The organism is Pseudomonas sp. Ps21-P2 (assembly GCF_039672565.1).
Classification (GTDB): domain Bacteria; phylum Pseudomonadota; class Gammaproteobacteria; order Pseudomonadales; family Pseudomonadaceae; genus Aquipseudomonas.
Genome location: NZ_JBDFPL010000006.1, coordinates 1 through 57,671, shown reverse-complemented (window position 1 = coordinate 57,671; position 57,671 = coordinate 1). Strand labels below are relative to the sequence as shown.

At 63.2% G+C, this 57,671-nt stretch carries 45 protein-coding genes, 3 tRNA genes and 1 pseudogene (1 of these 49 running past the window's edge); 35 read left to right on the top strand and 14 right to left on the bottom strand.

Annotated elements, in window-relative coordinates; all coding sequences use genetic code 11:
- The 11 genes and pseudogenes from accD to ABEH28_RS16090 form a co-directional block, all read left to right on the top strand.
- Positions 1–906 carry the 3' portion of an acetyl-CoA carboxylase, carboxyltransferase subunit beta gene (accD, locus tag ABEH28_RS16140; protein ID WP_192172945.1) on the top strand. The gene continues 15 nt to the left of window position 1, outside the view, so the window shows 906 of its 921 coding nt (coding positions 16–921); its start codon lies off the left edge, out of view; it ends in the stop codon at positions 904–906.
- Positions 903–2,209 (top strand): annotated as a pseudogene (folC, locus tag ABEH28_RS16135) (bifunctional tetrahydrofolate synthase/dihydrofolate synthase). The gene accD and the pseudogene folC overlap by 4 nt, the downstream one beginning before the upstream one ends.
- The gene (locus ABEH28_RS16130; protein ID WP_346630542.1) at positions 2,193–2,897 is read left to right on the top strand and encodes an SPOR domain-containing protein; all 705 of its coding nucleotides are present in this window, start codon (positions 2,193–2,195) and stop codon (positions 2,895–2,897) included. Before folC ends, ABEH28_RS16130 begins: the two are co-directional and overlap by 17 nt.
- Positions 2,898–3,073: 176 nt before the next feature.
- The gene (locus tag ABEH28_RS16125; RefSeq protein ID WP_037011737.1) at positions 3,074–3,661 is read left to right on the top strand and encodes a CvpA family protein; all 588 of its coding nucleotides are present in this window, start codon (positions 3,074–3,076) and stop codon (positions 3,659–3,661) included.
- 12 nt (positions 3,662–3,673) lie between these two features.
- Entirely contained in the window at positions 3,674–5,182 is a 1,509-nt protein-coding gene (gene purF, locus ABEH28_RS16120) for an amidophosphoribosyltransferase (RefSeq protein ID WP_065986403.1), read from the top strand.
- A gap of 21 nt (positions 5,183–5,203) precedes the next feature.
- Positions 5,204–6,415 carry an O-succinylhomoserine sulfhydrylase gene (locus ABEH28_RS16115; protein WP_346630541.1) on the top strand — a complete coding sequence of 404 codons (1,212 nt, stop codon included), beginning with the start codon at positions 5,204–5,206 and terminating at the stop codon, positions 6,413–6,415.
- Between the two features lie 161 nt (positions 6,416–6,576).
- A tRNA-Val gene (locus ABEH28_RS16110) sits at positions 6,577–6,652 on the top strand.
- A gap of 74 nt (positions 6,653–6,726) precedes the next feature.
- Positions 6,727–6,803 (top strand) — tRNA-Asp (locus tag ABEH28_RS16105).
- 122 nt (positions 6,804–6,925) lie between these two features.
- Positions 6,926–7,002 (top strand) — tRNA-Asp (locus ABEH28_RS16100).
- A 196-nt stretch (positions 7,003–7,198) separates the two neighbouring features.
- On the top strand, positions 7,199–8,464 hold the full coding sequence (gene aroA / locus ABEH28_RS16095) for a 3-phosphoshikimate 1-carboxyvinyltransferase (protein WP_346630540.1): 1,266 nt from the start codon (positions 7,199–7,201) through the stop codon (positions 8,462–8,464).
- Positions 8,465–8,724: 260 nt separating this feature from the next.
- A complete protein-coding gene (locus ABEH28_RS16090) occupies positions 8,725–9,603 on the top strand; it encodes a DUF2242 domain-containing protein (RefSeq protein ID WP_346630539.1) in 879 nt (292 codons plus the stop codon).
- A 219-nt stretch (positions 9,604–9,822) separates the two neighbouring features.
- Here ABEH28_RS16090 and ilvA read toward each other — a convergent pair whose 3' ends face one another.
- The 4 genes from ilvA to ABEH28_RS16070 all read right to left on the bottom strand — a co-directional run bounded on the left by ilvA (position 9,823) and on the right by ABEH28_RS16070 (position 16,031).
- On the bottom strand, positions 9,823–11,367 hold the full coding sequence (gene ilvA / locus ABEH28_RS16085) for a threonine ammonia-lyase, biosynthetic (protein ID WP_346630702.1): 1,545 nt from the start codon (positions 11,365–11,367) through the stop codon (positions 9,823–9,825).
- Positions 11,368–11,986: 619 nt separating this feature from the next.
- Complete coding sequence (locus tag ABEH28_RS16080; RefSeq protein ID WP_346630538.1) at positions 11,987–13,027, bottom strand: AraC family transcriptional regulator; 1,041 nt, start codon at positions 13,025–13,027, stop codon at positions 11,987–11,989.
- Between the two features lie 3 nt (positions 13,028–13,030).
- The gene (locus ABEH28_RS16075) at positions 13,031–14,182 is read right to left on the bottom strand and encodes a carbon-nitrogen hydrolase family protein (RefSeq protein WP_346630537.1); all 1,152 of its coding nucleotides are present in this window, start codon (positions 14,180–14,182) and stop codon (positions 13,031–13,033) included.
- Between the two features lie 208 nt (positions 14,183–14,390).
- Positions 14,391–16,031 carry a methyl-accepting chemotaxis protein gene (locus tag ABEH28_RS16070; protein WP_346630536.1) on the bottom strand — a complete coding sequence of 547 codons (1,641 nt, stop codon included), beginning with the start codon at positions 16,029–16,031 and terminating at the stop codon, positions 14,391–14,393.
- A 285-nt stretch (positions 16,032–16,316) separates the two neighbouring features.
- On the opposite strand from ABEH28_RS16070, the gene ABEH28_RS16065 reads away from it, so the two are divergent.
- From ABEH28_RS16065 to ABEH28_RS16045, 5 genes are all read left to right on the top strand, one after another.
- Positions 16,317–18,356 (top strand): NADPH-dependent 2,4-dienoyl-CoA reductase, encoded by a 2,040-nt coding sequence (locus tag ABEH28_RS16065; protein WP_346630535.1) that lies wholly within the window; start codon positions 16,317–16,319, stop codon positions 18,354–18,356.
- Positions 18,357–18,464: 108 nt separating this feature from the next.
- Positions 18,465–19,493, top strand: a complete 1,029-nt coding sequence (locus ABEH28_RS16060; protein WP_346630534.1) for a pyridoxal-phosphate dependent enzyme — start codon at positions 18,465–18,467, stop codon at positions 19,491–19,493.
- 150 nt (positions 19,494–19,643) lie between these two features.
- Complete coding sequence (locus ABEH28_RS16055; protein WP_192172708.1) at positions 19,644–20,984, top strand: MFS transporter; 1,341 nt, start codon at positions 19,644–19,646, stop codon at positions 20,982–20,984.
- 364 nt (positions 20,985–21,348) lie between these two features.
- Entirely contained in the window at positions 21,349–22,500 is a 1,152-nt protein-coding gene (locus ABEH28_RS16050; RefSeq protein WP_346630701.1) for an MFS transporter, read from the top strand.
- Positions 22,494–23,777, top strand: coding sequence for an arsenic transporter (locus ABEH28_RS16045; RefSeq protein ID WP_346630533.1), 1,284 nt, complete (start codon positions 22,494–22,496; stop codon positions 23,775–23,777). The genes ABEH28_RS16050 and ABEH28_RS16045 overlap by 7 nt, the downstream gene beginning before the upstream one ends.
- Here the strand turns inward: ABEH28_RS16045 and ABEH28_RS16040 are convergent.
- A complete protein-coding gene (locus ABEH28_RS16040) occupies positions 23,740–24,726 on the bottom strand; it encodes a DUF1853 family protein (RefSeq protein ID WP_346630700.1) in 987 nt (328 codons plus the stop codon). The genes ABEH28_RS16045 and ABEH28_RS16040 overlap by 38 nt on opposite strands.
- Positions 24,727–24,913: 187 nt before the next feature.
- Between ABEH28_RS16040 and ABEH28_RS16035 the strand changes: the two genes are divergently transcribed.
- From ABEH28_RS16035 to pepN, 6 genes are read left to right on the top strand one after another with little or no spacing between them, the layout of a single operon-like run.
- Complete coding sequence (locus ABEH28_RS16035) at positions 24,914–25,804, top strand: NAD(+) kinase (protein WP_037011709.1); 891 nt, start codon at positions 24,914–24,916, stop codon at positions 25,802–25,804.
- Positions 25,804–26,775 (top strand): metallophosphoesterase, encoded by a 972-nt coding sequence (locus ABEH28_RS16030; RefSeq protein WP_346626607.1) that lies wholly within the window; start codon positions 25,804–25,806, stop codon positions 26,773–26,775. Before ABEH28_RS16035 ends, ABEH28_RS16030 begins: the two co-directional genes overlap by 1 nt.
- Entirely contained in the window at positions 26,772–27,644 is an 873-nt protein-coding gene (locus ABEH28_RS16025) for a rhomboid family intramembrane serine protease (protein WP_346626608.1), read from the top strand. The genes ABEH28_RS16030 and ABEH28_RS16025 overlap by 4 nt, the downstream gene beginning before the upstream one ends.
- A 29-nt stretch (positions 27,645–27,673) precedes the next feature.
- The gene (locus ABEH28_RS16020) at positions 27,674–27,934 is read left to right on the top strand and encodes a DUF1315 family protein (protein ID WP_074888021.1); all 261 of its coding nucleotides are present in this window, start codon (positions 27,674–27,676) and stop codon (positions 27,932–27,934) included.
- Positions 27,931–28,761: a DUF2797 domain-containing protein gene (locus ABEH28_RS16015; protein ID WP_346630532.1), complete on the top strand. Its 831-nt coding sequence runs from the start codon at positions 27,931–27,933 to the stop codon at positions 28,759–28,761. Before ABEH28_RS16020 ends, ABEH28_RS16015 begins: the two co-directional genes overlap by 4 nt.
- A gap of 29 nt (positions 28,762–28,790) precedes the next feature.
- Entirely contained in the window at positions 28,791–31,457 is a 2,667-nt protein-coding gene (gene pepN / locus ABEH28_RS16010) for an aminopeptidase N (protein ID WP_346630531.1), read from the top strand.
- Positions 31,458–31,696: 239 nt separating this feature from the next.
- On the opposite strand, the gene ABEH28_RS16005 is transcribed toward pepN, so the two are convergent.
- The 5 genes from ABEH28_RS16005 to ABEH28_RS15985 all read right to left on the bottom strand — a co-directional run bounded on the left by ABEH28_RS16005 (position 31,697) and on the right by ABEH28_RS15985 (position 37,526).
- The gene (locus tag ABEH28_RS16005; protein ID WP_346630530.1) at positions 31,697–33,160 is read right to left on the bottom strand and encodes an aldehyde dehydrogenase family protein; all 1,464 of its coding nucleotides are present in this window, start codon (positions 33,158–33,160) and stop codon (positions 31,697–31,699) included.
- Positions 33,161–33,936: 776 nt separating this feature from the next.
- Entirely contained in the window at positions 33,937–34,782 is an 846-nt protein-coding gene (locus tag ABEH28_RS16000) for a GNAT family N-acetyltransferase (protein ID WP_346630529.1), read from the bottom strand.
- Positions 34,779–35,960: an FAD-dependent oxidoreductase gene (locus ABEH28_RS15995; RefSeq protein WP_346630528.1), complete on the bottom strand. Its 1,182-nt coding sequence runs from the start codon at positions 35,958–35,960 to the stop codon at positions 34,779–34,781. The genes ABEH28_RS16000 and ABEH28_RS15995 overlap by 4 nt, the downstream gene beginning before the upstream one ends.
- Positions 35,957–36,391 carry a RidA family protein gene (locus tag ABEH28_RS15990; protein ID WP_346630527.1) on the bottom strand — a complete coding sequence of 145 codons (435 nt, stop codon included), beginning with the start codon at positions 36,389–36,391 and terminating at the stop codon, positions 35,957–35,959. Before ABEH28_RS15990 ends, ABEH28_RS15995 begins: the two co-directional genes overlap by 4 nt.
- A complete protein-coding gene (locus ABEH28_RS15985; protein WP_346630526.1) occupies positions 36,381–37,526 on the bottom strand; it encodes a DSD1 family PLP-dependent enzyme in 1,146 nt (381 codons plus the stop codon). The genes ABEH28_RS15990 and ABEH28_RS15985 overlap by 11 nt, the downstream gene beginning before the upstream one ends.
- A 95-nt stretch (positions 37,527–37,621) precedes the next feature.
- Here ABEH28_RS15985 and ABEH28_RS15980 point away from each other — a divergent pair, with 95 nt between their 5' ends.
- On the top strand, positions 37,622–38,506 hold the full coding sequence (locus ABEH28_RS15980; protein ID WP_346630525.1) for a LysR family transcriptional regulator: 885 nt from the start codon (positions 37,622–37,624) through the stop codon (positions 38,504–38,506).
- Between the two features lie 711 nt (positions 38,507–39,217).
- On the opposite strand, the gene ABEH28_RS15975 is transcribed toward ABEH28_RS15980, so the two are convergent.
- From ABEH28_RS15975 to ABEH28_RS15960, 4 genes are all read right to left on the bottom strand, one after another.
- Entirely contained in the window at positions 39,218–39,931 is a 714-nt protein-coding gene (locus ABEH28_RS15975; protein ID WP_346630524.1) for a cupin domain-containing protein, read from the bottom strand.
- A 22-nt stretch (positions 39,932–39,953) separates the two neighbouring features.
- Positions 39,954–40,805 carry a GNAT family N-acetyltransferase gene (locus tag ABEH28_RS15970; protein WP_346630523.1) on the bottom strand — a complete coding sequence of 284 codons (852 nt, stop codon included), beginning with the start codon at positions 40,803–40,805 and terminating at the stop codon, positions 39,954–39,956.
- Positions 40,806–41,060: 255 nt separating this feature from the next.
- A complete protein-coding gene (locus ABEH28_RS15965; RefSeq protein WP_346630522.1) occupies positions 41,061–42,017 on the bottom strand; it encodes a DMT family transporter in 957 nt (318 codons plus the stop codon).
- Positions 42,018–42,094: 77 nt separating this feature from the next.
- Positions 42,095–42,823 carry an AraC family transcriptional regulator gene (locus ABEH28_RS15960; RefSeq protein WP_346630521.1) on the bottom strand — a complete coding sequence of 243 codons (729 nt, stop codon included), beginning with the start codon at positions 42,821–42,823 and terminating at the stop codon, positions 42,095–42,097.
- A 537-nt stretch (positions 42,824–43,360) separates the two neighbouring features.
- On the opposite strand from ABEH28_RS15960, the gene ABEH28_RS15955 reads away from it, so the two are divergent.
- The 12 genes from ABEH28_RS15955 (at position 43,361) to ABEH28_RS15900 (ending at position 57,468) form a co-directional block, all read left to right on the top strand.
- A complete protein-coding gene (locus ABEH28_RS15955) occupies positions 43,361–44,029 on the top strand; it encodes a haloacid dehalogenase type II (RefSeq protein ID WP_074887989.1) in 669 nt (222 codons plus the stop codon).
- A gap of 58 nt (positions 44,030–44,087) precedes the next feature.
- Entirely contained in the window at positions 44,088–45,362 is a 1,275-nt protein-coding gene (locus ABEH28_RS15950) for an FAD-dependent oxidoreductase (protein ID WP_346630520.1), read from the top strand.
- A gap of 108 nt (positions 45,363–45,470) precedes the next feature.
- Positions 45,471–47,108 (top strand): ABC transporter substrate-binding protein, encoded by a 1,638-nt coding sequence (locus ABEH28_RS15945; protein ID WP_346630519.1) that lies wholly within the window; start codon positions 45,471–45,473, stop codon positions 47,106–47,108.
- A gap of 12 nt (positions 47,109–47,120) precedes the next feature.
- Positions 47,121–48,077, top strand: coding sequence for an ABC transporter permease (locus ABEH28_RS15940; RefSeq protein ID WP_346630518.1), 957 nt, complete (start codon positions 47,121–47,123; stop codon positions 48,075–48,077).
- Entirely contained in the window at positions 48,074–48,949 is an 876-nt protein-coding gene (locus ABEH28_RS15935; RefSeq protein WP_108123039.1) for an ABC transporter permease, read from the top strand. The genes ABEH28_RS15940 and ABEH28_RS15935 overlap by 4 nt, the downstream gene beginning before the upstream one ends.
- 1 nt (position 48,950) lies before the next feature.
- Positions 48,951–50,792: an ABC transporter ATP-binding protein gene (locus ABEH28_RS15930; protein WP_346630517.1), complete on the top strand. Its 1,842-nt coding sequence runs from the start codon at positions 48,951–48,953 to the stop codon at positions 50,790–50,792.
- The gene (locus tag ABEH28_RS15925; protein ID WP_192172689.1) at positions 50,789–51,097 is read left to right on the top strand and encodes a (2Fe-2S)-binding protein; all 309 of its coding nucleotides are present in this window, start codon (positions 50,789–50,791) and stop codon (positions 51,095–51,097) included. Before ABEH28_RS15930 ends, ABEH28_RS15925 begins: the two co-directional genes overlap by 4 nt.
- Complete coding sequence (locus ABEH28_RS15920; protein ID WP_346630516.1) at positions 51,079–52,470, top strand: FAD/NAD(P)-binding oxidoreductase; 1,392 nt, start codon at positions 51,079–51,081, stop codon at positions 52,468–52,470. Before ABEH28_RS15925 ends, ABEH28_RS15920 begins: the two co-directional genes overlap by 19 nt.
- Positions 52,467–53,621 (top strand): FAD-binding oxidoreductase, encoded by a 1,155-nt coding sequence (locus ABEH28_RS15915; protein ID WP_346630515.1) that lies wholly within the window; start codon positions 52,467–52,469, stop codon positions 53,619–53,621. Before ABEH28_RS15920 ends, ABEH28_RS15915 begins: the two co-directional genes overlap by 4 nt.
- Positions 53,618–54,787: an acetylornithine deacetylase gene (gene argE, locus ABEH28_RS15910; RefSeq protein ID WP_346630514.1), complete on the top strand. Its 1,170-nt coding sequence runs from the start codon at positions 53,618–53,620 to the stop codon at positions 54,785–54,787. The genes ABEH28_RS15915 and argE overlap by 4 nt, the downstream gene beginning before the upstream one ends.
- Positions 54,788–54,904: 117 nt before the next feature.
- Entirely contained in the window at positions 54,905–56,365 is a 1,461-nt protein-coding gene (locus ABEH28_RS15905) for an NAD-dependent succinate-semialdehyde dehydrogenase (RefSeq protein ID WP_346630513.1), read from the top strand.
- 20 nt (positions 56,366–56,385) lie between these two features.
- A complete protein-coding gene (locus tag ABEH28_RS15900; protein ID WP_346630512.1) occupies positions 56,386–57,468 on the top strand; it encodes a tartrate dehydrogenase in 1,083 nt (360 codons plus the stop codon).
- Positions 57,469–57,671 lie beyond the last annotated feature (203 nt).

The following is a 57,671-nucleotide window of genomic DNA, read 5'->3' as shown; positions in this document are numbered from 1 at the left end:
GTAGACAAACTGATCCCTTCGATCATGCGTTCCGAGGTCAAGAAGAGCTCGGTGCCCGAAGGTCTGTGGCACAAGTGCCCGTCCTGCGAAGCGGTGCTGTATCGCCCGGAGCTGGAAAAGACCCTGGACGTCTGCCCGAAGTGCAACCACCACATGCGCATCGGCGCCCGTGCCCGTCTGAATATCTTCCTGGACGCCGAAGGCCGCCAGGAGATCGGCGTTGATCTGGAGCCGGTGGACCGTCTGAAATTCCGCGACGGCAAGAAGTATAAGGATCGCCTGGTCGCCGCCCAGAAGCAGACCGGTGAAAAAGACGCGCTGATTTCCATGAGCGGCACCCTGCTGGGCATGCCGGTGGTGTGCAGCGCATTCGAGTTCTCCTTCATGGGCGGCTCGATGGGTGCGGTCGTGGGTGAGCGCTTCGTACAAGCCGCCAACTACGCGCTGGAAAACCGTTGCCCGATGATCTGCTTTGCGGCCTCCGGCGGTGCGCGCATGCAGGAAGCGCTGATCTCTTTGATGCAGATGGCCAAGACCTCGGCCGTGCTGGCGCGTCTTCGTGAAGAAGGCCTGCCGTTTATTTCCGTGCTGACCGACCCGGTCTACGGCGGTGTTTCTGCCAGTCTGGCGATGCTGGGCGACATCATCGTCGCCGAGCCCAAGGCCCTGATCGGCTTCGCCGGCCCGCGCGTGATCGAGCAGACCGTGCGCGAGAAGCTGCCGGAAGGCTTCCAGCGCAGCGAATTCCTGCTCGACCATGGCGCGATCGACATGATCATCCACCGTCAGGAACTGCGTCAGCGTCTGGGTAACGTCCTGGCGCAGATGATGGGGCTGCCGACGCCGAAATTCGTGGCGCCGAAACTTGAGCCGATCGTTGTGCCGCCTGCTCCGGCCAACCTATGACCGCACGCTCTTTGAGCGACTGGCTCAGTTACCTGGAACAACTGCACCCCTCGGCCATCGACATGGGGCTGGAACGTTCGCAGCAGGTGGCCACGCAGATGGGCCTGACCCGGCCGGCGCCGAAAGTGATCACCGTCACCGGCACCAACGGCAAGGGCTCGACCTGCGCATTCGTTGCTTCTTTGTTGCAGGCACAGGGCCTGAAGGTCGGCGTTTACAGTTCGCCGCACCTGCTGCGCTACAACGAGCGTGTCCAGGTGCAGGGCGTTGAGGCGACTGACGCCGAGCTGTGCGCGGCGTTCGAGGTGGTCGAGCGTGGCCGTGGCGACGTCTCCCTGACTTACTTCGAGATGGGCACGCTGGCAGCCTTCTGGCTGTTCGAGCACGCCGGGCTGGACGCCGTCGTGCTGGAAGTCGGTCTCGGCGGGCGGCTCGATACGGTCAACCTGATCGACGCCGACATGGCGCTGGTCACCAGCATTGGTGTCGATCACGCGGAGTTTCTAGGCAATACCCGTGAGAGCGTGGCCTTCGAGAAGGCCGGGATATTCCGTGAAGGAAAGCCCGCGCTGTGCGGCGATCTCGATCCACCGCAGCCATTGCTCGACAAGGCGCGGTCACTGAATTGCCCGCTGTCGCTGCGCGGTCGCGATTTCGAGGTGCAGATCAACGCGACGGGTTGGGACTGGTCGGGCACCGACGCAAACGGCCGGAAAGTCGAACTGCATTCGCTGCCGTTACTCGACCTGCCCATGCAGAACGCGGCCCTGGCGCTGCAGGTCTACCTGCTGCTGGATTTGCCGTGGGATGAGGCGACCCTTCGCGATGCGCTCGTCAACACGCGCGTCACTGGTCGCCTTGATCGTCGCAGCATCGACTGGCAGGGCAAATCGCTGAGCCTTCTGCTGGATGTCGGCCATAACCCCCATGCGGCAACGTTTCTCGCCCAGCGCCTGAATCAGCGACCGGTGGCAGGCAAGCGGCTGGCGGTGTTCGGTCTGCTCAATGACAAGGACCTGCAAGGCGTTCTGGCGGAGTTGATCGAAACGTTCAGCAGCTGGGCCGTGGCGCCGCTGCCAACGCCGCGCAGTCGTCCGGCACAAGAGATCGAACAGGCGTTGCAGAACCTTGGCGCTCGCGTGACGTCTCACCCGAGTATCGCGCTGGCGCTTGAAGCCCAGTGCGCCCACGCGACAGCCGACGACGAGATTGTTCTGTTCGGGTCTTTTTACTGCGTAGCCGAGGCCCTGGAATGGCTTGCTGGCGCGTCACGGAGGAAGTGACACATGGCTTTGCTGGATAAAGCGTACAAACAGCGCATGGTGGGAGCGTTGGTGCTGATTGCCATCGCGGTGATTTTTCTGCCGATGCTGTTTTCGCGTCAGGACGAAGCCCGCCGTGTGCAGGTCGATGCGCCTGCCGCTCCGCAAGCGCCGGCCACCTCGCCGATCAAGGTCGAGCCGGTCAGCGTGCCTGAACAGCAGCCATTGCCGCAGGAGCCCGTGCCGACCGATGACGAACTGACCCAGCCTGCTCAGTCCACCCATACTGCTCAGCCCGTTCAGCAGCGCACCAGTCAGCAGCCGCCGGCAATGCCCATTGCGCCAGCGCCTTCCAAGCCTGTGGCTGCTGCGCCTAAGGCCGTTCAGACCGCGCCCGCGAAACCTGCTCCGGCGCCGACACCTGCACCCGCTCAAGCGCCAACACCCGTCGCATCGGCGGCTGACACCAGCCGAGTCGATGCAAATGGTCTGTCGGTCACGTGGTCGGTGCAACTGGCGAGCCTGTCCAACCGCGCCAACGCCGACAATCTGCAGAAGACCCTGCGCACTCAGGGCTACAACGCCTACATCCGCACCTCCGATGGCGTGAACCGTGTCTTCGTTGGCCCGGTGATCGAGCGCGCCGAAGCCGATCGTCTGCGTGACACGCTGGAAAAGCAGCAGAAAATCAAAGGCATCGTCGTGCGCTTCCAGCCGGAGCGTAGGTAAGTTTCATTGCGTCTGCCCGGGGCCGGATCTGACACCCTCGATTTAGGGTTCAACCCGCCCCGACCTCGAACAAAGTCCAATAGTTCGCCTTAATTGGCCTTCATCCGCAATCGCTGCTTACCGGCAGGCGAGTGCTCTGCTAAAATCCGCCGCCTTATCAGTCTGTAGGCTGCGACGTGTCATTTACTCCGGTTGACTGGGCGATCATTGCAATTGTCGCCATCTCCGCTTTGATCAGTCTTAAGCGCGGCTTCGTCAAAGAAGCACTGTCCTTGCTGACGTGGATCATCGCAGGTGCCGTCGCCTGGATGTTTGGCGGATCGCTGGCCCAGTATCTGGTCAACTACATCGAAGCACCTTCGGCGCGCGTGATTGCGGGCTGCACCATTCTTTTCGTCGCCACACTGCTGGTCGGCGCCATGGTCAACTTTCTGATTGGAGAACTGATTCGCGTCACCGGGCTGTCCGGGACCGATCGTTTTCTGGGCATGGTCTTCGGCGCGGCGCGCGGAGCCTTGCTGGTTGTCGTCGCGGTCGGGCTGTTGAGCCTGGGCCCGGTGCAACAGGATCAATGGTGGCAGCAGTCCAGGCTGCTCCCGCAATTTGTCATGGTCGCTGACTGGTCGAAAAACCTGATTCTCGGGATGTCCAGCAAGTGGCTAGCCAGCGGAGTCAGCGTACCTGTTGACATCCCGTTCAAGGATCACCTCCTGCCGCCTACAACGCCGCCGGAAGTGTTCGGTAAATCCAGTTCCACTAAGTAGGGGTTGTGTCGCATGTGTGGCATCGTCGGTATCGTCGGCAAGTCGAACGTCAATCAGGCGCTTTATGACGCGCTCACCGTCCTCCAGCACCGCGGCCAGGACGCTGCCGGTATCGTGACCAGCCATGACGGCCGGTTGTTTCTGCGCAAGGACAACGGTCTGGTTCGGGACGTGTTTCACCAACGCCATATGCAGCGTCTGGTCGGGCACATGGGCATTGGTCACGTCCGTTACCCAACGGCAGGCAGCTCCACGTCAGCCGAAGCCCAGCCGTTCTACGTCAACTCGCCTTACGGCATCACCCTGGCGCACAACGGCAACCTGACCAACGTCGAGCAGTTGGCCAAGGAGATTTACGAATCCGACCTGCGCCATGTCAACACCAACTCCGACTCTGAAGTCCTGCTCAACGTGTTTGCCCACGAGCTGGCCGTGCGCGGCAAGTTGCAACCGACTGAAGAAGACATCTTCGCGGCCGTTACCGACGTGCATAAGCGTTGCCGTGGCGGTTACGCGGTTGTGGCGATGATCACCGGTTACGGCATCGTCGGCTTCCGCGACCCGGACGCCATCCGCCCGATCGTCTTTGGTCAGCGTCACACCGACGAAGGCGTGGAGTACATGATCGCGTCCGAGAGCGTTTCGCTGGACGTGCTCGGTTTCACCCTGATCCGCGACCTGGCCCCGGGCGAAGCGGTGTACATCACCGAAGACGGCAAGCTGCACACCCGTCAGTGCGCCACCAACCCGAAATACGCCCCGTGCATCTTCGAACATGTCTATCTGGCGCGTCCGGACTCGATCATCGACGGCATCTCGGTCTACAAGGCGCGTCTGCGCATGGGCGAGAAGCTGGCCGACAAGATCCTGCGCGAGCGTCCTGATCACGACATCGACGTGGTCATCCCGATTCCGGACACCAGCCGTACGGCGGCGCTGGAACTGGCGAACCACCTGGGCGTGAAATTCCGCGAAGGCTTCGTCAAGAACCGCTACATTGGCCGTACCTTCATCATGCCGGGCCAGGCCGCGCGGAAAAAATCCGTGCGCCAGAAGCTCAATGCGATCGAGCTGGAATTCCGTGGCAAGAACGTGATGCTGGTGGACGACTCCATCGTGCGCGGCACCACGTGCAAGCAGATCATCCAGATGGCCCGTGAAGCCGGCGCCAAGAACGTCTATTTCTGTTCCGCGGCCCCGGCCGTGCGCTTCCCCAACGTCTACGGCATCGACATGCCGAGTGCCCACGAGCTGATCGCTCACAACCGTTCCACCCAGGACGTGGCCGACCTCATCGGTGCCGACTGGCTGGTCTATCAGGACTTGAATGACCTGATCGAGGCGGTGAGTGGCAGCAAAAAGATCAAGATCGACAATTTCGACTGTTCGGTCTTCGACGGCAAGTACGTGACCGGTGACATCGACGAGCACTACCTGAACAAGATCGAGCAGGCGCGCAATGACGCCTCCAAGGTCAAGACTCAGGCGGTGAGCGCGATCATCGATCTGTACAACAACTAATCCAGACAAGGAGCAGGCGGCATGACTCAGGAATGGGATGCCGGTCGACTGGACAGCGATCTCGAGGGCGTCGGTTTCGACACCCTCGCGGTTCGTGCCGGTCAGCACCGCACGCCGGAACGCGAACACAGCGATCCACTGTTTTTCACGTCCAGCTACGTGTTCCGCACGGCAGCCGAGGCGGCCGCGACCTTCGCCGGAGAGATCCCCGGCAACGTCTATTCGCGCTACACCAACCCGACAGTGGCTTCGTTTGAAGAGCGTATGGCCGCACTGGAAGGCGGCGAGCAGGCTGTGGCGACGTCCACCGGTATGTCCGCCATTCTTGCTACGGTGATGAGCTTCTGCAGCGCCGGCGACCATGTGCTGGTGTCGAAAAGCGTGTTCGGGTCGACCATCAGCCTGTTTGAAAAGTACTTCAAGCGCTTCGGGGTCGATGTCGATTACGTCCCCCTCGCCGAATTGTCCGGCTGGGACGCGGCGATCAAACCGAATACCAAGATGCTGTTTGTCGAATCGCCTTCCAACCCGTTGGCGGAGCTGGTCGACATCAGCGGGCTGGCGGAAATCGCCCACGCCAAAGGCACGCTGCTGGTGGTCGATAACTGCTTCTGCACCCCGGCCCTGCAGCAGCCGCTGCGTATGGGGGCGGACGTGGTCGTGCACTCGGCGACCAAGTTCATCGACGGGCAGGGCCGCGCCATGGGCGGCGTGGTGGTCGGTCGCAGCGAACTGATGAAAGAAGTCGTCGGTTTCCTGCGCACCGCGGGCCCGAGCCTGAGCCCGTTCAATGCCTGGCTGTTCCTCAAGGGGCTCGAAACCCTGAACATCCGCATGCGTGCCCATTGCCAGAGCGCCCTTGAACTGGCGCAGTGGCTCGAGCAGCAGGAGGGCATCGAGAAGGTGCATTACTCCGGTCTCGAGAGCCACCCGCAGCACGCGTTGGCCAAACGTCAGCAGAAGGCGTTCGGCGCGGTGGTGAGCTTTGAGGTGAAGGGTGGCAAGGATGGCGCGTGGCGTTTCATCGATGCCACGCGGTTGATCTCGATCACCGCCAACCTGGGCGACACCAAGACCACCATCACCCACCCGAGCACCACGTCCCACGGTCGGCTGTCGCCGCAGGAACGTGAAGCCGCCGGTATTCGTGACAGCCTGATCCGCGTTGCGGTAGGGCTGGAAGACGTCGCTGACCTGCAGGCGGATCTCGCGCGGGGTCTGGCTGCGTTGTAAGCAGGTGCCTGAACAAGAAAGCGAGCCTCGGGGCTCGCTTTTTTGTTCCTGATGTGCAGCTTCGTGCTTGCTGCTAAAAATCGCTCTTTTTAAAAAAACTTCAAGCGGGCTATTGACTTAGGTTCGTCACCTGCGTAAATTTCGCGGCCTCAGCGAAGCAAGGGTGATTAGCTCAGCCGGGAGAGCATCTGCCTTACAAGCAGAGGGTCGGCGGTTCGATCCCGTCATCACCCACCATCGTTGAGTGTTTCACAGCAGCATCAGACGCTGAAGGATACTGAGATTCAGCAGGACGAAAGTCCACGCAATGCGCAGCGGTAGTTCAGTCGGTTAGAATACCGGCCTGTCACGCCGGGGGTCGCGGGTTCGAGTCCCGTCCGCTGCGCCATATTTTCCGAATGGGGTGTTCCCGGTTCGAGATTGAAAACTACGGTTTTCGGTCAGTGTTTTACGAAACAGGCCCAAGGGTCGGTTTCAACAGCGTTAAGCAGATGCAAATCTGTGCGACAAGCAGCGGTAGTTCAGTCGGTTAGAATACCGGCCTGTCACGTCGGGGGTCGCGGGTTCGAGTCCCGTCCGCTGCGCCATACATAGCTTCGAGGTCCTTGAACGCCTTGAAGCAACAGAGAAAGCGATCCCAGGATCGCTTTTTTTGTGCCTGCGATTTGGCGAAAGCATCGCCTGTCGCGCTGGATGCTGCACAGCCCGGCGATAAATGCCATCATCGCCGGCTGTAAACGCGGCGCTGTGCGGTGCCTGATTTCGAATTTGGAGAGCTGGACCATGGGCATGAACCAAACCATCACTGTCATCCCGCCGGGCGTACCGCTGACGGGCCATGTGTCGCCGCCCGGCTCGAAGTCCATCACCAACCGCGCGCTGCTCCTGGCTGCCCTCGCCAGGGGCACCAGCCATTTGCGCGGTGCACTGAAAAGCGACGACACCCGTCACATGTCCAACGCCCTGCGGCAGATGGGCGTGACCATCGACGAGCCAGACGACACCAGCTTCGTCGTCACCAGCAGCGGGCATCTAGAGGCGCCCCAAGACGCGCTGTTCCTCGGCAATGCCGGGACCGCGGTACGATTCCTGACAGCGGCCGTGTGCACGGTGAATGGCAGCGTTACGCTGGACGGCGATCACTACATGCAGAAACGCCCGATCGGCCCGTTGCTGGAGGCACTGCGCAAAGGCGGCTTGAACGCGGAAAGCGCCACCGGTTGTCCGCCGGTGGTGGTGCACGGGACAGGTTCGATCACCGCCACTCGCTTCGAAATTGACGGCGGCCTGTCGAGTCAGTACGTCTCCGCCCTGTTGATGGTGGCGGCCTGTGGCGATGCGCCGATTGAAGTGGCGCTGACCGGCAAGGAGATCGGCGCCCGTGGCTACATCGACCTGACCATCGCCTGCATGCGTGCGTTCGGGGCCGAGGTCGAGGTGCTGGATGATGCGTTGTGGCGCGTTGCGCCGACGGGTTACACCGCCTGCGATTACCAGATCGAGCCCGACGCCTCGGCCGCAACCTATTTGTGGGCTGCCGAGGCATTGACGGGCGGCAAGATCGACCTGGGAGTGGCGGGGGAGGCGTTCACTCAGCCAGACGCCAAGGCCATGGAAGTGATCGCGCAGTTTCCGAAGATGCCTGCGGTCATCAATGGCTCACAGATGCAGGACGCGATTCCTACACTGGCGGTGCTGGCAGCTTTCAACGAGACGCCGGTGCGCTTCGTCGATCTGGCTAACCTGCGAGTCAAGGAATGCGATCGCGTTCAGGCGCTGCACGATGGCCTGAATCAGGTCCGCCCCGGACTGGCCTCGGTAGAAGGGGATGACTTACTCGTCGCGTCTGATCCGAGTCTGGCGGGCACCAGCAGCAACGCCTTGATCAACACGCACTCCGACCATCGCATCGCCATGTGTTTCGCGCTGGCCGGTTTGAAGGTGGCGGGCGTGCGGATTCAGGATCCGGAATGCGTCGGCAAAACTTACCCCGGCTACTGGCGTGCGCTGGAATTCCTCGGCGTGAAATTGGTGCACGGCGAGGTCTGAAGCCCAGAGCTGCCGGGCCTGAGGCAGTCGACTGATCGATGCCAGGCCCGGCGTGCCGATTTTTCCGACCCTCTTGCGGTCTGATCAGCGCACCCTGCGCTTTCCGGACAGGCCCACGGGTGCAGGCCCCGTGCACAGTTACCCTTTCGATGTATCCACACGGTTGCAAACTCTGCGTTGATCCCATGGCAGGCTTGTTGCAGACTTACCGGCGTTTTCTCCGGTCCACTTTCAGTCGACCAATTGCCCCAGGATGTTTGATGCCTAAATTACTGAGCTTTCGTACCGCATGCTGGGTCATTACCCTGCTGGCTGCCGCAGGCTGCTCGTCGAAAAAACCGACGGTCTATGAGCATGAGAATTTCGACGATGCCGGGACGTTCTCCCGCAACTACCCGGTGTCGGATGCCGCCACCTGCGAAGCGGCCCGGCGGGCACTGCTGAGCCAGGGCTACATCATCACCAGCAGCGATCCCAAAGTGATCAGCGGCCATAAAAGCTTCCAGCAGACCGGCGAAACCCACATGGAGATCAGCTTCAACGTTGTGTGTGCGCCGGACGGCAGTGCCGACAACAAGACCACCATGTTCGCCAACGCACTGCAGGATCGCTATGCGTTGAAGAAGGTCAACAACTCGGCGAGCCTGGGGGTAGGGGTGCTGGGCTCGGTGTCTATGCCGATTGGCTCGACCGACGACTCGATGGTCAAGGTCGCCAGTGAAACCGTGGCATCGTCCAAGTTTTATGATCGTTTCTTCGGGCTGGTGGAAAACTTCCTGCCGCCTGAAGTGAAGAAAGCCGCGCACATTGAAGAGAAGCCAAAGACCGACCTGGGCATGCCTGAGCCGGTGCCGGGCAAACCGGCGGCGTTGACCGAGCAGAAGCCGGCGGCTGCACCTGCCGCTGCCGCCCCAGCTGCAACGACGCAAGTTGTGCCAGCGCCGTTGGCAACCCCTGCGACTCAACCTGCGCCCGCTGCCGAACAGAGCAGCGAGCCAATGCCTGCGCCTGCCGAACCGGAGCCGTTGAAGGCCGAAACAGCGACGCCTGTGGAGGCCGCGCCTGCCACAACGCCTGCGCCGGCAACGACCACCGAGCCGAGCGCTGCGCCAGCGGCTGAGTCAACGCCGGCGCAGTGAGCTGCGCTGCTACTTCCCAGGTGAGGTGCCGCGTGCTGACACCGCACATGCAGCAAACTCAAAACCTGTGGGAGTGACTGGGGTGGCGCTCCACCTTGCTCACGAAGTGGTCATTTCAGCCACTGGAGGTTTAGTGGCTGTACTGAAGTCTTCGCGAGCAAGCTCGCTCCCACAAGGGTGCGCTGGGCCTGCAGATCTTCGGTGTCGTTCGTAGCCGCATCACCCCAAAAACAGCTTATACGCCGGGTTCCTGGTTTCATCCCAATACGGATACCCAATCTCCGCCAGGGCCTGGGGCACCAGATGCCGTTCATCCTCCGGCACCACCAACCCCGCCACCACTCGGCCATCCGCCGCGCCGTGATTGCGGTAGTGGAACATCGAAATATTCCATTTCCCGCCCAGCTTGTTCAGAAAGTTGAATAGCGCACCCGGCCGCTCGGGGAATTCAAAGCGCAGCACCACCTCGTCGTTGACCCGTTCCGAATGCCCGCCGACCATGTGCCGCAGGTGCAGTTTGGCCAGTTCGTTGTCGGTCAGGTCGAGCACAGGGAAACCCTGTTCCGTGAGGCTTGCGATCAGGGCTTTGCGCGGGTCGGTGTCGGGGTGGGTTTGCACGCCGACGAAGATGTGCGCCTCGCGGTCGGTGTGGTAGCGGTAGTTGAATTCGGTGATCTGCCGCTTGCCAATCGCCTCGCAGAAGGCCTTGAAGCTGCCCGGCTGCTCCGGAATGGTCACGGCGATGATCGCTTCACGGCCTTCGCCCAGCTCAGCGCGCTCGGCCACATGGCGCAGGCGGTCGAAGTTGACGTTGGCGCCGGAATCGATGGCGACGAAGGTCTGCCCGGTGACTTCGTACTGGTCGGTGTATTTCTTGATCCCGGCCACGCCCAGGGCGCCGGCGGGCTCGGTGATCGAGCGGGTGTCGTCGTAGATGTCCTTGATCGCCGCACAGATTTCATCGGTGCTGACCGTGATCACTTCGTCGACGTAATCCTTGCATATCTCGAAGGTGTACTGACCGATCTGCGCTACCGCCACGCCATCGGCGAACAACCCGACCTGCTGAAGCACCACGCGCTCGCCATAGGCCATGGCCTGTTGCAGGCAGTTGGAATCGTCCGGTTCGACGCCGATCACCTTGATTTCCGGGCGCAGGTATTTCACGTACGCCGCGATGCCAGCGATCAGCCCGCCGCCGCCCACCGGGACGAAGATCGCATCCAATGGCCCCTGATGCTGACGCAGGATTTCCATCGCCACCGTGCCTTGCCCGGCAATGGTGTCAGGGTCGTCGTAAGGGTGGACGTAGACGTAGCCATGTTCCTCAACCAGCTTCAGCGAATACGCCAACGCTTCGGGAAACGAGTCACCGTGCAGTACGACTTTTCCGCCCCGAGAGCGCACGCCTTCGACCTTGATCTCGGGGGTGGTCTTGGGCATGACGATGGTGGCGGACACGCCTAGGGTCTTTGCTGCCAGCGCCAAGCCTTGGGCGTGATTGCCCGCAGAAGCCGTCACCACGCCCCGCGCCAGTTCTTCCGGACTCAACTGCGCCAGCTTGTTGTAGGCGCCGCGAATCTTGAAGGAGTACACCGGCTGCAAGTCTTCGCGCTTGAGCAGCACATTGTTGCCCAAGCGCGCGGACAGCTGGCGGGCGGCGTGCAGCGGGGTTTCCTCGGCAACGTCGTACACCCGGGAGGTCAGGATCTTTTTGACGTAGTGATTGAGCAAGTCGCCCTGAACGAGGGGCTGGGCTGGCATCTGATTCATCGTGTGGGCCTCGTGGAAAGGCTTGCGATGATCAGGTTGGCGGCGAAGAAAGCGAGGGAAGGGCGAATGATCATGTCTGGCTCCTGATGTGGTTTTTGGCCCGGGAGACAGAGATAAAAAACCCGCCTCTAGGGCGGGTTGGGTGCAAACGTCGGCTAACCCGCCATGACTGGAATGGCGGTAATAATTATCTGGCCGAAGAAATGCTGGGGTGCGTTCATGGCGTCGAGACTATTGCGAACACGGCGCGGTCGTCAAGTGGGCTAACCCCGTCATCGCTAAAAAACTGGCGGGCCGAAAAAAACGGAGGGCGAGCCAGAAGAAGGCCTGGAGACCACTTGGGCCCTTGCCGTTTATCCGGGCGCGTCTAGTGTTCAACGGGCCTTCATTTTTTGTTCATGAGGGCACTTTAGGGTTGGGCGCGTAGTCAGTGAATCTGCTGCTGAATGACTCAGCGACACAAAAACACCATCGATCACAAGAACCCGCCACGAGGGCGCAAAAATGGACGAGTACCAGGAAGAACTGCTGGAATACCAGGCGTACGAGATGGACCCGCTGGAACCTGCCGAAGACGCCACCGAGTTGTAAGAAAGCCCACGCCTGCCAGTCAGAGCGACTGGCGCTGGCTACGACGAAACGCACCGGGCGTCTGCTCGGTCCAGCGTTTGAAGGCCCGCTGAAAGGCTTCGGCCGACGCAAATCCCAACAAGTAAGCGATTTCGCCAAAGGCCAGTTCGGTGTCCCGAATGTAGGTCATGGCGAGGTCGCGCCGGGTGTCATTGAGGATCGCGCGAAACTGTGTGCCTTCGTCTGCCAGCTTGCGGCGCAGGGTCCAGGTCGGCAGCTTCAGTCGCGCGGCCACTTCTTCCAGGTCCGGCTCCCGCCCCCCATTCAACAACGGCCCCAGCAACTGGGTGATGCGCTCGCGCAGGCTGCGGGTGCGGGTGAGCTGTTCCAGTTCCCGTTCACACACCTGCAGCAGATGCCGCCAGGTACTGGGCACGTGGTCGGGGTTGCGCAGGCCAAGCTGATGCTGGTTGAGGCGCAGCTGATTGACTCCCGCCGCGAAACTCACGGGCTGCTCGCAGAGCGTGGCGTATTCCGCGGCGTAGGCGGGGGCGTCGAATTCGATCTCCAGACGTTCGGCGACAAGCTTCGTCCCGCTCAGGGTCGACAGCTGATGCAGCCAGCCGCTGAGAATCGAATCCACCACGAAGCGGTTGTAGTCGTTGTACGGACTGATCGAGTAAAAACGCAGCCAGGCACCGGCGCTGTCTTCGTGCAGGCTCGACTGGCCGCGATAATTCGAGCCGTACAGCGCTTCAAAGCGAATCAGCGTCCGCGCCGCTTCCCGCACCGTTGGCGCTTGGGCAGCGGTGATGCCGGCCAGCCCGGCGTGACTCAAGCGACTGGATCGGCCCATCCTCAGGCCCAGGGCAGGCACGCCGGTGAGTTCGATGGCCCCATGGCCCAGGCGCATGTAGCGCGGGATCGACAGCCGGGCGCCGGCCTCACCCAGTCGCGCAGCGTCCAGGCCATATTGCGCCAGCAAGGGTTGCGGGTCTTTGCCCTCGCCGCGAACAGCATCAGCGAGGCTGTGAACGAAACCCACGGACAGATCGCCCAGACGCACGCGAGGGGAGCTCATCGGTCACAACCACAGATTGATCAGGCGCGCGCCATGACCGGGGCGGACGCCTTTCGGGGCGGCGCTGATGGATTGCTCGGCGATGCTCTGCCCGTCGCGGCTGGCGAAACTGTGCCCGGCGCTGCCCTGGTCCCAGAACTGGCCGCGCATGAACACGCTGACGCCGGCCTTCGCCGTGCTGGCCGGTGTCAGGGCCAGTCGACGCCAGGCTTCGCCCTGGGTGATCGGCTTGGCGCCCAGGTTCAGATGGGCCGCCAGCGCGTCGTGCTTGTCGCTGCGCCAGGGTTGCGACCAGCCGTCCGTGCCGGCAACGTAGGCCGGGACCGCAATCAGCTCGACGCCGCTGGCATTGAGGCGCACGTAGTTGTCGGGGTACCAGCTGTCACTGCCGATCAGCGTCGCCAGTCGCCCGGCGGGGGTGTCGATTACGTTGAGCGGCGCGTCCTTGCCGGGTCGGATGTATCCCCGCTGATTCCAGCCCGGAAACAACTGACGCTGGGGTTGCCCCAAGGGCAGGCCGTCGGGGCCGAACACCAGGCTGCTGTTGTAGAGCGCGCCACGGCCGATGCGCAGTTCACCGTTTTCCACCTGCGGGCTGGGCAGCACGATCGAGCCGGCCACCAGCGTTACCCCGAATTCCTTCGCCAGCCCGCCGAACACGGTTTGATAGTCCTGCGCCATGCTGTGCGCCTTCATGCGCAAACGCGCGTCCTCGAAACGGCTGCTTCCCCGCGCGTGAAACACGGCGTCGATGAACAGCAGCGGGTTGCTGAACGCCAGCCAGTTCATCGCTTCTTCCAGGGTGGTGGCTTGATAGAACTGGGCTTTTTCGTCCACCGCCAACAACCAGGTGCCGACGTGCTCGGGCAGCACCACGATGGTTTTATCGTTGAGCAGCCCATGGTCGCGAGCCTGCACCAGATAGGACGCCAGCTTGCGGTGCAGGCGCTTGACGCTCGAATAATCGGAAGGGAACAGCTCGGGCTGAATGCCCAGCAGGTTGCCGCGTTCCCCGGGTTGCCCGTCGTTGATCACCAACTGGATGCGCAGGTCCGTCAGGTAGTGCCCGACATGACGCTTGCCCGTCCACAGCCCGTAGCTGACGAGAAGCATCACCAGCACTGCTGCGGTAAGTGAGCCGAGAACTTTGCGCATGAAGAAAGGAGAACTGCCTCTGAAGAAAGCGCACTGGGCGCCATGACGTTGCCGGAAGGCTACGGCAAAACGGCGATTTGGAGAAGGTTTGCCAACGACCAGGGCAGCCATTCGGCGAATGCATTGAAGCGAGGCGGCATCGGCGGCCGCCTGCGCTGTATGGATCAACCGTGATGCTGGCGATTTGCAGGCATCACGGGCGCCACGTTTACAGGCGGAAGCGGCTGACCAGCGTGTTGAACGAAACCGCCAGGCGGGAAAGGTCCTGAGTCGAGGCGTTGGTCTGGTGCGCACCGGCCGCCGTCTGGGTAGACAGATCCTGGATGTTCACCAGATTACGGTCCACCTCGCGCGCGACATTCGCCTGCTCCTCGGATGCGGTGGCGATGACCATGTTGCGTTCGTTGATCTGGGCGATGCCGTCGGCGATCTGCTCCAGCGCGCGACCCGTTGCCTGGGCCAGCGCCTGGGTGTCGGTCACCAGCGACTGGCTTTTGCCCATCGCCCCGACCGCCTGGTCGGCGCTGGCCTGGACGCTGTTGATCATGCCTTCGATTTCACCGGTCGAGGCCTGGGTGCGCGCGGCCAAGGCCCGGACTTCGTCGGCGACCACGGCAAAGCCCCGGCCCTGCTCACCGGCACGGGCGGCTTCAATGGCGGCGTTCAAGGCCAGCAGGTTGGTCTGTTCGGCGATGCCGCGAATCACGTCCAGCACCTTGCCGATGTCCCGGACCTGCACGGCGAGGTCGCGGACCATGTTGGTCGAGGTGGCGATTTCGGTGGTCGCGCTGTTGATGGCTTCGACCGCGCCACGGGCCTGGTCGCGGCCCTCGCTGGCCTGTTTGCTGGTGGTCCTAGACGCGTCGGAAGTAGACACGGCGTTGCGCGCCACTTCTTCCACAGCGGAAGTCATTTCCGTGACGGCGGTCGCGGCCTGCTGGATCTCGTCGTTCTGGCGGACCAACCCTCGGCTGCCGTTATCGCTGACGGCGGTCAGCTCTTCTGCGGCAGAGGCCAGTTGACTGGACGCATCGGCAATCTGCTGAATGGTGCTTTTCAGGCTGCCCTGCATCTCGCCCAGCGCCGTCAACAATTGCCCGGCTTCATCACGGCCGGTGCTGACAATCTGTTGAGTCAGATCACCGCCGGCAATGCTCCGCGCGCTCGTGACCGCATAGGCGAGAGGACGGCTGATCAGGCGACTGATGAACATACCCAGCAAGATCGCCGCCAGAAAGGCAATAGCGATGCCGATGTACAGCGAGGTCTTGGCGGAGGACTCCATGCGGGCGGCATCCTCGGCGCCTTCGCCGATCTGCCGGTTATTGGACTCAACCATTACGGTCAATTCATCGAGCACCACGCGGTACGCCGCTTGCAGGTCACCAAACAACAAGGCACGGCCGTTATCAAGGTCGCCGGCTTTCATGAGGCCGACGTATTTCTGGACCAGTGCCTGGTAGGCCGGCCAGTCTTTTTCCATCTGGTCGCCCGCCGCGCGCTCATCGTCGGCCAGCGGGGTCTTGCGGTACTCGGCGAACGCTTTCTCGCTTTGCTGCTGGTTGGCGTTGATCGATGCAATCACTTCGTCCTTCACGCCCTGGGGCATGCCGGCGGCCGTCGCCGTATATAACCGATAGAGATCGCGGCTTTGCCCTACGGCGTTGGTTTTGGCCTGGCCGGTTTTTGCGACGGACACCAGGTTGTTGCTGAACACCAGCTTCAGGCTATCCGACAGGTCCGACACGCCACGGCTTCCGAGCACACCCACACCCAAGGTGATGAAGGCGCACAGCACAAAGGCTGCGACCAACTTGGTCGAAATTTTTGCATCATTGATCCAGCTCATTGGTCGTCCTGCCGAGGTATTGAGAAAAAGGACACTGCTCAGCCATCGAGGCGGTGCGGCAAGGTCGTTGTGGGGCTATCGGCGCCGAAGGCCGAATCTGGAGGCTGGCCCGATGAACGATGAGGTGCACCGCTTGATCATTGATTTGTCACTTCCAGTCATTGAGCATGGCCGGGCGGCTGTTTACTGTTTGCGCCATGTACAAGGCGCTCGTCCAAGGCCCTGACTGATTCGACGAGCGCCGCAGAGCGCTCGCGCCCCGTGATGATGCTCGATGGAGTTTTTATGGCCGCCCCCCACTACCCGCATTTGCTCGCTCCCCTGGACCTGGGTTTCACCACGCTGCGCAACCGCACCCTGATGGGCTCGATGCACACCGGGCTTGAAGAGAAGCCGGGCGGGTTCGAGCGCATGGCGGTGTACTTCGCCGAGCGCGCACGGGGCGGGGTCGGCCTGATGGTCACCGGCGGTATCGCACCGAACGCTGAAGGCGGGGTGTATTCGGGGGCGGCCAAGCTGTCGACGCCGGAAGAGGCGGCCAACCATCGTGTCGTCACTAAAGCCGTGCATGAGGCTGGCGGCAAGATTTGCATGCAGATCCTTCACGCCGGGCGCTACGCCTACAGCCCCAAGCAAGTGGCACCGAGCGCGATCCAGGCGCCGATCAACCCCTTCACACCCAAAGAGCTCGACGAAGAGGGCATCGAGAAGCAGATTCAGGATTTCGTCACCTGCGCGACCTTGGCGCAGACCGCCGAGTACGACGGCGTCGAGATCATGGGCTCCGAAGGTTATTTCATTAACCAGTTTCTCGTCGCCCACACCAACCATCGCAGCGACCGTTGGGGCGGGAGCTATGAAAACCGCATGCGCCTGCCGGTAGAGATCGTGCGCCGCGTGCGTGAAGCCGTCGGCCCGAATTTCATCATCATTTATCGCCTGTCGATGCTCGACCTCATCGAGGGCGGCAGTACCTGGGAAGAAGTGGTGCAACTGGCCCAGGCCATCGAGCGTTCGGGGGCCACGCTGATCAACACCGGCATTGGCTGGCACGAAGCGCGGATTCCGACCATCGCCACCAAAGTCCCGCGCGCTGCCTTCGCCAAAGTGACGGCGAAAATGCGCGGCTCGGTGTCGATCCCGCTGATCACCACCAACCGCATCAATACCCCCGAGGTCGCCGAGCAGGTGCTGGCCGAAGGTGACGCCGACATGGTATCCATGGCGCGCCCGTTTCTCGCCGACCCCGAATTCGTCAACAAGGCCGCGGCCGGTCGCAGCGACGAGATCAACACCTGTATCGGCTGCAACCAGGCGTGTCTGGATCACACCTTTGGCGGCAAGCTCACCAGCTGCCTGGTCAACCCCCGCGCCTGCCATGAAACCGAGCTCAATTACCTTCCGGTCACCCAGGTCCGCAAAATCGCCGTCATTGGTGCCGGCCCTGCGGGCCTCGCTGCCGCAACCGTCGCGGCCCAGCGCGGGCATGACGTGACGTTGTTCGACTCGGCCAGCGAAATCGGCGGGCAGTTCAACATCGCCAAGCGCATTCCGGGCAAGGAAGAGTTCTTCGAGACCCTGCGCTACTTCGGCCGCAAGCTGCAGACCACCGGCGTCGACCTGCGCCTGAACACCCGCGTCACGGCCAATGACCTGCTCGGCAAGGGCTATGACGAAGTGATTCTGGCCACCGGTATCGCGCCGCGAACGCCCGCCATCCCCGGCGTCGACAACCCCAAGGTGCTGAGCTACCTCGACGTGATCCTCGGCCGCAAGCCGGTGGGCAAGTCCGTCGCCGTGATTGGCGCGGGCGGCATCGGCTTCGACGTGTCAGAATTCCTCGTCCATCAGGGCGTCGCCACCAGCCTGGATCGCGACGCGTTCTGGGATGAGTGGGGCATCGACACCCAACTGCAAGCGCGGGGTGGCGTGGCCGGGATCAAGCCCCATCCCCATGCACCGGCCCGTCAGGTGTTCCTGCTGCAGCGCAAGGCCACGAAAGTTGGCGATGGCCTGGGCAAGACCACAGGCTGGATTCATCGCACGGGGCTTAAGAACAAACAGGTGCAGATGCTCAACAGCGTGGAATATTTGAAGATTGACGATGCGGGTCTGCACATTCGGATTGGGGCAGAGGGCGAGGAGAAACTGCTGCCGGTGGACAACGTGGTGATCTGCGCCGGGCAGGATCCGCTGCGTGAACTGTATGACGGGCTGAAGGCGGCGGGGCAGAGCGTGCATCTGATTGGCGGGGCGGATGTGGCGACTGAACTGGATGCCAAGCGGGCGATTGATCAGGGGTCGCGGTTGGCGGCGGGGTTGTAAGGGTTTGGCGGGCTGACGGTTGGGGAATCCCCCAACACGGCCCCCCAAACCGAGACTCCAGCCCGACGAGTGCTAGACTCGCGCACCGTTCATTGCCCGACCGATTTCATGTTTGCTCCTTCATCACCACTTCCTTGTGCACCGCTGCAACCCCTCCGTTTCGACTGGCTCCAGGCAGCCGGCGTGGAGGCGGCGATCCTGCGGCTGGACCTTGTCGATCCGCTGATCAGCGGCAATAAATGGTTCAAGCTCAAGCACCATCTGGTGGCGGCTGAACAGGCCGGCGCACAGGGCGTTATCAGCCTGGGCGGCGCGCATTCCAATCACCTGCATGCGCTGGCGGCGGCGGGTAAGCGCTTTGGTTTTGCCACGGTCGGGTTGTTGCGCGGGCATGCGGTCGAGACGCCGACGGTGCTGGATCTGCAGGCATTCGGCATGGAGCTGCACTGGCTGGGTTACGCCGGATATCGCGCGCGGCATGAGGCGGATTTCTGGGTGCCGTGGCGCGAGCGTTATCCGCATCTTTATCCGGTGCCTGAAGGCGGCAGCGGGCTCGACGGGGCAGTGGGCTGCGTTGAAATCGTCGAACAGGCGCGCAGCCAGCTCGGCCTTTTGGGATGGGAAGATTACGACTGCTGGTGGCTGGCGTGCGGGACTGGCACCACATTGGCTGGACTGGTGCTGGCGGAGGCGGGGCAGCATGAGGTGATCGGCGCGATGGCGGTGCCCGATGGTCATGGGGTTGAGGGCAATGTGGAGGACATTCTTTCAGCCTTCGTGAGCAAACTCATTCCTACAGGGGCGGTGTCGTTGTCGAAACCGGCGACCTTGCCAGAACGTGATCAGAAGGCGCTTAACGCCACGTTGGCTGCGAGCTGTAAACCTCAGGGTTACCGGTTGCTCGACGCCAGCCGTGGCGGCTTCGCCAAGACCGACCCCGCGTTGCTCGATTTCATCGCGCGCCACGAAGCCGAATCCGGAATACCCCTCGAGCCGCTGTACACCGGCAAGGCTTTGCTGGCGCTGCACGACGAAGTGATCTCGGGCCGAGTCGCCAAGGGCACGCGGCTGATTTTCCTGCACACGGGGGGATTACAGGGCAAACGAACTTTCGATCCTGAACTAGCACATCGCTGACGCCCAGGCACGCATTCGCGTACTGGCACGAATCCTGCGGCCCACACCTCCCGACAGGTCGGTCCTGAGTACGTCGGCGGCATTTCTGGAGTCGGGCGGGCAGGGCGCTGTGTCGATAATCGGATCTTTCCCACGTGCGCCGAGGTATGCATGACCACTCCCGTCCTTGAGCAGGTTGACCCTGCCACTCTGAGAAAAGTCATCGTTGCCGCCGCCATCGGCAATTTCGTCGAATGGTTCGACTTCGCGGTGTACGGCTTTCTGGCCACGACCATCGCCCAGCAGTTCTTCCCCAGCGGCGATGCCAGCGCGGCGTTATTGAAAACCTTCGCAGTGTTCGCCGTGGCCTTCGCGTTTCGGCCGCTGGGCGGGGTGTTCTTCGGCATGCTGGGCGACCGTATCGGCCGCAAACGCACGCTGGCGTTCACCATCCTGTTGATGGCCGGGGCGACGACGATCATCGGTCTGTTGCCGACCTACGCGGCAATCGGCGTGACGGCGCCCGTCTTGCTCACCCTCATTCGCTGCGCCCAGGGCTTTTCTGCCGGCGGCGAGTACGCGGGGGCGTGCGCTTACTTGATGGAGCACGCGCCACGCACGCAGCGGGCGTGGTACGGCAGCTTCGTGCCGGTATCGACTTTTTCGGCGTTCGCGGCGGCGGCGATCATTGCCTACGCGCTGGAAGCCTCGCTGAGCGCCGAAGCCATGGGCAGTTGGGGCTGGCGGCTGCCGTTTCTGATCGCAGCGCCGTTGGGGCTGGTCGGGCTGTACCTGCGCTGGAAACTGGACGAAACCCCGGCGTTTCAGGCGGTCAAGCAGGAGCATGCTGTCGCTCATTCGCCCCTCAAGGAAACCCTGCGCAACCACGGCGCGGCGATTTGCTGCCTCGGCGCGTTCGTGTCGCTGACGGCGCTGTCGTTCTACATGTTCACCACCTATTTCGCGACCTACTTGCAGGTGGCGGGCGGGCTGAGCCGTGCGACGGCGCTGCTGGTGTCGTTGATTGCCTTGCTGTTCGCCGCCGCCATCTGTCCGGTGGCCGGGGCATTTTCCGACAAGGTCGGGCGCCGCAAGACAGTGCTTAGCACCTGTGTCCTGCTGATCGTGGTGGTGTATCCGTCGTTTTTGATGGCCAGTTCCGGTTCGTTTGTGGCGTCGATCGTCGGCGTGATGTTGCTGGCGATTGGCGCTGTGCTCTGCGGAGTGGTCACGGCGGCGCTGTTGTCGGAGACCTTTCCGACACGCACCCGTTACACCGCTTCGGCGATCACCTACAACATGGCGTACACAATCTTCGGCGGAACGGCCCCGTTGATGGCGACCTGGTTGATCGGCGCGACGGGCAGCAACCTGGCGCCGGCGTTTTACCTGATCGTGATTGCGCTGCTGGCGCTGGCGGGCGGGCTGGCCCTGCCGGAGACGTCCAAAGTGTCGCTGCATGAGGTCGAGGGTTCGCTGACGGCGCGGGGGAGATTGCAGACGGTGGTTTGACTGGGGGCGGTGCTCTATGCTCGCGTAGATGTCGGAATATCTGCTGGAGTTTCGGCAGATTGCAGGCCGTCTTCGTGAGCAAGCTCACTCCCACAAGGGGTGCGCCTGCCACACGATAACGGGGTGCCAGAACAACTGCAACACGCTATCCCACTCACAAATCAGCAACAAAACATGGCAGCGGCGCCCCAAAAAATGGCACATTGGCGACCCCTTGTGCCGCTGACATGTTCTGTAACGAGTCCGACGGCGCGTCAACGTTCGATGGATGGACCCGATGGCCGTTACCCGCCCTGCAACCGTGCCCGCGACCGATACCCAACCCGCTCCCGCCTCGCAATCAACGCAATCAAGCCCCTTGGTCATGCGCATCATCGGTGCGGTGGCACTGGCGCACCTGCTCAATGACCTGATCCAGTCGATCCTGCCTTCGATCTACCCGATGCTGAAGGCCTCGTACGGCTTGAGTTTCACCCAGGTCGGGCTGATCACCCTGACGTTTCAGGTCACGGCGTCGTTGCTGCAACCCTGGGTCGGCTATTTCACCGACCGTCATCCAAACCCCTTGGTGCTGCCGGTCGGCTCGTTGTGCATTCTGGGCGGCGTGATGCTGCTCGCGACCGTCGGCAGCTTCCCGCTGATCTTGCTCGCCGCAGGGTTGATCGGCATCGGCTCGTCGACTTTTCACCCCGAAGCCTCGCGCATCGCCCGGCTGGCCTCAGGCGGGCGCTTTGGCCTGGCGCAATCGACCTTTCAGGTGGGCGGCAACAGTGGATCGGCTATCGGGCCGCTGCTGGCGGCGGCGATCATCATCCCGTTCGGCCAGGGGCACATCGCCTGGTTCGGGCTGGTGGCGCTGTTTTCCGTGGGCCTGCTGTACGCGATCAGCCGCTGGTACAAGGCGCACCTGGCGCTGTTCAAGATCAAGGCCGGCCAGGCGGCGACCCACGGGCTGTCGAAACGGCGGGTCACCAGCGCGCTGGTGGTGCTGGCAATGCTGGTGTTCTCCAAGTACTTCTACATGGCCAGCTTCACCAGCTACTTCACCTTCTTCCTGATCGACAAATTCCAGCTGTCGGTCGCCAGTTCGCAACTGCACTTGTTCATGTTCCTGGCGGCGGTGGCGGCGGGCACGTTCTTCGGCGGGCCGATCGGTGATCGCATCGGCCGCAAGGCGGTGATCTGGTTCTCGATTCTGGGCGTGGCCCCGTTCACCATCGCGTTGCCCTACGCCGACCTGTTCTGGACCAGCGTGCTCAGCGTGATCATCGGTTTCATCCTGGCCTCGGCGTTTTCGGCCATCGTGGTCTACGCCCAGGAGCTGGTGCCGGGCAACGTCGGTATGATCGCCGGCATCTTCTTCGGCCTGATGTTCGGCTTCGGCGGCATAGGCGCTGCATTATTGGGTCACCTCGCGGATCTTCACGGCATCGTTTATGTCTACACGCTGTGCTCCTACCTGCCGCTGTTGGGCATCCTCGCCATCCTGCTTCCGAGAACTTCAAAAAGATGTTGATAGCCGTCGCGATTTTTCTGGTCACCATCACCCTGGTGATCTGGCAACCCAAGGGCCTTGGTGTCGGCTGGAGTGCAACCTTTGGCGCAGTGCTCGCCCTGATTTTCGGGGTGGTGCACCTGAGTGACATCCCTCAGGTCTGGCACATCATCTGGAACGCCACCGGGACGTTCATTGCGCTGATCATTATCAGCCTGCTGCTCGACGAGGCCGGGTTTTTCAACTGGGCCGCGCTGCACGTGGCGCGCTGGGGCAACGGCAAGGGCCGGCGGCTGTTCGCGTTTATCGTGCTGCTCGGCGCGCTGGTGTCGGCGTTGTTCGCCAATGACGGCGCGGCGTTGATCCTCACGCCCATCGTCATGTCGATGCTGCTGGCGCTGCGCTTTTCGCCGGCGACCACCCTGGCCTTCGTCATGGCGGCGGGGTTCATCGCCGACACCGCGAGCCTGCCGCTGGTGGTCTCCAACCTGGTCAATATCGTGTCCGCCGACTATTTCGGCATCGGTTTCAACCGCTACGCCTCGGTGATGGTGCCGGTGAATCTGGTCAGCGTCGCCGCCACGCTGGCAGTGCTGATGCTGTTCTTCCGCCGCGATATCCCGAAAACCTTCGACGCCTCGCAACTGGCCGAACCGTCTTCGGCCATCAAGGACCGCGCGACCTTCAAGACCGGCTGGTGGGTGTTGGGGATTCTGCTGGTGGGCTGTTTTGCCCTGGAACCGCTGGGGATTCCCATCAGCGCCATCTCCGCCGTGTGCGCAGCGATCCTGTTGGGCATTGCCGCCAAGGGCCACCGCATCTCGACGCGCAAGGTATTGAAAGACGCGCCGTGGCAGATCGTGATTTTCTCCCTGGGCATGTACTTGGTGGTGTACGGCCTGCGCAATCAGGGCCTGACCGATTACCTCGCGACCTGGCTCGATCGCTTTGCCGAACACGGTTTGTGGGGCGCGGCGATGGGCACGGGCGTGCTGACGGCGCTGCTGTCGTCGGTGATGAACAACCTGCCGACGGTGCTGATTGGCCTGTTGTCCATTGATGCAAGCCACGCCCACGGCGTGCTGCAGGAAGCGATGATTTACGCCAACGTCATTGGCAGCGACCTGGGCCCGAAAATTACCCCGATCGGCAGCCTCGCGACGCTGTTGTGGCTGCATGTGCTGGCGAAGAAGGGCGTGACCATCGGCTGGGGCTATTACTTCCGCGTCGGCATCGTCCTGACCGTGCCGGTGCTGTTGATCACTCTGGCGGCGCTGGTGCTGCGACTGAGCCTGTAACGCGGCGCGGATCCGGCAGGTTCGGCCACAGGTCCGACACCAGAAAAAGCCGCTCGGCCTCTTCCCAGTGGCCGTCGGCATGGCGAATCAGGCGCACCAGCAGTTGCGCCGGCGCCAGCGGGTCGAGGGCACACAGCCAGTCCTGAAGCTCACGGGGTGTCCATGCCTCGTCGCAGCGCGCCGGCGCCAGCCAGGCCGGACGCGGAAGCAATTGCCAGCGGCCGTCCAGGGTGTTTTCTGCGTAACCCGGCCAGTCCTTTTGATGCAGCCACCTCCCGCGCAAATGCTCAGGGTGTACCCCTTGAGGGGAGGCGGCGGTGTTTGGACTCGGATAGAACAAATAACCGCCCAACCAAAGCGAAGCGCTGAGGGTTTCCACACCTCGCGCGGCGAGTATCGCGGTGCTTTCCGGGCGCGCCGACATGGGCAGTTGATGCTGATTCAGGTGGGCGAGCTTCAGATCCAGCCGGTCGACGGAGCCGGGGCCGAGCCAGTGCGCCGGATCTTCACCGTCCTGATCTTCCTGACCAAGGTAGAGCTTGATTGCCAGCTCAACGTGGTGAACGCCTTGACTGTCCCTCAGCAGCAGGTCCAGCTCGCCCAGCGTGCGCCCTTCGCCCTGGATCGGCAGATTCGCCGCGAGCAGCTCGACGCCTGGCGCGTGCTGGATCGCGAATTGCCACAGCCGCTCGTAATACAGCCCGAGCCGGCGCGTCGAGCTTCTCTCCAGCCAGTCGCTGAGTGCGCTGTCGTCTCGGTCCAGCTGCGTTAAAAACGCTTCAAGCGCTTCGGGCTGCTGCACCCAGTCACTGCCGCTGAGCGGGTGACGCTGGGGCCACCGGGTTTCCGCCAGCAGGGGCGGCGACAGAATCACCCACGCCAGGTCACGCACGGTGGGCGTACGCAGCTGACGGGGCAGGGCGCTCAGGGACGGGAAAGGGTTATTCATCCAGGCAGAATAGCGGGTGATGGGCGCTTGGGGCCACCGCTCCACCGTCGCCTTCGGATGCAGCCCGTACATTTCGCACCCTTGGAACGGCGCTGCTCGAAGGTTGCGCGCAGAGAGCCCATTTGCCGCCCCCGACCCCTTCGCCCATAATCGCGTTCTTTACACGCATCAAGCCTGCGGGAGCCCCATGGAGCAATTTCGAAATATCGGCATCATTGGTCGCCTGGGCAGTACCCAGGTGGTGGAGACCGTTCGCCGACTCAAGAAATTCCTGATATCCCGGCACCTGCATGTGATCCTCGAAGACGCCATTGCCGAGGTCCTGCCGGGCCACGGTTTGCAGACCTCTTCGCGCAAGATGCTCGGCGAAGTCTGCGACATGGTCATCGTCGTTGGCGGCGACGGCAGTCTGCTCGGCGCTGCCCGTGCGCTGGCCAAGCACAACGTGCCGGTGCTGGGCATCAACCGTGGCAGTCTGGGGTTCCTGACCGACATTCGCCCCGATGAGCTGGAAGTCAAAGTCGCCGAAGTGCTCGACGGCCACTATCTGGTGGAAAACCGTTTCCTGCTGCAGGCCGAAGTGCGCCGCCATGGCGAAGCGATCGGCCAGGGCGACGCCCTCAACGACGTCGTGTTGCACCCCGGCAAGTCCACGCGGATGATCGAATTCGAAATCTATATCGACGGCCAGTTCGTCTGCAGCCAGAAGGCCGACGGCCTGATCGTCGCCACGCCCACCGGCTCCACGGCCTACGCGCTGTCGGCGGGCGGCCCGATCATGCACCCCAAGCTCGACGCTATCGTCATCGTGCCGATGTACCCGCACACGCTGTCCGGCAGGCCGATTGTCGTCGATGGAAACAGTGAGCTGAAAATCGTTGTCTCAAAGGACATGACGATCTACCCACAGGTTTCCTGCGATGGCCAGAACCACTTCACCTGTGCGCCGGGTGACACCGTGACCGTGAAAAAGAAGCCGCAGAAGCTGCGCCTCATTCACCCGCTCGATCACAACTACTACGAAGTCTGCCGGACCAAACTTGGCTGGGGCAGTCGGCTTGGCGGCGGGAGCGACTGATGCTCGATCCCGCGCGTGGCTACGATCTGATCGGTGACGTGCATGGTTGTGCCCAGACCCTTGAGCACTTGCTCGACACCCTTGGTTACCGCTTTCAGGCCGGCGTCTGGCGCCACCCTGAGCGCATCGCCGTGTTCCTGGGCGACATCATCGACCGCGGCCCGCGCATTCGCGAAGCGCTGCACATCGTCCGTGACATGGTGGAGGCCGGCCAGGCGTTCTGCATCATGGGCAACCATGAATTCAACGCTTTGGGCTGGAGCACGCCGGCGCCGCCCGACAGCGGCCATGAGTGGGTGCGCGAACACACGCCGCGCCATGCCCGCCTGTTGGGCGAAACCCTGGCGCAGTTCGAGCAGCACCCCGGTGACTGGAATGACTTTCTCAAATGGTTTTATCAGTTGCCGCTGTTCATTGACGCCGAGCGCTTCCGTGTCGTCCACGCCTGTTGGGATGCCAGCCTGATCGCGCCATTGCGCAGCGTTTACGGCGACGGCCGCATCGATCAGGCCTTCGTGCAGGCGTCCGCGGAGCCCGGCAGTTTTGCCAGTGCGGTATTTGATCGGCTGCTGCGCGGCACCGACATGCGCCTGCCCCACGGCATGACCCTGACCGGTGGCGACGGCCTGACCCGCGCCTCGTTCCGCACCAAATTCTGGGAAGACGACCCGCAGACCTACGGCGACGTGGTGTTCCAGCCTGACGCGCTGCCGGAGCCGGTGGCCCGTCGGCCGCTGTCCCCCAGCGAGAAAAACGCGCTGCTGCGGTACGGCGCCGATGAGCCGCTGTTGTTCGTCGGTCACTACTGGCGCAGCGGCATTCCCGCGCCGATCCGCCCCAACCTGGCCTGCCTCGACTACAGCGCCGTGCTCTACGGCAAGCTGGTCGCCTACCGGCTGGATCAGGAAACACAGATCGACCCGGACAAGTTCGTCTGGGTCGACGTCACCCGACCGGAGATAGGTCAATGAGTCCGGTTGCTGTCTTACGCCTGCCGCTTCAAACCGACCTGAGCGGTTTTGTCGAATTGCTGCGGCGCCTCAACGTGCCCCATCGGGTCAGCGAAGAGGCCGGCGAGCAAGTGCTGTGGGTGCCCGATGCGCCGCAACTGGCCGATGACATCCGCCAGCTGTATCAGCAATACCCCGAAGGCGACCCGACCGCGCAGTTGCCGCCGGGCCGCGAAGTCGTGGCCGTGAGCAGGCCGAGCCCGCTGGTGCAGGTGCGCAGCAGCCCGGTGACCAGCGTGATCTTGCTGCTGTGCCTGATCGTCGCTGGCGTCACGTTGCTCGGCGACAACTTCGAGGCCTTGAGCTGGCTGACCTTCAACGACTTCCGCGTCAACGGCGAGTACATCCGCTTCCTGCCGGTGGAAACGTCCCTGGGGGCAGGGCAGTGGTGGCGGGTTGTCACGCCGATGCTGATTCACTTCGGCCTGCTGCACCTGGTGATGAACGCGCTGTGGTTCTGGGAACTGGGTCGGCGCATCGAAATGCGCCAGGGCGGTTGGCAATTGCTCGGGCTGACCCTGGCGTTCAGCGCGTTTTCAAATTACGTCCAGTATTTCTGGAGCGGCCCGAGCCTGTTCGGCGGCCTGTCCGGGGTACTTTATGGCTTGCTCGGCCATTGCTGGATCTTTCAATTGCTCGCCCCCAACCCCATGTATCGTTTACCACGGGGTGTTCTGGGGATGATGCTGATCTGGCTGGTGGTCTGCCTGTCCGGCGTCGTCGGTGCGCTCGGGTTTGGCGAAATCGCCAACGGCGCCCATGTCGGCGGACTGATCATCGGTTGTGCTACAGGTCTTGTGGGCGGTGCACTGGCCCGCCGCAAACACTAAAATTGCCCGCTTAATTCTGGGAGAACCCAATGTCCTCTTTTGTCGAAATGATCGAAAACATCACCCCGGACGTCTACGAAAGCCTGAAGCTGGCGGTGGAAATCGGCAAATGGTCCGACGGCCGCAAGCTGACCCAGGAGCAACGTGAGCTGTCGCTGCAGGCGTTGATTGCCTGGGAAGTGCGCAACGTGCCCGAGGACCAGCGCATCGGCTACATGGGCCCGCAAGAGTGCGCCTCGAAGTCGGCGCCGGTGCCCAATATCCTGTTCAAATCGGACTCCATTCATTGATTGAAATCGGCAGAGGCTCCGTCAACAAAATGTCCGCGCGGCTTGAGGCCTCGCGGGTGGAATACGCGTTTCGGCTGGGTGATTCACAGATCCCGGTCAACCCGCTGATCGGCAAGACCGTGCGCCTTGAGTTTCTGGGTGCGATTCATTGCAGCCATTGCGGCAAGCGCACCAAAACCAGCTACAGCCAGGGCTATTGCTACCCGTGCATGCTCAAGCTGGCGCAGTGCGACCTGTGCATCATGAGCCCCGAACGCTGCCATCACGAGCATGGCACCTGCCGCGATCCGGCGTGGGGCGAGCAGTTCTGCATGACCGATCACGTGGTCTATCTGGCCAACTCGTCGGGCGTCAAAGTCGGCATCACCCGCGCCACCCAGCTGCCAACGCGCTGGCTGGATCAGGGCGCCAGCCAAGCGTTGCCGATTGTGCGTTGTGCCACGCGCCAGCAGTCCGGTTTCGTCGAAGACCTGTTCCGCAGCCAGGTGGCCGACCGCACCAATTGGCGCGCGCTGCTCAAGGGCGACGCACCGGCGGTTGATCTGGCGGCGATTCGTCAGCAACTGTTCGAGTCCTGCGCCGAAGGCCTGATCGCGTTGCAGATGCGCTTTGGCCTGCAGGCCATTCAGGTGATGAACGATGTCGAGCCCATCGAGATCCGATACCCGGTAGAGGCCTATCCGACCAAGATCGTCAGCTTCAATCTGGACAAGGATCCGATCGCCGAAGGCACCCTGCTGGGCGTCAAAGGGCAGTACCTGATCTTCGACACCGGCGTGATCAATATTCGCAAATACACGGCGTATCAACTCGCCGTGCATCAGTAGCCCGTATTAGCAGAAGAAGGGACAACCGCATGCGCACCGACCAGCCGAAAATGATTTACCTGAAGGATTATCAGGCGCCTGAGTACCTCATTGACGAGACCCACCTGACATTCGAATTGTTCGACGACCATTCCCTGGTCCACGCGCAGTTGGTGATGCGCCGCAACCCGGAGCGTGGAGCAGGTTTGCCGCCGCTGGTGCTTGACGGCCAGTTGCTGGAACTGTTGTCGGTCAAACTGGCCGACGTCGACCTCACGTCCAGCGATTACGAACTGACCCCTGACAGCCTGACCGTCCAGCCCACCTCCGAGACCTTCACCCTCGACACCACCGTGAAGATCCACCCGGAAACCAACACCGCCCTGGAAGGCCTGTACAAATCCAGCGGCATGTTCTGCACCCAGTGCGAGGCCGAGGGCTTCCGCAAGATCACCTATTACCTCGACCGCCCGGACGTGATGAGCAAATTCACCACGACGGTCAGCGCCAACAAGCAGGCTTTCCCGATCCTGCTGTCCAACGGCAACCTGATTGCCGCCGGCCCCTCCGATGACACCCAGCGTCACTGGGCAACCTGGGAGGACCCGTTCAAGAAGCCGGCCTACCTGTTCGCGCTGGTGGCCGGTGACTTGTGGTGCATCGAAGACACTTTCACCACCATGAGCCAGCGCAAGGTCACGCTGCGCATCTTCGTCGAGCCGGAAAACGTCGACAAATGCCAGCACGCCATGGACAGCCTGAAGAAGTCCATGCGCTGGGACGAAGAGGTCTACGGCCGCGAATACGATCTGGACATCTTCATGATCGTCGCCGTCAACGACTTCAACATGGGCGCCATGGAGAACAAGGGCCTCAACATCTTCAACTCCAGCGCCGTGCTGGCCCGCGCCGAAACCGCCACCGATGCTGCTCACCAGCGCGTGGAAGCGATCGTTGCCCACGAATACTTCCACAACTGGACCGGCAACCGCGTCACCTGCCGCGACTGGTTCCAGCTGTCGCTGAAGGAAGGCTTCACCGTATTCCGTGATTCCGGCTTCTCCGCTGACATGAACTCGGCCACAGTCAAGCGCATCCAGGATGTGGCCTATCTGCGCACCCACCAGTTTGCCGAAGACGCCGGCCCCATGGCCCACGCCGTGCGCCCCGACAGCTTCATCGAGATTTCCAACTTCTACACCCTGACCGTGTACGAAAAGGGCGCGGAAGTGGTCGGCATGATCCACACCCTGTTGGGCGTGGAAGGATTCCGCAAGGGCAGCGACTTGTTCTTCGAGCGCCACGACGGCCAGGCCGTGACCTGCGACGACTTCGTCAAGGCCATGGAAGACGCCAACGGTGTCGACTTCACCCAGTTCAAGCGCTGGTATTCCCAGGCCGGCACGCCGCGTCTGGCGGTCAGCGAGTCCTATGACGCTGACGCGAAGACCTACAGCCTGACCTTCCGTCAGAGCACGCCGACCACGCCGGGCCAGCCGGGCGATCAGAAGCTGCCGTTCGTGATTCCGGTCGCCATGGGCCTGCTGGACGCCCAGGGTCAGGAACTGCCGCTGCGCCTGCAGGGCGAGGCACCGGCGGTGAACACCTCCCGCGTGCTCTCGGTGACCGAAGCCGAGCAGACCTTCACCTTCATCGACATCGCCGAGCAGCCGCTGCCTTCGCTGCTGCGCGGGTTCTCGGCGCCGGTCAAATTGAGCTTCTCGTACAACCGCGATCAACTGATGTTCCTGATGCAGCACGACAGCGACGGTTTCAACCGCTGGGATGCCGGTCAGCAACTGTCGGTTCAAGTGCTGCAGGACTTGATTGCCCAGCACCAGAAGGGCGAGCCGCTGGTCATGGATCAGCGTCTGATCACCGCGCTGCACACGGTGCTGACGGACGAGACTCTGGATCAGGCCATGGTCGCGGAAATGCTGTCGCTGCCGGGCGAGGCGTATCTGATCGAAATCAGCGAAGTGGCTGACGTCGATGCGATCCACGCCGCGCGGGAGTTTGCCCGTCAGCAATTGGCCGATAACCTGAGCGACGCGCTGTGGACGCGTTATCAGACCAACCGCGAGCTGTCCAAGCAGACGCCGTATGTGGCCGCGTCCGAGCACTTCGCTCGCCGTGCGTTGCAGAACATCGCGCTGTCGTACCTGATGCAGACCGGCAAGCCGGACGTGCTGGCCGCCGCCATCGATCAGTTCGACACGGCCGACAACATGACCGAGCGCCTGACTGCGCTGGCCGTGCTGGTGAACTCGCCGTTCGAGGCCGAGAAGGCCAAGGCGCTGGAAGTGTTCGCGGAAAACTTCAAGGACAACGCACTGGTCATGGATCAGTGGTTCAGCGTACAGGCCGGCAGCACCTTGCCGGGCGGGCTGGAGCGGGTGAAAGCGCTGATGCAGCACCCGGCGTTCACGATGAAGAACCCGAACAAGGTGCGTGCCCTGATCGGTGCCTTTGCCGGGCAGAACCTGATCAACTTCCACGCGGCGGACGGTTCGGGCTATCGCTTCCTGGCCGATCTGGTCATCGAGCTGAACGGCTTCAACCCGCAGATCGCCTCTCGCCAACTGGCGCCACTGACCCGCTGGCGCAAGTACGACAGCGCGCGGCGAGCGCTGATGAAAGCGGAACTGGAACGCATCCTCGCCTCCGGCCCGCTGTCGCCGGACGTGTATGAAGTGGTGAGCAAAAGCCTGGCGTAAACCGGGCGGATGTTGAAAAGGGCTGTCCGTTTGCGCGGACAGCCCTTTTTTGTGGGCGCTGATTCCTGGTTTCAGCGCTTCGGATGCAGTCTTGCACGCTACGCCTTCGTAGGACTGGCTTTAGCCGGGAAAGAGGCCGGTTTGTGCGCCACCGCATTTTGCGCTGTGACGAATGACGCCTTCCCGGCTGAAGCCGGTCCCACAATTTGCGACGTCCAAGGATCCCGGCCAGCTGGCGATCAGGCGTTGAAGCCGATAATCGCCTTGGTCTCCAGATACTCCTCAAATCCCATAACGCCGTACTCTCGGCCATTGCCCGAGCGCTTGTAGCCGCCGAAGGGCGCCATGGGGTTCCACGCCGGGTGGTTCAGGTGGACTTGTCCGGCACGGATGCGCGAGGCGACGGCGCGGCCCAGTTCGAGGTCCTGCGCCTGCACGTGGGCGCCCAGACCGTAGACGGTGTCGTTGGCGATGGTCACGGCTTCGTCGATGGTGTCGTAGGCGAGGATGCACAGCACCGGGCCGAAGATTTCCTCCTGAGCGATGCGCATCGCCGAACCCACTTCGGAGAACACCGTTGGCTTGGTGTAATAACCTTTTTCAAACCCTTCCACGCGGCCCGGCCCGCCGCACAGCAGTTTCGCGCCTTCGCTGATGCCAGCCTGGATCATGGCCTGGACGCGGCTGAACTGGGCTTCGTTGGCAATCGGGCCGAGTTGGGTGTCGGGGGATTGCGGGTCACCGACGATCAACGCGTTGGCGGTGTCGGTGGCCAGTGCTTCGACTTCGGCGAGGCGGGCGCGGGGCACGATCATCCGGGTCGGCGCGCTGCACGATTGGCCGACGTTGCGGAAGGCCGACAGCACCCCCAGCGGCACGGCTTTGGCGAAGTCAGCGTCGGGCAGCATCACGTTCGGCGACTTGCCGCCCAGTTCCTGGGTCACGCGTTTGACCGTCACCGCCGCCGCTTGCGCGACGAGGGCACCGGCCCGATTTGAACCGGTGATGGAAATCATGTCGATGTCAGGGTGTGCGGCGATGGCGGCGCCGACGTCAGGACCACTGCCGTTGACCAGATTGAACACGCCGGGGGGCAGGCCGGCGTCGTGGACCAGTTGGGCGAACAGCAGGGCGCTCAACGGCGACAGCTCGCTGGGTTTCAACACCACGGTGCAACCGGCGGCGAGGGCCGGCGCGACTTTGGCGGTGATCTGATACAGCGGCCAGTTCCACGGCGTGATCAGACCGCAGACGCCGATGGCTTCGCGTTCGATGGCGGTGGTGCCTTCGACGGTCTGGAAACGGTAGGTGGACAGCAGATCCCGGGCGACCCGCACGTGTTCGGCGGCCAGCGGTACCTGCATGGCGCGGGAGAAACTGATGGCCGCGCCCATTTCCAGCGACAGGGCCTGGGCCAGCGGCTCTTTGCGCTCAAGGATCAGCGTGTGGATGTTGCTCAGGATCGATGCGCGTTCTACCACCGGCGTCGCCGACCAGCCGGGGAAGGCAGCGCGCGCTGCTGCGACGGCCCGATCAACGTCTTCGGCCGAACCCCGCGCGACCTCGGCGACCACCTCTTCAGTGGCGGGATTGATCACCGGCAGAAGAGCCGGAACCGCGGGGGAAGTCCACTCGCCATTGATGTAAAACTGCCCGGCGTTGTGCAGCTCAAGGCCGTGGGTGTGTGAAGAGTGTGAGGTCATCCAGCTAGCTCCCTGGAGCGGTGATAAGTGCTGCGAACAGCGAGTCCTGACGTCTCGATACGCTAACAAACCGGCCCAGGCAAAAGATGCCGTTGTTGCGGTCTGCAAGGGAGAATCTGCTGAATCCGGCGATGTGTACGCCATCAATTTTGCGGTGTAACGCCTCACGCTTTCCCGGCTAAAGCCAGTCCTACAGGTGATGGCGTGCGCTGCATCATTGGCGGGATACACGCGGTTTGTTTTTTGTAGGACCGGCTTCAGCCGGGAAGAGGCCCGCATGAGCACCCACAATTTTGCGGAGTGACGCCCGACGTCTTCCCGGCTAAAGCCAGTCCTACAGTCGAGGTCATGCCGGATATCTTGAATGCACGCGGTCTGTTTTTGTAGGACCGGCTTCAGCCGGGAAGAGGCCCGCATGAGCACCCACAATTTTGCGGAGTGACGCCCGACGTCTTCCCGGCTAAAGCCAGTCCTACAGTCGAGGTCATGCCGGATATCCTGAATGCACGCGGTCTGTTTTTGTAGCACCGGCTTCAGCCGGGAAGAGGCCCGTGTAAGCGACATCAGTTTTGCGGTGTGTCGCCTGACGTCTTCCCGGCTAAAGCCAGTCCTACAGTCGGGGTCATGCCGGATATCCTGAATGCACGCGGTCTGTTTTTGTAGGACCGGCTTCAGCCGGGAAGAGGCCCGTGTAAGCGACATCAATTTTGCGGTGTGGCGCCTGACGCTTTCTCGGCTGAAGCCGGTCCTACAAATGGCGGCGCGCCTGGCAACGTTCACCCAATCGCCTGGGTCACCATCGCAAACTGGGCAATCCCATCCCGCGACCGCGGCGGTTCGCCCAGCACCATGCGGGGCGCGCGATCAACGCATGGCAGGCCGAGACCCTCCAGCCACTCCACCAGCCCGCAATCAGCCAGAATATCGAAACGCACAAACGCGCCGGGGATCAGGTCCAGCAAGTGCGTGATCATCTGCTGCGCCTGCTCCAGACTCTGCGCAACCACCGGCCCGATAAGGTGCCCGCGACCAAAACGGCGGAGCAGGGCGCAGCCTTTCAGTTGGCCGTGCACCTCGACGCCCACCACACACTCCGCCATCGGCAGCAGATCATTGAGGACCGCCGTGCGATCCAGCCCGCTGCCGGCGTTGGCCAGTTCGATCACCCGCGGGTATTCGGCCTCGGTCACTTCGCGACAAAGCCCAGCCCCCATCGCAGCCGGAACAGGCGGCGTCTGAGGCACGCCCTGATGCTGCTGAATCCGCGCGTATTCGACGAAACCCATGCTTGCATAGAGCGGCGCCCCTGATTCAGTGGCATTGAGGATCGGCGTGCGCGGCGCGGCGGCGTCCAGGCACAGGTTCATCAACCGGCGCCCAATGCCTTTGCTCCGGTGCTGATCACTGACGATCACCAGCCCGATGGAAGAATAAGCCCCCTGATGACAAGCAAACGCCACCCCCACCAATTGCCCGTCATGTTCAGCGACGAAACCCTCGGACGTGCGCTGCACCATCGCCCAGTCTGCCTCGCGATGGGGCCACTTCAACTGCACGGACAGCGCGTGGGCGGCGGGCATGTCGGCCGCCGTGGCCATGCGATAAACGTAGGCGTCGCTCATATGAGTTTTCCTGTGCTGAAAAGGCTGGTCGCCAATTGCGATACGAGTGATGGCTGAGTGAACCGGCGAATGTCGAAGGGGCTGATGGACGTGCTGGTGCTGCCGGTGCTGATCAGTTCGGCCATCACATCGCCGACCCCAGGGCCGAGCTGAAAGCCATGGCCGCAGAAGCCGAAGGCGTAAAACAGCCCGTCAACCATGCCGCTGCGGCCCATCACCGGCAGCGAGTCCGGCGTGTAGCTTTCGATGCCGCTCCAGGTGCGGATGATGTTGAGTTTCTCGGCGCCGGGAACCAGCCGCTTCATCTGACGCATCTGATTGAGCAGGCTTTCAGGCTTGAAAAACGCCCGACGGTTGACCATGTCCGGCGCGCAACGGGCGCCGCCGCCGATGATGATGTTCCCGCGCGGGATCTGCCGAAAGTAGATCACCTCTTCCTTAATCTTGGTGAATACGCCGATTACCGTCGGCAATGCGTAGAGCACCGGCTCGGTCACCGACATCTGCGGACCGTTGGGTTCCAGGGGCACGGGTTCATCGAACTGTTGAGACAGCCTGGTCGCCCATGCGCCGGCGGTGATCAACAGCTGCTCGGCGACAAACAATTGCCCGTCAGTGGTGGTGACGTGAAACACGCCGCCGACCTTTTGCACATCGGCAACCTCGGTGCGTTCTTCGATCCGTGCGCCAAGCCGACGAGCCGCGCGGGCAAAGGCGGGTGCCGCCAGACGCGGGTTGGCGTGACCGTCGTGGGGCGCGTACGAGCCGCCTTTCACATCTGCGCCAAGGAAGGGGAACCGCTTGTGCAGCTCGGCGCCGCGATAGATTTTCAGGTCCAGTTGCTCGGCTTCCGGGGCGGCGGCGTAGGCCTCCAGTTCGGCGATTTCGTCCTCGCGATAACACACGCGCATGTGCCCGCTGGGGATGAATTCGAGGTCGTCGTCGATCAACTCCGGCAGACGTTTCCACCAGCCCCATGAACGGTTCGCCAGTTCGAGCTGGCCCAGATAGCGCCCTTGCCGGCGGACGTTGCCGAAGTTCACGCCGCTGGCGTACTGACCAATCTGGTCGCGCTCCAGCAGCGTCACCGAGCAACCGCGCCGCTGCAGGAAAAATGTCGACGAGGCGCCCATGACGCCCCCGCCGATCACCAGCACATCGCTTTTTTGCGGGTTCATAAAGGCTCCTCTTGCAGGTTACGGGCTGGCAGGCCGCGGGGTTGCAGGTCACGCGCCACGGCTTCGATTTCGATCAGGTAACCGTGATGCAAGGCCGGGACCGGCACCACGGCGCGGGCGGGTCGATGCTCGCCCAGGTACTGCCCATAGAGTTGGTCAAAGGCCGGCCAGTGTTCAATGCCCACGACGTAGACCGTGACTTTCAGCAGATCGCTGGAGCTCAAACCCGCTTGTGCAAGGATCGCCATGAGGTTGTCGAGGGCAATTGAGGCCTGCACCTCGAACGGTTGGTCGGCGCTGTGCTCGCCATTGGCGCGCACCGGCAACTGCCCGGACACGTACACCACGCCGCCGTAAGCCACTGCTTGGGAATAGTGTCCGCCCGGCGCCGCTGCGTCGGCCGTGTGAATGATCTCGATGTCACCAGCCATGCAGACGACTCCAGGTGTGCACCGCGCCGTCGGCGTCGAGGGCGTGATAATCCGGGAACTGCGCGCCGGTGGCGCAGGCGTGGTTGGGCAGGATGCGCAAGCGGCTGCCGATGGCGAAACGTGTGGCGAGGTCGGCACTGTCGGCGTCGCCCAGGGTAACGATCCCGTGCTCCTGATTGGCGCCCGTGACCAACGCCCCTTCGATCCACTCGCCCGTTTCGCTGCACACCTGGCCGTACCCGAAGTCGTGGCGCTGACGCTGGGTGCCGCGATCACGACTCATGGCCATCCAGCCGGCGTCGGTGATGATCCAGCCCTTTTCCTGCTGATGGCCGATCACCGTGGTCAGCACGCTCAGGGCCAACTCGTCGGCCTGGCAGACGCCGATGTTGTGCATGACCAGATCGAAGAACACATAAACGCCCGCGCGCACTTCCGTCACGCCATCCAGATTCAGGGCCGAAAGGGCAGTGGGCGTGGAGCCGATGCTGACGTCCGGGCAGGCCATCCCGGCGTCACGGATGCGTTGAGCGGCACGAACGCAGAGGGCGCGCTCCTGTTCGGCGAGGGCCTGCAGGGCTTCGGGGTTGTCGAGTTCGTAGCTGGAACCGGCGTGGGTCATCACACCGCGCAGTTGCAGGCCGCCTTCGATGAGGATGCGTGCTACGTCGATCAGCGCGGGGTCTTCAGCGGCGAGGCCCGAACGATGACCGTCACAGTCGACCTCAATCCAGACGGGCCAGATGGGGTTGGATTCGTCGTGCTCACGCGCAAACGCGACGATGGCCTGTGCGCCCTGAACGCTGTCGGTGAGCACGCTCAGGTGGCAGCCGGCGCGCCGCAGCGCCAGTGCCTGGGCCAATTTGCCGGGCGCGATGGCGACCGCATACAACACGTCGCTGATGCCCTGGTTGAAACAGTGCTCGGCTTCTTTCAGCGTCGAGACCGTCACACCGCTGGCGCCGGCCGCGATCTGCGCCTGAATCACCGGCATGCATTTGCTGGTCTTGACGTGGGGACGCAGCCGAACGCCGAGGCTGTTCATGCGCTGCTGCATGCGCTGGATGTTGCGCTGCATGCGCGGGACGTCCACCAGCGCGGCGGGCGTGTCGAGAGAAGCGATCGGCGTAGACATGACGGAACTCGGGTGGCGAGGGACAGGCTGCACTCTACTCAGCTGCCGTTAAGGTGTGGTTCAATCCAGTCTCATCAATCATTAAGTAAAAGTGAATGATCTCCATCGAAGACCTGCGCCTGGCGGTCGCCCTGAGCCGTGCCGAATCCCTGAGTGCGGCGGCCAGAGCGCTCAATGTTTCGCCGCCGGCGCTGTCCATGCGCCTGCGCAAACTGGAGACCCTACTGGGCCTGACCCTGGCCAACCGCGACGCCCGCCGCCTGAGCCTGACGGCCGATGGCGAACGCTTCTCCCGGGAAAGCGCGCTGTTGCTGGAACAGCTGGAAGCACTGCCCGAGTCCTTCCGGCAAAAGGACGAAAGACTGGTCGGCACCCTGCGACTGGCGGCGCCGTTCGGTTTCGGACGACAGCGACTGGCGCCGCTGCTGGCGCGTTTCATCCGGCTGCATCCGCAGCTGTGCCTGCACCTGGACCTGCGCGAAACACCTTGGCCGGATCGCCACGACAGCGACGCCGTGATCCACATCGGCCACCTCAACGACAGCCTCTGGACCGCGCGACAACTCTCACCCAACGAACGCTGGCTGTGCGCAAGCCCGGCCTACCTGCAAGAACACGGCGAGCCGACCTCGCCGGACCAACTCAGCGCCCACCGCTGCATCTGCATCCGCGAGAACGACGAAGACGTCACCCTCTGGCACCTGCGCAAAGGCCCCGCCCGCAAAACCCTGCGCGTCGAACCGGCCCTGCTCACCAACGACGGCAGCGTCGCCCGCCGCTGGGCCGAACAAGGCCTGGGCCTGGTGTTGCGCTCGCAATGGGACGTCAGCGAAGCCATCGCCAGCGGCAACCTCGTCCGCGTCCTCGCTGACTGGAACTTCGACAGCGCCCCCGTCAACCTCCTCGTACCCTCCCGCAAACTGCGCAGCCCGAGGGTGCAAGCGTTGGTGGCGTTTCTGGAAGATGCGTTGAAGGTGTGAGTGGGGGCGTTTGATAGCGAGACAGGCGTACACCGCAACATCGTCGGCGCTGCGACTGGCCTCTTCCCGGCTAAAGCCGGTCCCACTAAAAGCACCGCGTGGAGCCAGTGAGACCGGTGACGCGGAGCGTCACAGGATGCATTCCCACGCGGAGCGTGGGGAACGATCTGACAGAAACAGCAACAGCTTCGCGAGCAAGCTCGCTCCTACAGGTAGTGTGTCTGATCAGCAAACCTGCCAGTGCCCAGACTGGCCTCTTCCCGGCTAAAGCCGGTCCCACAAAAAAGCACCGCGTGGAGCCAGTGATACCGGTGACGCGGAGCGTCAGGGAATGCATTCCCACGCAGAGCGTGGGAACGATCAAGATCAAAGGCTTCCCGGCTGAAGCCGGTCCTACTAAGCGTAAGCGCGCTTTTGATCTTCGTGCGCAAAAAGCCCAGACACCGCCAATCGCGACTTTGGTGCAGGCTGAACGCAGGTCTCGCGGAGTGGGCCGAGCGGCATGGATGCCGCGAGAGCCGCCCCCCGCCATGGATGGCGGATGGCGGCGGGTCCACGGAGCGGGACCGGAGTGAAGGAACCCGACGAAGTTGGGCCCAACCGAGAGCAAGCACCCTTGGTTACTTGGGGTGCTTTTCCAAGTAACTCGCCGAAGGCGAAACAGTCTGCCCCCAGGCAGACGCCCTTGATCTTGATCTTGATTAAAAAAAATCACTTCACCGCATAGACCTTGCGCACATAAACCGTACTGGTCCACGCACAAAACGCCCCCTTCACCACAAACACCGTATCCCCCGGATTGACCGTCACCTCACCGCCCTCATCATCGGCCAGCGTCACACTCCCCTCCAACAGATGCATCAACTCATGCAACCGATGCGCACGACCATGGCGCTGATACGGCGTCGAATCCCAGATCCCCACCTTCAACGTCGTCACCTCATCATCGAACAGACTCAACGCCCGACACTGCGGCGCAGGCCCGATCAAAATCGGCGGCTCCAGCGTGGCAGACGGCTCCAGCCAGGTATGCGCCGGCAACAGCGTCAAACCGGGACGCGCCGGCGCACCCTCCACATCCACCGCACAAAACGCCCACTCACTGCCAGTGCTGGCATGCAACGCCACGCGACTGCCACGGCCAATCACCGCACTGTCACCGACGCCCAACTCCAGCGTCTGCTCCGCGCTGCTCAACACCACATGGCCGGCGTGCACCACCAGCGTCTCGCTGTAGGGAAAGTCCTCGATCAACGCGTCGCCGGTGAACCGCACCAGCCCGGCCGACACCCCGTCGTCGCCGCGCCACGCCACCTGTCGCGCTTCGGCAAAGGGGTCAAGGGCGCCCAATGGCGCCGAGTTGAAAGACGTCGCAACGCCGCTGCCATCAGCGCGCGCCAACAGCAAAATACCGGGAGATGACATGGTTAGCGCTCCGTTGAAAAAGTCAGCCGATGGCTTGGGTGATCAGCGCGAAAGGTTGCACGCCCTGGCTGGCCTCGGGCGGCGTGCCTCGGGCCATCTGCACCACGGTGTCGATGTTCTTCAGGCCCGCCGTTTCCAGCCAGTCGCTCAGGCCGCAGGCCACGGGGATGTCGATGCGCACAAAAGTGTCCGGCACCTGCGCAAGCAACACACCGATCAGGTGCTGGGCCTGATGGATGTTTTCCGCCACCACCGGCCCGATGCAGCGCCCGCGCCCGAACGGCCGCAGCAGGGCGAAACCGCGCAGCTTACCGTCACGCTCGATGCCCACGGCGTGCTCCACCTGCAGATCGCGCAGCACGTCGCTGCGGTCCAGGCCGCTGGCGGCTTTGGCGAGGGCGAGCAGGGCGGCGTGATCGTCGGCAGTGAGGGCGCGGCAGGTTTCACCGTCAGCAAGCTCCACCAGCGCCGGGACGATGGCCTGGCCCTGATGCTGCTGCACCCGGCCAAATTCGACGAAACCCTGACTGGCATACAACGGCTTGCCGGCGACGGTGGCGTTAAGAATCGGCGTACGCGGCTCGCACGCGGCGAGGGCCCTCTCCATCAAGCGGCGGCCAATGCCCTGGCCCTGATAATCGTTGCTGACGATCACCAGTCCGATGGTCGCGAAGTCACCCTGGGGGCAGACAAAGGCGCTGCCGATCAGGCGGCCGCCGTCCATCACCACGAAGCCGTCGCTGACCCGGTGCAGCATCGCCCAGTCGTCCAGGCGATGGGGCCATTTCAGTTGCACTGACAAGTCATGGGCGGCGGTCAGGTCGGCCACGGTCATGGGGCGATAGGTATAAGAAGGGTGCGGCAGGGCGGACATGGCGAGGCTCCGTTATGCGTTATTCAAGTGGCACTGAACGCCTGTATCCCACCTGATGTGAGGGCTGACAAGAGGGCTCGGGATATTCGGCAGATTCGTCGCGCCCCGGGGGACGGGACCCTACTTCGTACTTAAATCCGGGGCGAGGGCGGCAGCAAATGCCACGGGACATTGATGCTGAATAACACGGCACCGAGCGCTTTTTTAAAGCAGTTGCAGCGGGCGGTGGACAGACTTTTGCCGGATGGGCACCGTTCATGCACCCACCGACGCATTCGCCTCACGGCGCGGGGCCCGGTGACAATTCAGGCACCAGACGACGCCGGTCACCAGCAGCACAATGGCCGCCCACTCAAAGTTGTCCGGGAGTCGGTGCTCCCATATAAAGCCGAAAGCCAGCGCCGCCAATGTCTCGATCACCAGCACTTGTCCACTGAGCGCCAGCGGCAGCAGCCTGCTCGCCTGATTCCAGCACGCGCCACCCACCACCGAGGACAGCAAGGCGACGCCCCCGGCCACTCCCAAAACATGCAGCCAGTCCGCGGCGCTGTACGTACCGGCCTGAAACCCCAGAACAGGCACTGCCAATAGCAGGGACTGCGCGCCGGTCATGACCCCGGTCAGGAGCGCCCAGTCATGGGACGAAACCTCGGTGACTTGAACCAGTCGCCGAGCGTTGCTCACGGCGTACCAGCTCCAGGTCACCAATGCGCCCACCGCACACAAAATCCCGCCAACGTTGGTCAATGCATCCGGCCTGTCGCCTTTGAACAGGGCGTGCCAGCTGATCAGTACGACGCCCCCGACCGCGCAACACAGCGAAGGAATCAGCTTGCGCAAAGAGACGGCGTTGGCGTCATGACGGCCTGCCAGCGTCACGATGACCGGAATGAGTCCGACAATCAGGGATGTCGTGGCGATGCCGACCCATTGCACACCGGTGCCCACCAGCGAGTAGTAGAGGAGGTTGCCGATCAGGCTCAGCCAGAACAGTGATTTCCAGTCAGCCATACCGAGTTGCGCACAGACCCGGCGCCACCGGGGCATCAACAGCGCTGCGGAGATGGCGCCGTAGCAGAGGAATCGGATGACGGCGAACTGCAGGCCGCTCAAGCCCGGCGTCAGCTGCGGGCCCAGAAAAATCACCCCCCAGCACAGCCCCGCACACCCCCCGTAGCCGATGCCTTTTAGCAGTGCTCGATCAGCCAGCATTTCATCCGCTCCAAACCCTAAAGCCACAAGTCTGGGGCAATGGAATCGGGGCGTATTGTCCGCACCGGTCGAATTTTTTACCCAGGCTGTTTGTGCGCCTTGCGGTACGCCGCGGGTGTCGTGGCGCTGACACGCTGCATGGCCCGGGTGAAGGAGGCCTGATCGGAGAAGCCTGCACGCAAGGCAATCTCGGCGATCGACAACGAGGTGCCACGCAGCCATCGCTGAGCTTCCTGAATGCGCAGATCAGTGAGGAAGGTTTGCGGGCTTTGTCCGAACGTTTGCCGGAATCGCTGGTGCAGTTGACTGATGCTCATGCCTGCCGCGTGCGCCATGACCTCATTGCTCCAGTGGTCACCGGGCGTGGCTCGCAGACGGCCTATCAGTTGAGCCATGGGCGACGGCGATCCGACGGTGTCCGACAACAGGGAGGACAGCAACAGCGGGCCGAGCTGTGAAGCGCTCAAGGCCAGTTGCTCATTGCCGATCAGCTCGGCGAACTCGATCAGCCGCCGGGTGGCGGGGGAAACCGGCACGTACACACGCTTGGCCAGCGGCGCGATGTGCAAGGCCTCCAGCGTAGTCGCGGCGCAGTCCAGGATCAGAAACCGGCTGTCAACGTGGGTGAGTTGGGAGTGCGCCGAGCCCGGCATCACCACGGCTGCCAATGACTGATCGATAGCCCCTTCACGACCGTCCACGTTGATTTCCATTCGCCCGCGGATCGGCAGCACCAACTGAGTGTGGTCGTGCTGGTGATTGGGGTTTTCCCTGTCGTAGCTGCGGACTTCAAGGTTTACAAACATAGCGCACCATCCCGCCAGGCGGGTCATTCAGGGTCGAGCATTCGCCGTGCCCGTGCACCTTACCGATGCGGTGCGGGGGGCGGGATTCTACCACTTGGCGAACAGGCCGTTGTGCCCGCCCGATGTCCTGCACGCCGACACAGAATGGCTGCACCGCAGTGGCTGAGCCCGGGTCAGTCAGCCGTCATTCAGGGAGGGGGCGAAAGCAGAATCTGCCCTCACCGCAGAATCGGTTAACTCCGCGCGTACCACGCCACATTATCTGCCGCCACGACGCCCATTCTTGGGCCTTTGCCCGCCCGAATGCCTTCAAAAGCCCTCTAAAAGCGCACAAACACAGGCCCTGCCCAAGGCTGGCGCGCACCGCAAACTCTGCTGAGCCCAGCCACCAAAACGGTGGTTTGTATTGAGCACGGGTCGTTTTAGACGGCATATGCTGATTTCACAGTGATGTAATGAAGCTGTGCTGCAACGAGGCCGACGCGCCGCCAGGGCGCGAACGCTTGCCACACTCAACTGACTTCAGGACCGCACTCAATGAGCTTTCTTCGTCCCAAATTCATTACGTTCGACTGCTACGGCACGCTCACCAACTTCCACATGGGCACCATGACCCGCGAGCTGTTTGCTGACCGCGTCAAGCCTGAACAGATGGACCAGTTCGTCAAAGACTTTTCGGCCTATCGCCTCGATCAGGTCATGGGCGACTGGCAGCCGTACGACGTGATCCTCAAGACCGCCCTGGCCCGGACCTGCAAGCGCTGGGGCGTCGAGTACCGCGATGAAGGTCAACTGTATTACGACGCCGTGCCGACATGGGGCCCCCACGCCGACGTGCCGGCCGGTCTGTCGAAGATCGCCGACAAGATTCCCCTGGTGATCTTCTCCAACGCCAGCGACAGCCAGATCATGTCCAACGTCGACAAGCTCGGCGCGCCGTTCCACAAGGTCTTCACCGCCGAACAGGCCCAGGCCTACAAGCCGCGTCTGGCCGCGTTCGAGTTCATGCTCGACAACCTCGGCTGCGGCCCGGAAGACATCTTGCATGTGTCTTCAAGTTTCCGTTACGACCTGATGTCGGCCCACGACATGAAGATCAAGCACAAGGCGTTCGTGGCCCGTGGTCATGAAGTCCCGGCGAATGCGTACTTCGAGTACCAGCAGATCACCGACATCGGCGGACTGCCGGCGCTCGTGGGTCTGTAACTCAAACACCGTCTCCACGCCGTTTCAGCGCCGCCGTTTTAGCAATAAGGGGTTAAAGATGGGCAGTGAATCCTATTGGCTCGACACCGCACCGGCCTTCACCGGTGCCCAACTCGGCGGCTTGCCCGGGCAGGTCGACGTGGCCGTGATCGGCGGTGGATTCACCGGCCTGTCAGCGGCGCGAGCCTTGGCCCTCAAGGGTGCCAGCGTGGTCGTGCTGGACGCCGGTCGGGTCATCGGCGAAGCCTCGGGGCGCAACGGCGGGCAGTGCAACACCGGCGTGGCGCAGGATTACGCCGGTCTGCACGCCAGTCTCGGTGCGGCCAGGGCGCGCGCCTATTACCAGGCCTATGAAAGCGCGGTGCAGACCGTGGTGTCGCTGGTCGAGCAGGAAGGGATCGCCTGCGATCTGCTGCGCAACGGCAAGCTCAAGCTGGCGGCCAAACCCCTGCATTACGAAGGCCTGGCCCGCACCTGCGAGCTGATTCGCCAGGAGGTGGACGCCGACGTCGAGCTGCTGAATGCCGAGCAGACCCGTGCCGAAGTCAACTCGTCGCAGTTTCACGGTGGCTTGTTGCAGCGCAATGGCGTGCAAATGCACGTCGGCCGCTTTGGTGTTGGCCTGGCAGAAGCGTCGGCGCGGCGTGGCGCAATGATTTATCAACACACCCCGGTCAAGGACTGGAAGCCCCAGGCCGGCGGTTATCAGGTCAACACCGCCAAGGGCTCGCTGCACGCAGGCCAAGTGCTGCTGGCGACCGGCGCTTGCCAGCACGGCGACCTCGGCTGGTACCGCCGGCGGATCGTGCCGGTGGGCAGTTTTGTCATCGCCACGGAAGTCTTGCCCCAGGCGCTGATCGACGAGTTATTGCCGCAGCACCGGGCGTACGTGACCAGCCGTCAGATCGGCAACTACTTCCGCCTGACCCCGGACAACCGCCTGCTGTTTGGCGGCCGTGCGCGGTTTGCCATGTCCGACGGCGTGTCTGACGCCAAGAGCGGCAAGGTGCTGCAGGCGGCGATGCTGAACATGTTCCCGCAATTGGCCAACGTGAAAATCGACTACTGCTGGGGCGGTCTGGTGGACATGACGTCCGACCGCCTGCCCCGCGCCGGCCAGCACGGCGGCGTGTTCCATTCCATGGGCTACAGCGGCCATGGCGTGCAGATGTCCGTGCACATGGGCCAGGTCATGGCCGAGGTCATGGCCGGCAACGCGGCGGCCAACCCCTGGCGTGAACTGGAATGGCCGGCGATCCCCGGGCACTTCGGCAAGCCGTGGTTTCTGCCGTTCGTGGGCGCGTACTACCGCTTGCAGGACTATCTGCACTGACGCCTGCGCTGAGTCGCCCGTTGTAGCGTCACCGTCGTCTGCGTTTCCAGGACGCTCCGGACATCCGTGAGCACTCGAATATCCCGATCATCGACAGGTAGCCTTGATATGACTGACCACAAAGACACCCCCGAGCTTATCTCCGGCCCAGACAGCCTGCGGGTATTCGAAGGCCTCAATCGCGGCATGTCGCGGCGCAACGCCTTGCAGATGCTCGGCCTTGCCGGCGTCGCCGCAGCGGGGGCGGGCAGCCTGTTCGGCAGCGCCGGCAAACTGTTTGCCGAAGAAGCCACCGCCGGCGGCAAAGGCAAGCCGGGCGGCAAGATTCGCGTCGCCGGTATGTCCAGTTCCACTGCCGACACCCTCGACCCGGCCAAGGGCGCGCTGTCCACCGACTATGCCCGTCACTACATGTTTTACAACGGCCTGACCCGTTTCGATAAGCACCTGGTGCCGCAGCTGGAACTGGCCGAGCGCATCGACAACGTCGACGCCACCCTGTGGACCATCACCCTGCGCAAGGACGTGACCTTCCACAACGGCAAGAGCCTCGGTGCCGCCGACGTGGTGTTCTCCCTCAGCCGCCACAAGGACCCGATCACCGGCTCCAAAGTCATGCCGCTGATGGAGCAGTTCGCCGAAATCAAGGCCACCGGCCCGAACGAAGTGCAGATCCGCCTCAGCGCGCCGAACGCCGAACTGCCGTCGATCCTCGCCGTGTCGCACCTGCTGATCGTTCCCGAAGGCACCACCGATTTCAACAAAGGCATCGGCACCGGGCCGTTCACCGTCGGCGAGTTCAAGCCGGGTGTGCGCTCGGTGGCCGTGCGCAACAAGAACTACTGGAAACCGGGCCTGCCGTACCTCGACGAGATCGAATTCATCGCCATCGCCGACGAGCCGTCGCGGGTCAACGCGCTGCTGTCCGGCGACGTGCACATGATCAACGAGGTCAACCCGCGCTCCACCACGCGCATCGCCGCCAGCCCCAAACACCGCGTCGTCGATGCACCGTCGGGCAACTACACTGACTTGATCATTCGCCAGGACCAGCTCCCCGGCAAAAGCCCGGAATTCACCCAGGCCATGAAGCTGCTGCTGGACCGCGAACAGGTCAAGTCCGCCGTGTTCCGTGGCTTCGCCGTGGTCGGCAACGATCACCCGATTGCGCCGGGTTCGCGCTACTTCAACACCGACTTGCCGCAGACGGTCTACGACCCGGAAAAAGCCAGGTTCCTGCTGAAGAAAGCCGGCATGGAAAGCATCACCATGCCGGTCATGGCGTCGCCTGCCGCGACCGGTTCGGTGGACATCGCCGTGCTGCTGCAGCAATCGGCGAAACAGGCCGGGCTTAAGCTGGACGTGAACCGTCTGCCGAGCGACGGCTATTGGTCCAATCACTGGATGAAGCACCCGTTGAGCTTCGGCAACATCAACCCGCGACCGAACGCCGACGTGATGTTCTCGCAGTTCTTCCAGTCCAAGGCGCCATGGAACGAGTCCGGCTGGCAGAACGATCAGTTCGACCAGTTGCTGATGCTGGCCCGGGGCGAAACCGACGACGCCAAGCGCGCCAGGATGTACGGCGACATGCAGACCCTGGTCCACGATCACTGCGGCATCGGCGTGCCGGTGTTCATCAGCAACATCGACGGTGTCGACCAGCGCATCAAGGGCTACGACTCGAACCCGTTGGGCGGCTTCATGGGCTACATGTTCGCCGAGCAGGTGTGGCTGGACGCTTGAGGAGGCAGTGCGATGAATAGCCATACGCTGTGGTTGATCTGCCGGCGCTTAGGTGCCGGGGTCGTGACCCTGTTGATCGTGTCCATGGTCGTGTTCGCGATCACGGCCGTGCTGCCGGGCGACGCGGCGCAGCAATCCCTCGGTCAGTTCGCCACCCCTGAACAGGTGGCGGCACTGCGCCTGAAACTGGGGCTCGATCAACCCGGCGTGTTGCGCTATCTGCACTGGTTGATGGGCCTGCTCACCGGCGACATGGGCCAGTCGGTGTCCAATGCCATGCCGGTGGGTGAATTGATGGCCGGCCGGGTGCCGAACACGCTGATGCTGGCGGCCGCCACGGCGCTGGTGTCGGTGCCGCTGGCGCTGATCCTCGGCATCGGTTCGGCCATGGGTCGGGGCGGGCGCATCGACAGTTGCCTGAGTTTCATTACCCTGGCCATGGTCGCAGTACCGGAGTTTCTGGTGGCAACCCTGGCGGTGCTTATTTTCGCGGTCAACCTCGGTTGGCTGTCGGCGCTGTCCTACGCCACCGACATCACGTCACCGCTGCAATTTCTGCGCACTTACGCGCTGCCGGTGATGACCCTGTGCTGCGTGATCGTGGCGCAGATGGCGCGCATGACGCGTGCCGCCGTCATCGACCAGCTCGACAGCCCCTACGTGGAAATGGCCCGCCTCAAAGGCGTCAGCCCGATCCGCATCGTCCTGCGTCACGCGTTGCCCAACGCCATCGGGCCGATTGCCAACGCCATCGCCCTGAGCCTGTCGTACCTGCTCGGCGGGGTGGTGATCGTCGAGACCATCTTCAACTACCCCGGCATCGCCAGCCTGATGGTGGATGCCGTGACCAACCGCGACATGGCCCTGGTGCAAGCCTGCACCATGCTGTTCTGCGCGGCCTATCTGGCGTTGGTGTTGCTTGCCGACCTCTGCGCCATCCTCTCCAACCCGAGGCTGAGAAACCAATGAACCCGCTCATTGCGAAATCCAGGCCTGCGTCTTCAGCCCTGGCACTGGCCAAGGTCTCCGGCAACCCGTCCTGGCTGGGATTGGTCGGTGCTGCCGTCTGCGTGATCTGGCTGCTGGTGGCGCTGTTCGGCCCGTGGCTGGCGCCGCACCCGGTCGGGGAAGTGATCTCCGACAACATCTTCGAAGGCTTCAGCCTGGCGCATCCCTTCGGCACCGATTACCTGGGCCGCGACATGCTCAGCCGGGTGTTGGTGGGCGCGCGCTTCACGGTCGGTCTGTCGCTGGTGGCGGCGCTTTTGGCCAGCTTCTTCGGGACCGGCTGCGCACTGCTGTCGGTGGTCTCGCCGAAATGGCTGGACGAAATCATCAGCCGGATCATGGACGCCTTCATTTCGATCCCCAGCAAAATGCTTGCGCTGATCATGGTCTCGGCCTTCGGCTCGTCGGTCACGCTGCTGATCTGCACGGCGGTGATCAGCTACATCCCCGGTTCGTTCCGGGTGGCCCGCAGCATGGCGGTCAATATCGAAGCGCTGGAATACGTGCAAGTGGCGCGCACCCGGGGTGAAGGCAAGCTGTACGTGGCGTGCCGGGAAATCCTGCCGAACATGCTCAACCCGGTGCTCACCGACCTGGGCCTGCGTTTCGGCTACATCGTACTGTTGCTCAGCGGCATGAGTTTTCTGGGCCTCGGCGTGCAGCCGCCGGACGCCGACCTCGGCTCGCTGGTGCGGGAAAACATCGGCGGCCTCAACCAGGGCGCGATGGCGATCATTATTCCGGCGCTGGCCATCGGCACGCTGACCATCGGCGTCAATCTGCTGATCGACTACCTGTCATCGCGACGCGGTCGCCGCTCGGGAGGCCATTGATATGACCCAGTTGATTCGCGTCGAAGACTTGCGCGTGGTGGCCGGTGATCCGGGCAGCGAAGTGGAGATCGTCAAGGGCGTGAGTTTTGCCCTGGAGAAGGGCGAAGTGCTAGCGCTGATCGGCGAGTCCGGCTCCGGCAAAACCACGATTGCCCTGGCCTTGCTCGGTTATGCGCGACGGGGCTGCCGATTGTCCGGTGGCGTGGTGCAGGTCGGCGAACACGACATGCTCGCCCTCGGCGAAAAAGAGTTGCAGGGCCTGCGCGGCAATCGCGTCTCGTACATTGCCCAGAGCGCGGCTGCTGCCTTTAATCCGGCGAAAAAACTCCTCGATCAAGTGGTGGAAGGGCCGTTAATCCACGGCCTCGGCACCCGCGCCGAACTGGAAGCCAAGGCCATCGGCCTGTTCCGCGACCTGGCCCTGCCAAACCCGGAACGCATTGGCCGCCGCTACCCGCACCAGGTTTCCGGCGGGCAACTGCAACGGGTGATGGCCGCCATGGCGCTGATCAGCGATCCGCTGCTGGTGGTGCTCGACGAGCCGACCACCGCGCTGGACGTCACTACCCAGATCGATGTGCTGCGGGCGTTCAAGCGGGTGGTGCGGGAACGCGGCGCGACGGCGGTCTACGTGTCCCACGACCTGGCCGTGGTGGCGCAAATGGCCGACCAGATTGTCGTGCTCAACGGCGGGCAGATTCTCGAACAAAGCGCCACTGCGCCGCTGCTCAAGGCACCGGCCCACGATTACACCCGCAGCCTGCTGGCGGCTGCGCGGCCCGACACGCGCATTCGTCCGCCCTGTGGCATCGCGGAAGAAGGGCCACTGCTGACCATCACCGGCCTGACCGCCGGCTACGGCAACAAAAACCTGCACGGCATGCCGGCGATTCGCGTGCTGGAAGACATCGACCTGACCGTACGACGTGGCCAGGCCATCGGCGTGATCGGCGAATCGGGCTCGGGCAAATCAACCCTGGCGCGGGTCGTGGCGGGGCTCTTGACTCCGGCACTCGGCGGCCTGACCTTCGACGGCCAGCCGTTGGGCGGCAGCCTGTCCGAGCGCACGCCGGAGCAGTTCCGCCGCATTCAAATGGTTTTCCAGAACGCCGACACCGCGCTCAACCCGATGCACAGCGTGGCGACCATCCTCAGCCGTCCGCTGAAAATGTATTTCGGCCTCAAGGGCGCGGCCTTGCAGACGCGCATCGGCGAGCTGCTCGACCTGGTGCGCCTGCCGCGGGACATGGCCGACCGCCGTCCCAATGAGCTGTCGGGCGGGCAGAAGCAGCGGGTCAATCTGGCCCGGGCATTGGCGGCCAAGCCCGACCTGATTCTCTGCGATGAAGTCACCTCGGCCCTCGACACCGTGGTCGGCGCGGCGATCCTCGAGCTGCTCCGCGACCTGCGCCAGCAACTGGGCGTGTCCTACCTGTTCATCAGCCACGACATTTCCACCGTGCGCGCGCTGTGCGACGACATCGTGGTGATGTACAGCGGCCACAAAGTCCACGCCGGCCGTCGCGAATCCTTTGCCGAAGCGCCGTACCACCCGTACACCGACCTGTTGATTCACTCGGTGCCGGAACTGCGTCAAGGCTGGCTGGAAACCTGCGGCGCCACCAGCGGCGAGCTGCCGCCGATCGGCGATCGGGCCAACCTGGCGGAGCTGTGCACCTTCCTCAATCGCTGCCCGATGCGCATCGACGGCCTGTGCAACCGCACCGCGCCGAACCGCCGCACCCTGAACAACGGCAGTGAAATTCTGTGCCACCGCGACGCCGCCGATCTGCTGGCGACCCAGCGCGGCGTCACCCCCACAAGCTTTGGAGCGTATGCATGAAAGGGCGTTTTGTGAGGCTGGCCGAACAGGGCCGGCCGACGGTCAAGCTGACCGTGGATGGCGCGCCGGTCGACGCATTGCAGGGCGACACGCTGATGGTGGCGTTGCTGACCCAGGGCACCGCGCTGCGCCAGTCGGAATTCGACAGCGGCCGCCGCGCCGGTTTCTGCCTGATGGGCGCGTGCCAGGATTGCTGGGTCTGGACCCGTGGCGGCGAACGCCTGCGCGCCTGCTCCAACGAAGTCCGCGACGGGCTGGACATCGTCACCACACAACCGGAGGCGACATGGCCACTGCACAGCTGAGCACCCATCGCGTCGTCATCGTCGGCGCGGGACCGGCCGGCGTGCGCTGCGCCGAAACCCTGCTGGCGGCCGGCATCAAACCGATTCTGGTGGACGAAAACCGCCGCGACGGCGGGCAGATCTACCGCCGCCAGCCGGACGGATTCACCCGCGATTACTCCACCTTGTATGGCAGCGAAGCCGACAAGGCCAAGGACCTGCACCAGACCTTCGACCGCATCCGTAGCGCCATCGATTACCGCCCGGATACCCTCGTGTGGAACCTCACGCCGGGGCAGCTGTGCTGCGCCAATCAGGGCCGCCACACCACGCTGGACTATGACGCGCTGATCCTCTGCACCGGCGCCACCGACCGCTTGATGCCCATCGAAGGCTGGCAACTGGCGGGCACTTACAGCCTGGGCGGGGCGCAGATCGCGTTGAAGAATCAGGCGGTTTCCATCGGCCATCGCGTGGTGTTCATGGGCAGCGGGCCGTTGCTGTACCTGGTCGCCAGCCAGTACGTCAAAGCCGGCGCGACTGTGGCCGCGGTCCTCGATACCTCGCCCTTCAGCCTGCGGATCAAAGCCCTGCCCAAGCTGCTGGCGCGGCCGGGTCTGCTGTGGACCGGCATGAAACTGTTGGCGCAGTTGTATCAAGCCAAAGTGCCGGTGCATCTCGGCGTCAAGCCGTTAGAGGTGCTGGGCGATGCCGCCAATGGCGTGGCAGGCGTGCGTTTCACGACCGGCAGCGGCCGGGCGGTGACCGTGCAGGCCGATGCCGTCGCATTGGGTTATCACCTGCGCCCGGAAACCCAGCTGGGTGATCTGGCCGGTTGCGCCATGGCCTTCGATGAAGCCTCCAGCCAATGGTGGCTGGCGACGGACGAGGCCGGTCGGACCTCGGTGAACGGCGTCTATGCCGCGGGCGACGGGGCGAAAATTCGCGGCGCCGATGCTGCCGAGCATGCCGGGCGGCGAGTGGCGTTGGCGCTGCTGGAAGACCTCAAACAGCCGTTCAATGCCGGGCTGCGCGATGAACAGCAACAGGCGCTGGCGGTGATGGACCAGTTTCGTCTGGGCCTGGCCGAAGCGTTTCCCTGGCCTGCTGAACAGGCCAAGGCCTTGCCCGACAGCGCCATCGTCTGCCGCTGCGAGATGATCACGGCCGGCGAATTGCGCCGCACGGTCAACGAGAAGGGCGCCTGTGAGGTCAACCGAGCCAAGGCATTCAGCCGGGTCGGCATGGGTCGCTGCCAGGGCCGTTATTGCTCCCAGGCGGGGGCTGAAGTGATCGCCGCGGAAGCCGGCGTGCAGGTGCAGGAAGTCGGTCGCCAGCGCGGGCAGGCGCCGGTCAAACCCTTGTCGATGCTCATTGAGGAGGTGTCGCCATGAGCGTGCAAAAAGCAGATGTGGTGATCGTCGGTGGCGGCGTGATGGGCTCAGCGACGGCGTTCTTTCTGCGTCAGCGCGGGCAGTCGGTGATCCTGCTGGAGCGCGACCAGATCGGCCAGTACGCCAGCGGCGTCAACTTCGGCAACGTGCGCCGGCAAGGACGATTCCTCGGGCAACTGGCGCTGGCCAACCGCTCGTACGCGCTGTGGAAACGCCTGCCGGAACTGATCGACGACGACCTCGAATTCATCCCCAGCGGGCACATGCGCGTGTGTTATCGCGAAGACGAAATCGCCGAGCTGGAAGCGTATGCCGCCGCCCCGGAGGCCGAGCAGCTGGACCTGAAAATCTACCGTGGCGCCGAGCTTCATCAGCGTTTTGGCTTTCTCGGCGCGGACGTCAAAGGCGGCTCGTACGCCCCTCACGACGGCCACGCCAACCCGCGCCTTGCCGCGCCAGCCTTTGCCCGCGCCGCTAGGCGTCTGGGGGCGCAGATTGAAGAGCGCACGGAAGTGGCCGAGGTTGAGAAGGTCGGCGGTGATTTTCACGTCACCACCACCGACGGTCGTCAGTTCCACGCCGCGCAGCTGTTGATCACCGCCGGCGCCTGGGGCCAGAAACTTTCGGCGCAGTTTGGCGAGCCGGTGCCGCTGGACACCCACGGCCCGCAGATGGCGGTCACGGAACCGGTGCCCTACGCCTTGCCGACGGTGATCGGCGTGTACACCAAGATCGCCGAGGAAGTGATCTACTTCCGCCAGATCCCCCGGGGCAACATCGTCATCGGCGGCGGCTTTCGTAGCAAACCGGACATGCTCAACCGCCGCGCCGCTGTCGAGCCGCGCAGCATCCTCAATCAGGCCGAGCAGATGCGCCGGCTGCTGCCGGGCGTGGGCAATTTGAACATCATCCGCGTGTGGAGCGGCATTGAAGGCTACCTGCCGGACTCGCTGCCGATCATGGGCCCCAGCGGCACCGTCGACGGCCTGTTCTACGCCTTCGGCTTTTGCGGCCACGGCTTCCAGCTCGGCCCCGGCGTCGGTGACGTGATGGCCGAACTGCTCGATACCGGTCGCACCACGACCCCGATCGAGGCATTCTCCATCACGCGTTTTGCCCATCCCGCCGTGCAACGGAGCCACGCCTCATGAAACCCCGCGTTCTCGAGATTCTGAAACGGCTGATGGCCTTCGAAACCGTGTCGTCGGAGTCCAACATGGCCCTGATCGATTACGTCCGCGACCTGCTGCTGACCAAGGGCATCGAGTCGCTGATCGTCAAGGACGAGAGTGGCAAGAAGGCCAACCTGTTTGCCAGTACCGGGCCGAAAAACCAGCCCGGCGTATTGCTCTCCGGGCATACCGACGTGGTGCCGGCGGCGGGGCAGGCGTGGACCTTTCCGGCCTTCGCCGCCACCGTGCAGGACGGGCGCATCTATGGCCGTGGCAGCTGCGACATGAAGGGCTTCATCGCCCTGGCCATCGACGCCATGCTCGACGCGGCAGAGCACTCACTCACACGCCCCCTCAACCGCCCGCTGCAACTGGCGCTGTCCCATGACGAGGAGATCGGTTGCGTCGGCGTGCGGCGCTTGCTCGACGTGCTGCACCTGGCGCCGGTGCGGCCATTCCTCTGCGTGATCGGCGAGCCGACCAACATGCAGTTCGTGCTGGGCCACAAGGGCAAGGGCTCCTACCGGACCTATTGCCGGGGTCAGGAGGCGCATTCGTCCCTGGCGCCGCGCTCGGTCAACGCCATTCACGTGGCTTGCGACTTCATCGCCTCCCTGCGGGAGAGCCAGCAGCATCTGCAACAACACGGCGCTCAGGACACCGACTACGACGTGCCTTACAGCACCGTGCACGTCGGCCAGATCAGCGGCGGCAAGGCGCTGAACATCGTGCCGAACCTGTGCACCCTGGATTTCGAGGTGCGCAACCTGCCGGCGGACAATCTGGATCAGTTCATCGAGCAGATGCGCGAGCGTGCCGAAGTGATCGTGCGCGAGGCGCAAAAGCTCTCCAGCGTCGCGGCCATCGAGATCGAAACCATCAACGTCTACCCCGGCCTCGACACCCACCCGACGGTCGAAGCGGTGAGCTTCCTCAAGCAGTTCGCCGCGCCGGAAACCGGCATGACCAAGGTCTCTTTCGGCACCGAGGGCGGCCTGTTCAAGCAGCGTTTGGACGTACCGGTGGTGGTGTGCGGCCCGGGTTCCATCGAGCAGGCGCACAAGCCGGACGAGTTTATCGAGGTCAGCCAGATGGACGCCGGTGAACGCTTTTTGCAAGGGCTGTTGGGCTCGTTGAAGGCGTAGCAGAGCCTGCCGTCCTGACGTGAATTTCAGCACGGCGCACTGGTTTCAAGGCGCTTTCGGCATCCTCGTTCGAGCCAGATCCCTAGACTGAAATCTGTCTCGGATCAGGACTCGACCATGCTCAAGAATCGCTTGCAAGACCCCGGCCTGCTGGCTGAATGCGCCTACGTCAACGGCCAGTGGATCGCTGCTGACAGTGGCGCCACCCTGGACGTCCTCGACCCCGCCAGCGGCGAACTGCTGGCGCAGGTCCCGGCCATGGACGCGGTCGACACCCGCCGCGCCATCGAAGCCGCCGAACGTGCCTGGCCTGCCTGGCGCGCGCGCCCGGCGGCAGAACGCGCGGGGCTGCTGGAGTGCTGGTTTCAGGCGATGATCGACAATCTCGATGACCTCGCGCTGATCATGACCTGCGAGCAGGGCAAGCCGCTGAACGAGGCCAAGGGCGAAATCCGCTACGGCGCCGGCTTCGTCAAATGGTTCGCCGAAGAAGCGCGCCGGGTCTACGGCGAAACCATGCCGGCGCCCACTGGCGACCGCCGCCTGCTGACCCTCAAGCAACCCGTGGGCGTCTGCGCCGCGATCACCCCGTGGAATTTCCCCAACGCGATGATCACCCGCAAATGCGCGCCGGCCTTGGCCGCCGGCTGCCCGATCATCGTCAAACCGTCGGACCTCACGCCGCTGTCGGCCCTCGCCGTGGCAGTGCTGGCCGAACGCGTAGGTATTCCGGCCGGTGTGTTCAACGTCATCACCGGGATGCCCGCGGGCATCGGCGAAGAACTCACCGGCAACCCGGCGGTGCGCAAGATTTCTTTCACCGGCTCCACCGCCGTCGGCCGCCTGCTGATGCGCCAGAGCGCCGAACACATCAAGCGCCTGAGCCTGGAACTGGGTGGCAACGCGCCGTTTGTGGTGTTCGATGACGCCGACCTGGAACAGGCCGTGGCCGGGGTGATGATCAGCAAATTTCGCAACGCCGGACAAACCTGCGTGTGCGCCAACCGCATTCTGGTGCAGGCGGGCATCTACGACCGTTTCGCTGCGCGGCTGGTGGAGGAGGTGGGCAAACTCAAGGTCGGCAACGGCCTGGAAGAGGGCGTGACCATCGGCCCGCTGATCAACCCGGCGGCGGTGAGCAAAGTGGCCCGGCACATCGACGATGCCCTGAGCCAAGGTGCCACACTCCTCTGCGGCGGGATTCCCACAGGCGACAGCCCGTTCGTGCAACCCACCGTGCTGGCTGACGCCCACGCCGGCATGTTGCTGGCCAACGAGGAAACCTTCGGCCCGGTGGCGCCGTTGATGCGCTTTACTGATGAGGCCGAGGCATTGGCGTTGGCCAACGCCACGCCGTTCGGTTTGGGCGCCTACTATTTCACCCAGGACCTGAAGCGCTCGTGGCGTTTCGGCGAAGCGCTGGAGTTCGGCATGGTCGGCCTCAACACCGGGATCATCTCGATGGAAGTCGCGCCCTTCGGCGGCATCAAACAATCGGGCCTCGGTCGCGAGGGCAGCAAGTACGGCCTGGACGAGTACCTTGAAGTCAAAGCATTCCACATCGGCGGCTTGAACTGATTCATCCCGAGGGGCGCACCATGAGCAAGGCATTCAGAATCGCCGCGATTGCGGGCGACGGCATCGGCAAGGAAGTCCTGCCGGAAGGGCTGCGGGTACTGGAACAGGCGGCGAAAAAATGGCAACTGAACCTGAGCATCGACGTGCTCGACTGGGCCCACTGCGACTACTACCTCCAGCACGGGCAGATGATGCCCGACGACTGGTTCGAACAGCTCAAGGGCTATGACGCGATCTACTTCGGCGCCGTGGGCTGGCCCGACAAGGTGCCGGACCACATTTCCCTGTGGGGTTCCTTGCTCAAGTTTCGCCGGGACTTCGACCAATACGTGAACATCCGCCCGGTGCGCCTGTTCCCCGGCGTGCCCTGTACGCTGGCCGGACGCAAGCCGGGTGACATCGATTTCGTGGTGATACGGGAAAACACCGAGGGCGAATATTCGTCGGTGGGCGGCAAGATGTTCGAAGGCACCGAACACGAATTCGTGCTGCAGGAATCGGTGTTCACCCGTCGCGGCGTCGACCGCATCCTCAAGTTCGCCTTCGAACTCGCCCAGACCCGCCCGCGCAAACGCCTCACGGCCGCGACCAAATCCAACGGCATCTCCATCAGCATGCCGTACTGGGACGAACGCACGGCATTGATGGCCGCAAACTACCCTGAGGTCAGCTGGGACAAACAGCACATCGACATTCTGTGCGCCCGCTTCGTGCTGCAGCCGGACCGCTTTGACGTGGTCGTGGCGTCGAACCTGTTCGGCGACATCCTGTCGGACCTCGGCCCGGCGTGCGCCGGCACCATCGGCATCGCCCCGTCTGCCAACCTCGACCCGGAACGGCGGTTTCCGTCGTTGTTCGAACCGGTGCATGGCTCCGCGCCGGATATCTACGGACAGAACATCGCCAACCCCATCGCGATGATCTGGTCCGGCGCGCTGATGCTGGATTTCCTCGGCAACGGCGACGAACGCTACCGCGCGGCCCACGACGGGATCTTGCAGGCGATTGAACAGGTGATTGCCGAAGGCCCGATCACCCCGGACCTGGGAGGGAAGGGCTCGACGCAAGACGTCGGGGCGGCGATTGCCGGGAGGTTGGTTTAGGGGGTGGCGGTGTTTGAGTGGGACTGGCTTTTGACGTATGTGGGACCGGCTTTTAGCCGGGAAGGCGTAAGGGTACTGCAGTGGTCTAATTTCCCCGGACACCTCGATAAGTGGAAAATACATTTATCGAGGAGTTCTACATGACCAGAAAGCGCAAAAGATTTGATGACAGCTACAAATTGGAAGTCGTAAAAATGGTCAGG

Excerpts from the sequence above, each read along its gene's own strand:
- ABEH28_RS16000 (WP_346630529.1), bottom strand. The coding sequence starts at position 34,782 with ATGAGCGACGCCTACGTTTATCGCATGGCCACGGCGGCCGACATGCCC.
- ABEH28_RS16065 (WP_346630535.1), top strand. The coding sequence starts at position 16,317 with ATGGCCGCCCCCCACTACCCGCATTTGCTCGCTCCCCTGGACCTGGGT.
- ABEH28_RS15955 (WP_074887989.1), top strand. The coding sequence starts at position 43,361 with ATGAGCTTTCTTCGTCCCAAATTCATTACGTTCGACTGCTACGGCACG.
- pepN (WP_346630531.1), top strand. The coding sequence starts at position 28,791 with ATGCGCACCGACCAGCCGAAAATGATTTACCTGAAGGATTATCAGGCG.
- ABEH28_RS16055 (WP_192172708.1), top strand. The coding sequence starts at position 19,644 with ATGACCACTCCCGTCCTTGAGCAGGTTGACCCTGCCACTCTGAGAAAA.
- ABEH28_RS16045 (WP_346630533.1), top strand. The coding sequence starts at position 22,494 with ATGTTGATAGCCGTCGCGATTTTTCTGGTCACCATCACCCTGGTGATC.
- ABEH28_RS15985 (WP_346630526.1), bottom strand. The coding sequence starts at position 37,526 with ATGTCTACGCCGATCGCTTCTCTCGACACGCCCGCCGCGCTGGTGGAC.
- ABEH28_RS16030 (WP_346626607.1), top strand. The coding sequence starts at position 25,804 with ATGCTCGATCCCGCGCGTGGCTACGATCTGATCGGTGACGTGCATGGT.
- aroA (WP_346630540.1), top strand. The coding sequence starts at position 7,199 with ATGGGCATGAACCAAACCATCACTGTCATCCCGCCGGGCGTACCGCTG.
- ABEH28_RS16075 (WP_346630537.1), bottom strand. The coding sequence starts at position 14,182 with ATGCGCAAAGTTCTCGGCTCACTTACCGCAGCAGTGCTGGTGATGCTT.
- ABEH28_RS16025 (WP_346626608.1), top strand. The coding sequence starts at position 26,772 with ATGAGTCCGGTTGCTGTCTTACGCCTGCCGCTTCAAACCGACCTGAGC.
- ABEH28_RS15925 (WP_192172689.1), top strand. The coding sequence starts at position 50,789 with ATGAAAGGGCGTTTTGTGAGGCTGGCCGAACAGGGCCGGCCGACGGTC.
- ABEH28_RS15990 (WP_346630527.1), bottom strand. The coding sequence starts at position 36,391 with ATGGCTGGTGACATCGAGATCATTCACACGGCCGACGCAGCGGCGCCG.
- ABEH28_RS15970 (WP_346630523.1), bottom strand. The coding sequence starts at position 40,805 with ATGTCCGCCCTGCCGCACCCTTCTTATACCTATCGCCCCATGACCGTG.
- ABEH28_RS16070 (WP_346630536.1), bottom strand. The coding sequence starts at position 16,031 with ATGAGCTGGATCAATGATGCAAAAATTTCGACCAAGTTGGTCGCAGCC.
- ABEH28_RS15915 (WP_346630515.1), top strand. The coding sequence starts at position 52,467 with ATGAGCGTGCAAAAAGCAGATGTGGTGATCGTCGGTGGCGGCGTGATG.
- ilvA (WP_346630702.1), bottom strand. The coding sequence starts at position 11,367 with ATGCCAGCCCAGCCCCTCGTTCAGGGCGACTTGCTCAATCACTACGTC.
- ABEH28_RS15950 (WP_346630520.1), top strand. The coding sequence starts at position 44,088 with ATGGGCAGTGAATCCTATTGGCTCGACACCGCACCGGCCTTCACCGGT.
- ABEH28_RS15940 (WP_346630518.1), top strand. The coding sequence starts at position 47,121 with ATGAATAGCCATACGCTGTGGTTGATCTGCCGGCGCTTAGGTGCCGGG.
- ABEH28_RS15905 (WP_346630513.1), top strand. The coding sequence starts at position 54,905 with ATGCTCAAGAATCGCTTGCAAGACCCCGGCCTGCTGGCTGAATGCGCC.
- ABEH28_RS15945 (WP_346630519.1), top strand. The coding sequence starts at position 45,471 with ATGACTGACCACAAAGACACCCCCGAGCTTATCTCCGGCCCAGACAGC.
- ABEH28_RS16115 (WP_346630541.1), top strand. The coding sequence starts at position 5,204 with ATGACTCAGGAATGGGATGCCGGTCGACTGGACAGCGATCTCGAGGGC.
- ABEH28_RS16050 (WP_346630701.1), top strand. The coding sequence starts at position 21,349 with ATGCGCATCATCGGTGCGGTGGCACTGGCGCACCTGCTCAATGACCTG.
- ABEH28_RS15995 (WP_346630528.1), bottom strand. The coding sequence starts at position 35,960 with ATGAACCCGCAAAAAAGCGATGTGCTGGTGATCGGCGGGGGCGTCATG.
- ABEH28_RS16020 (WP_074888021.1), top strand. The coding sequence starts at position 27,674 with ATGTCCTCTTTTGTCGAAATGATCGAAAACATCACCCCGGACGTCTAC.
- ABEH28_RS16080 (WP_346630538.1), bottom strand. The coding sequence starts at position 13,027 with ATGAGCTCCCCTCGCGTGCGTCTGGGCGATCTGTCCGTGGGTTTCGTT.
- ABEH28_RS15930 (WP_346630517.1), top strand. The coding sequence starts at position 48,951 with ATGACCCAGTTGATTCGCGTCGAAGACTTGCGCGTGGTGGCCGGTGAT.
- purF (WP_065986403.1), top strand. The coding sequence starts at position 3,674 with ATGTGTGGCATCGTCGGTATCGTCGGCAAGTCGAACGTCAATCAGGCG.
- ABEH28_RS15975 (WP_346630524.1), bottom strand. The coding sequence starts at position 39,931 with ATGTCATCTCCCGGTATTTTGCTGTTGGCGCGCGCTGATGGCAGCGGC.
- ABEH28_RS15980 (WP_346630525.1), top strand. The coding sequence starts at position 37,622 with ATGATCTCCATCGAAGACCTGCGCCTGGCGGTCGCCCTGAGCCGTGCC.
- ABEH28_RS15920 (WP_346630516.1), top strand. The coding sequence starts at position 51,079 with ATGGCCACTGCACAGCTGAGCACCCATCGCGTCGTCATCGTCGGCGCG.
- ABEH28_RS16035 (WP_037011709.1), top strand. The coding sequence starts at position 24,914 with ATGGAGCAATTTCGAAATATCGGCATCATTGGTCGCCTGGGCAGTACC.
- ABEH28_RS15935 (WP_108123039.1), top strand. The coding sequence starts at position 48,074 with ATGAACCCGCTCATTGCGAAATCCAGGCCTGCGTCTTCAGCCCTGGCA.
- ABEH28_RS15965 (WP_346630522.1), bottom strand. The coding sequence starts at position 42,017 with ATGCTGGCTGATCGAGCACTGCTAAAAGGCATCGGCTACGGGGGGTGT.
- ABEH28_RS16130 (WP_346630542.1), top strand. The coding sequence starts at position 2,193 with ATGGCTTTGCTGGATAAAGCGTACAAACAGCGCATGGTGGGAGCGTTG.
- argE (WP_346630514.1), top strand. The coding sequence starts at position 53,618 with ATGAAACCCCGCGTTCTCGAGATTCTGAAACGGCTGATGGCCTTCGAA.
- ABEH28_RS16005 (WP_346630530.1), bottom strand. The coding sequence starts at position 33,160 with ATGACCTCACACTCTTCACACACCCACGGCCTTGAGCTGCACAACGCC.
- ABEH28_RS16090 (WP_346630539.1), top strand. The coding sequence starts at position 8,725 with ATGCCTAAATTACTGAGCTTTCGTACCGCATGCTGGGTCATTACCCTG.
- ABEH28_RS15960 (WP_346630521.1), bottom strand. The coding sequence starts at position 42,823 with ATGTTTGTAAACCTTGAAGTCCGCAGCTACGACAGGGAAAACCCCAAT.
- ABEH28_RS16060 (WP_346630534.1), top strand. The coding sequence starts at position 18,465 with ATGTTTGCTCCTTCATCACCACTTCCTTGTGCACCGCTGCAACCCCTC.
- ABEH28_RS16040 (WP_346630700.1), bottom strand. The coding sequence starts at position 24,726 with ATGAATAACCCTTTCCCGTCCCTGAGCGCCCTGCCCCGTCAGCTGCGT.
- ABEH28_RS15900 (WP_346630512.1), top strand. The coding sequence starts at position 56,386 with ATGAGCAAGGCATTCAGAATCGCCGCGATTGCGGGCGACGGCATCGGC.